This is a genomic window from Bacillus sp. 7_6_55CFAA_CT2, assembly GCF_000238655.1.
GTDB classification, from domain to species: Bacteria; Bacillota; Bacilli; order Bacillales; family Bacillaceae_G; genus Bacillus_A; species Bacillus_A cereus.
In genome coordinates this window covers 959,975-1,017,035 of record NZ_JH414709.1, presented here as the reverse complement: position 1 = coordinate 1,017,035, position 57,061 = coordinate 959,975, and the positions used below count along the sequence as shown (strand labels likewise).

The following is a 57,061-nucleotide window of genomic DNA, read 5'->3' as shown; positions in this document are numbered from 1 at the left end:
AGGGAAAATGTTTTTAGGTTTACCGTATATATGGGCTGGTACAAGTGGTTTTGGATTTGATTGCTCTGGCTTCACGCATACGATCTATAAATCGCACGGCATTACAATTCCGCGAGATTCTGGACCGCAATCAAGAGCAGGAGTTGCAGTTGATAAAGAAAATCTACAAAAGGGAGATTTAATTTTCTTTGCACATGATCAAGGGAAAGGTAGTGTCCATCACGTCGCAATGTATATTGGTGATGGCAATATGATTCACTCACCAAGAGCTGAAAGATCGGTAGAGATTATACCGCTAAATACACCAGGATATATAGAAGAATACGCTGGTGCTCGTCGTTACTTACCTTAAAAATAGAGGGGGTTTTTAAATGAAAAAAGTTGTTCGTTACTCATTAGTTAGTACTTTATTAGTTTCTTCATTTTTAGTTGGCTGCGCAAAAGAAAAAACTGCAACAAAGCCGAAAGATGAGAAGAAAGTATTACAGTTACTAGAAACGGGTGAAATTCCGTCGTTAAATTCAGGGAAAGTAACAGATGCAGTCTCGTTTAACGTTTTGAATAACGTAATGGAAGGACTATTTCGTCTATCGAAAAATGATGAAGAAATTGAAGCCGGCGCACAAAAATATGAAGTGAGTAAAGATGGAAAGACATATACATTCCAATTGCGTGATGCGAAATGGTCTAACGGAGATCCAGTAACCGCCCATGATTACGTATACGCTTGGAAGCAATTGATTAATCCAGATATAGCTTCTCAATATGCATACATTGCGTACGATGTAAAAAATGCTGAGAAGATAAATAAAAAACAACTAGGTCTAGATGAATTAGGAGTAAAAGCGAAGGATGATAAAACATTCGTCGTAGAGCTAGAACATCCTGTACCGTATTTTACGAAATTATTAATTTTACCATCCTTCTATCCAATTAACGAAAAATATGCGAAAGAGCAAGGTGATAAATATGGATTAGAAGCAAATAAAGCGGTATATAATGGACCGTTTACATTATCAGAGTGGAAGCATGAAGCTAGCTTTACAATGAAGAAAAACGATAAGTATTGGGATAAAAAAGAAGTGAAGTTAGATGAAGTAAACTATCAAATTGTAAAAGAAATTTCAACTGCGGTAAATTTATATGAAACAGATAAAGTTGATAGAGCTGTTATTTCTACAGAATTCGTAGATAAATATAAAAATAATAAAGAGCTAAAACAATATACAGATCCAGTTATGTACTTCTTCCGATTTAATGAAAATGTACCGATTCTTAAAAATAAAAATGCACGTCTTGCGCTAAGTACAGTTTTTGATAAGAAAGGACTCGCAGATTCATTTTTAAATGATGGATCGGTTGCAGCGAACTATTACGTACCAAAAGGATTTTTAAAGGGCCCAGATAAGAAAGATTTTAGAAGTACGTCTGGTGAGTTTAATAAGACAAATGTAAAACAGGCGAAGGAATATTGGGAGAAAGCAAAACAAGAGACAGGTACAAATGAAGTGACTTTAGAATTATTAAATTATGACTTAGAAAACTTTAAAAAAGTTGGAGAGTACATTAAAGAGCAGCTTGAGAAAAACTTACCAGGATTAAAAGTGAATGTGAAATTACAGCCGCATACGCAAAAATTAGCACTTGAGAAGAAGAAAGAATATGAAATGTCGTTATCACGCTGGTTACCAGATTATCCAGATCCAATGACTTACTTAGAAGTATTCCTTTCTGGAAGCAGTGTTAATAATACAGAATATGCAAATCCAGAATATGATGCATTAATTAAGAAGATTAAAACAGAATTAGGTAATGATGAAAAGGCTCGCTGGAAAGCAATGCAAGATGCTGAAAAAATGCTACTTGATGATGCAGTAATTGCACCGGTATTCCAGCGTGGATTATCTTACTTACAAAAACCATATGTGAAAGATTTATATGTACATCAATTTGGTCCAGCTACAAGTTTAAAATGGGCAGATTTACAAAAATAAAAGAATGGGGAAACAGACTTCACGTATGTGATAGTCTGTTTTTTCTTATTTAAAGTTAGAAAAATAGTTCATGGTATAATTTATTAGTCTGTAAACAGTATTTGGAGGGAAAATGATGTCTATGTTTGAAGAAGAGAAAGTAATTTATACAAAAAGATTATTTATGAGGAAACCAATTGTAGAAGATATTGATCAGTTTTATAACATATTAAAAAAAGATACTGTTGGCAAATGGCTGGCTAAATCAAGAGGAATGTCGAAGGAAGAAACAAATGATTATATTGGGCAACTTATCTTACATTGGGAACAGTATGACTTCGGGGTATGGTTGTTATTTAATAGTGAAACAGGAAAGCTTTTAGGACATTGTGGTTTAAGAAAGGTAGATGAAACAGGTGAAATAGAAATTATGTATCTTCTTGACCCAGAACATTGGAGGAATGGGTATGCATTAGAAGCAGCAGAGGCTTCCATTAAATATGCAATAGAGACTTTGAATGTAACAAGAATAATTGCTAGAGTTAAAGTAGCAAATGAGAGCTCGAAAAAACTTTTACGAAAGCTCGGGTTTATATATACTCATGAAGTTGATCATAGCGGGCGCTTATTATCATATTTTGAACTCCATACATCATCCAAAGAATTCTAGACATTTCATATATTTTTTCATTGTTAAAAAATAAAATTATTACTAAAATTCCAGTGTGAAATTTATGTAGAATCTTGTATAATTAACATGTTTCTATGGAAACATTTTCTTGCGCTATTTATATAGGGCTTAATAGAACAAGGAAGGAAATACATACATGTATATAATAGATAAATAGAATGGAACATGTATAGAGACAAAGGAGAGAAAAGATGACGTGTCAAAAACAAGGGTTACAATTTAATAACGATAGAAAGAGGGACAGAAGATGAAAATGAAGCATGCTTTTGGTCCTATAATTTTAGCGTGTGTGCTTTTTTTCATTATCATTCTAATCCCATCGAAAAGTTTAGTATCGCTTATTAGTGATAAGAAGGTAGAAGATGCGGCAACTTCTTTACAAAAAGAGAAATTACAAAGTGTTTTCTTACAGCAAAAAATGTTAGAGAATTCACAGTATTTACCGATGTACGGTTCATCAGAATTTTTACGAATGGATGCATATCATCCGTCTAATTATTTCAAAGTAAATCCAGCTGGTTTTACACCGTTTTTAATTGGAACTGGCGGTACACAAAGCTTAGCTCATATTTTAAATATGACATCTACTATGGATGAATTAGAAGGTAAAAAAGTAGTCTTTGTTCTTTCACCACAATGGTTTACAAAGACTGGTGTCTCACAAGGGGATTTCACTAATAATTTCTCCAAACAACAAGCATATCATTTTATTTTTAATGATGAGATAAATCCAGAAATGAAGAAGCAAATCGCGAAACGGCTATTAGATTATAAAGTTGTTCAAGAAGATGATATATTAAAAAATTCATTAGAAGGTATTGTATATAATGATACAAAACATAACATAAAAGCAGGTTTAGCTAAACCACTTGCTTATATGCATCGAAATATTTTAGATCATAGAGATTTATTTAACTCTTTATTTAAAATCGAACCGATGAAAGAGAAAACAAATATCGGACTTCGTTCAATTTCTTGGGAAGATGCACGTAAACACGCGGAACAAGAAGGGAAAGCTGAGTCTACTACAAATACATTCGGAATTGAAAATCCGTATTATCATAAGAATAATCTGAAGAAAAAACTAAAAGGTTTAAAAAACTTTAGAGCAAATGAAACATATGATGAATCACCAGAATATGATGATTTACAAATTATTTTAGATTTATTTAAAGAGAAAAATGTCAAACCACTCTTTATTTCTGTACCTGTAAATGGGCCTTGGTATGATTATACTGGATTCCCGAAAGAACGCCGTGAAGTGTATTATAAAAAAGTTCGAGAACAGGTTGAGAAAGCAGGATATCCAGTAGTTGATTTCTCTGGTCATGAATATGATAAGTATTTCTTAAAAGATACGATTCATTTGGGCTGGAAAGGTTGGATTTATTTTGATGAAGCAGTGCATAAATTTAATTCTGAGAAATAAAGTATAGAAATCGGAATGGCTATGAGCCGTTCCGATTTTTTTAGTATAGAGGATTTTGGTGAGGACAATTTGGGAATGCATGTATATCTTGAATCTGTCTATAATCATAATGTTTCATTGCGAACTGGGATTGATAAAGGTATTCATACACATATAATTGACCATCATGAGCTGAACATAATACACCAGAAGTTCCTTGCCCATTTATGAAGGAAATACCGATAGGGCGTCTGATTAAGTATGGTATTTTTTGCTGCCAATGCATAGGGGAATCACTCCTTTTTGAGATAATATACGAAAGAAATGATCAAACGGTTGCTTATCCATGTAAATGTAGATGGAAAGGTGTTATATAATTCCTGAAGATTAATATAAATAAAAAACCGCTATAATTCTGAATTTATAGCGGCTTTTTTATATTCTTAAGCAAGATTTTTACGCTTTTTTGTCCATTTTTTTATAACGAAGTATAAAAGTATAAGTACGACGCCACCAATTGCGAATGATTTCACATAAGGACCAGCAATATCGTTAATATTTTCCCAATTTTCACCTAGTTTTTCACCTAAATAAATGAAAATAATAGACCAAGGGATAATCGCAAGTGCTGTTAATGTAGTGAAACGTAGTAAAGGCATTTTTGTAATACCAGCAGGAATTGAAATCGCATGACGCACTACTGGAATGAAGCGTGCTGTAAAAATGACGCCAGTTCCGTAACGATTAAACCAATCTTCTGCAGCATCTATTTGTTTTTTATGTATGAAAATATATTTTCCATAACGTTCTAATATAGGGCGTCCGCCGTATCGTCCAAGCCAATAAATAAAGATTTGGGCAATAACACCGCCAATTGTACCGAATACAACTGCGCCTATAAATGAGATACTTCCATTGAATACTAAGTATCCTGCATAAGCAAGGACAATTTCACTTGGGATAATCTCAATCATAAGTCCAAGCATAATGCCCCAATAACCTAATCCTTCAAAAAACGTTAATACTGAATGAATAAAACTACTTAACATTGTTGCACCTTCTAGTTTATGAATTTTTGAGTATAAGAACCTTTTATTTAATTACGTAAAAGGTTCACTATATATAGATTATACCTTATTTACATAGGGGATTGCTATTTCAATTCTTTTATGTCTCTCATAAGTATTATAGTAAAGTATATAAGCTACGTTTTCATGAAGGGTTAATGAAAAGATTATTAAAAATTTCTCATATATCAATGATAATAGACTGAAAATTAAGTATAATGATATAGGTCTTTCATTTACAAAAATAGGAGGAGAACGTATGTATATTACAGATCCGATTTATGGACCAATCTCTATTCGTGATAGAGATATCCTTCGATTGATAGATACAAAAGCATTTCAAAGGTTGACGGATATTAAACAACAAGGACATACTTATTTTTTACATGAGAACGCAATACATACAAGAGAAGAACATTCGATAGGTGTATATGTGCTAGTAAATAAAGTGATAGAACATCTTACTGAGATTGGTGACATACATTTATCGAAATATGAACGAAAGCTAGTATCTACTGTAGCCCTTCTACACGATGTTGGACATGGGCCATATTCACATTGTTTTCAGCAAATATCGGGTGAAGATCATGGTGAGTGGACGGTACGAATCATTCAAGAGGACGAAGAAATACGTACGATTTTAAATCAAACACCTAGATTATTAGATGATGTAACGAAAGCTTTAACAGAAGATGGAGTTTTTCCAATTATAGATGAGCTCTTATTTAATTCATTAGGAATGGATCAATTAGATTTTTGGAATAGAGATTTATATTACTCGTCGCTTGAATTAGAAGGTTTACAGATAGAAGAATTGATTGCTAACATGCGTTTAATTGACGGTAAACTTGTTATTGAAGAATCGGGAATCCCCTTCATCGAACAATTAATGAAAATGAAAGAAGGGCTTTACAATAATGGATTTGGCCACCCGTTTGTGATAGGAAAAGACGTATTGCTGCAAACAATTTTTAAAATGATAGAGGAGAAAAATCTTTCGTTCTATACTCCTGGACTTCAAAACTTCTTTCATAAAGGAGAGAAGTTAGAAGTAGAAGACTTTCTTCTGTTACAAGATGAAATGATTTTAAATGAAATACAGTGCTTTGCAAAATCAGATGATGTTGAAATAGTATCTTTAATTCAACTTTATGTTTCACCAACTAAAAGTTTATCATTTCAAAAAGGAGTGGAGGGTGATTTTAAAAAGGAAAATAACAATTTAGCGATAATAACTGAGAAAAAGGCGTACAGTTCATATGCAGGTGGTATTTACGTCCATAGTGAGGGGCAGTTAGAGGACATTTTAGAGAAATCAAATTTCATTCAAGAGATAGTAAAATTGCCTAAAAAAGAATATGCCTATTCAATTTGATTTGGTTCGAAAATAAAAAATGAATGAGATGGAAACGTAAATTTAGAGGAGGGAATAAAATACATGAAACATAAAATTGCTGTACTGGCAGATGTACATGGAAATGCAACTGCTTTAGAAGCAGTTATCGAAGATTCTATGAAAGAAGGTGTGACTGATTATTGGTTTTTAGGAGATTTAATTATGCCTGGTCCTGGATCGAATGATTTGTTTGAAATATTAGAAAGTATTAACGTTGATACTTATGTACAAGGAAACTGGGAAGATAGTTTTCTTGACGTTCTTAATAAAAATATTGATATTGATAACGCAACTGATATTTATGTTTCTAGATTAGTTCAGTATCAATGTGAAAACCTGGATGAAAACTATATTAAGCATGTTAAAAATTTACCATTACATATAACAAAACAGGTTAATGATTTATCAATCAGTATTAGTCATAATCTACAAAATAAAAATTACGGAGGAGATTTGTGGCCCACTAATAATCAGGAACAGTTTGATCGGCTATTTGATCGTGATTATGATATTGCGATTTACGCTCATACCCACCATCAATTGTTGCGCTATAGTAGCAATGATCAATTAATTATTAACCCAGGAACAGTTGGACAACCTTTTTACAAGTGGAATAAGCTAAACTCTGACTTGCGTGCTCAGTATGCAATTCTTGAAATTGATGAGGCAGGGATTACTGATGTGAGGTTTAAAAAGGTTTTTTACGATGTAGAAAAGGAATATAAAAATGCCATGAATAAAAATCTTCCTTACATTGATTTATATCGTGAGCTGTTAGAGACAGGAAAAACTCATACGCATGATATTGAATTATTACAAGAAATTAATGACAAATATAATTATAAAGATGAAGTAATTAAGTTTATCGAGAAAATCTGATAGGAATTTAATAGAAAGAAATGAACATTGTTGAATGTTAGGTTAGTAATGATTTTTACATAATACATAATCAAGAGTTATTTTATAATGAAACTTAGATGTAAAATGATTTTTGTATTTTATATTGATTGAAAACAAGCATCCCCCCGTCCTAGGTATATGACGGGGGGATGCTTGTTTTTTTAAGGCTTCACATCTAAGTTCTGTAAAAATAAAGTTGCTGTTACGTAACGCTTTGCTAACATTTGTACATAAGCGGTATGTACAGAAAGGGTTGCAATGATAATAGCGTTACGAATTGCTTCGCGTTGTTCGTTATTAATTTGATCGAACTTGCTTGCAATTTTATCAGCTTTTTCTTTTACGATGTTTTCAATTGTATGAACTGTATCTGTTGCATTTAGTTGTAAGCAATTCCCTTGATTGAGTTCTTCAAATAGAGAAGAGTATGCTACATATAAATGAACAGGATTGATTAAATCATCACTTCGATCAGCTGGATCATTTACAATAAGGCGTAATAGCTTACGAATGGATTCAAAATCAAGTGCTGTTTTTAAATCTTCGACAATAAATAGTAAGGCTGCTTGTTCAATTGAATATTTTTTCCCTTTTTGAGGAGAGCCAATCATTTCTTTTATATCTCGTTTCACCCAGTTTTGCATAGCAGTTACAGAGAAACTTGTGTTTTCAATCTGATTGCCAAGCGCAACTATTTCATTTAAAGAAAAACCGACATCAGTATCGTCAATTTTAATCAGTTTTTCAAAAATAGGTGAAAGTGCGGTAGTAATAAAAGCTGTAACGCTTTGTCCGCTTTCAATATCTTTTTTATGTGACTTTGCCCAAGCTTCTTGTAAAATACCGAGAGGCTTTTTCGTATTCCATCCTCTTAGTGATAGAAGAAGGGTAGCCATTTCGTTTCGTGTGAGATGAAATGTTTCCATCTTTTCACCTCCAAAATAATAAAAAGTTCTTATGAACTTATAATATGTTTTGTTTCATTTAAAGTCAATTCTGTTTTGCTTAATTTTTCCTTTGTCACCAAACTGTTGAAAGTAAATAATACTTGCATATTTCGACAAAAGTTCATATAATAAGTTCATAAGAACCTTTAAAATGTTCTTAAAAACAAATCTATCATTCTGAATTTACTAGAAAGATAGATTTCACATATATCTATATAAAAGGAGAATGGATATAATATGTTGAAAAAACTTGTAGCAGTAATGACAGCATTCATGGTTATCTTTGGGGCTAGTAGCTTTATGTTCGTAGATCATGCAGCAGCGAAAAGTTACAAATCTGGTAAAAAATCATTTACACCAAGTTCAGGTCAAAAGTCAAAAGTGGATTTAAACAAAAAAGACTCAAATGTAAATTCTCAAAAAACGACTCCAGATTCAAAAACGAAAGCAACAAACACGGCACCAAAAAGTAATAAAGGAAGCTTTATGAAAGGTTTATTACTAGGTGGTCTTGGTGGTTTACTAATGGGTAGCTTATTTGCAAATATGGGAGCTCTTGGTTCTGTATTAGCGTTTATGGTAAATATGTTAGTAATGGCTGGTATCGTAATGTTAGCAGTTCGTGCATTTAAATACTTCAAAGACCAACGTAAGAAGAAGGCAGATGAAGTAGCATGGAAACAATAAAAATTTCTGAACAAGAGCTTATAAATGCGCTTTGTATATATATCGCTGAAAAAAGACAAGTGGGTCCAGAAGAAGTATTAGTTGAACTCATGTATGATGACGACTACGGTTTCTCTGCGGAAGTAGAGGTAAATGGTCGCCAGCAAATTTTAATTCAAGCAAACTTAATCGAAGCTTTACGCTTATTGCTTGACAGAGAATATAATGTCAATCCATTCGCAGCGAGATTACAACTTGAATTAGATGATGAAGAAGGCATTTACGCATTAGCGAAAATTAATAACTCAGATGAGTAGGGAAGAGAGCTGTTGAGAATAATCTCAGCAGCTCTTTTTAGTATGTGCATATGTAGATGAGTAATCACGCCAAATTTCATTCATCTTTCGTCTACCGATATCTACCATCGGATTAAACTGAATTGCAGCTTTCTGACGAACAAAGTGAACGTTTTGAATGGCGTGAGATAATTGTTGGTCGACTATATCACGTTTTTTGCTTGCATATTTAGCAATAGATAGACCTGCAACTGTTCCTTGCGCCATCGCAATTTTTCCGCTTTCAATGCCTGTAATATTGCCGGCTACAAATAAACCAGGAAGAGGGGTTTCCATTGTTTCGGAATGGAGAGGAACGTGTCCGCCTAATTCTGAAATGTAATGGAAGGGACAACCAGCTACAGCTGCAAGTTCGGCAAGTGGGTATAATCCTCCGGCAATACAAACAAAATCTGCTTCATATATTTTCTCTGATCCATTAATAACATTTCCTTTAGAGTCAATATTAGCAATACGTACACCTTTAACTTGATCTGTTCCGATAATTTCAAGAGCTGCTTTCCGAAGGTGAAGTGGCGTTCCGTTTATTTTCATTCCGTTGTTTGGATAGAATGTTAATCCAGCTTTTCGAATCCAATCAAATTTCATAAAGTGGCTACCTATTCGCAAGAAAGCAGAAGGAGCGAGGTGAGCTGCATTTAAAAGAGAGTTTAAAACTTCTTCAGGTTCACCAGCTTTTTGACTTAACTCGCTTTTCTCAGGGAGTACAATATGATCCACTGTAATTCCCGCTAATTGCAATTCACTTAAAATGGCGAAAGACAAAATGTTAGCACCAATAATAATTCCTTTTTTTCCTAACTTGCACGCGATGAACATTTGTCATAACTTGAGCTGCTCCAATTGACATCACTCCTGGAAGTGTCCAGCCAGGAAGGGGAATAGAATATTCCGCAGCTCCAGTAGCAAGTAGTACGAAAGGTGCTTCTAACGTACCGATATTAGTATGTACAAACCAATTGTTTTCATCTCTATCTAAATTATAGACCGAAACACCGCACCTGATATGTACTGAAAGTGATTCTGCTTCTTCATGAAGTCGCTTCGATTCTTTTATTCCGTTCCACCATTCTCCAGTAGGCTCTTGATGCAACTGTCCTAACAATCTCCCGCCTGGCTTCATAAATTCATCAATAACGAGCACTTTTAGTCCGAAACGAGCACAAGAAATAGAAGCAGATAATCCCGCTGGCCCTGCACCAATAATAATTACATCACTCATCGTTTTTTCACCATCTCTCTCACGATATTCGGATGCTGTTTCCCGCTTTCAACAATCATGTTTTCTTCTACAACAGTTAAGCATGCGCGTACATTTGTTTGATTATTTACTGTCATGCGGCATTCGGAACAGTGCCCGATATTACAATAAATACTTCGCGGTGTTCCGCTATCTTCATGAACTCTTAATGTCCGTATTCCATTTGCTAACAGGGCAGCAGCTATCGTTTCATGTTCATATGCTCCGTATTGATGACCGTTAAATTGAAAGGTAATACGCTCACTACTTTGTAAAGTACCTAAAATAGGGTGATGTGTAATTCTACTCATTTACTTTCACCTACCGATCCAAAAGTAACTGCACGTATTGGTGGTTGATATTTTAACGGTAGTTCATTAAGAGTTACGTCAGGATTCGCATTTTCAATCATTCGATCTATCATTATTCTGCATGTGCGACCACCGCAAAATCCCATGCCAGCACGTGTTCTTAGTTTTAATTCTCTTGCCGAGCAGTTATATTCAGCAATTGTCGATTGAAGTTGCCCATATGTAACCTCTTCACAACGACAAACGATTAAGTTGTTTTTATTTGTCATGTGTATTCCTCCTCTAGTTCGGTTTTCACAAATTATATATGCAAAAATCATGCCAATATAGAGGAGGGAGAGAGGGCTACCTGTAAACGCCTGATCGGTGCATACTGATTCTTTATTGAAGTCCAAGTTTCTTTAAACGGTTATATAAAGTAGCCCTTGTTACACCAAGTTGTTTTGCGCATTCTAATTTATTCCCATTTAAAATTCGTAAAGCCCTTTCAATAACTTTTTTCTCATGCTCATCCATCTCTTCTTGTAAAGAAAGGATTGTATTATTGTTGCTGAGTAATAGGGAATGGGCTGTATGGTTGTCTAAAGTTTCAGTCGTATGAAATGGTAAATATTCTTGTTTTATAATTCCGTCTGTTGCGAATACCACAAGCCGTTCAACAACATTTCGAAGTTCGCGAATATTACCTGGCCAATTGTAATGAAGCAGTTCATGCATAATGCTTGAAGGTAAGTCACGAATTGGTCTGTTATAGTTGATTGAAAAATCGTTTAAGAAAGAATAGGTTAATTCAATAATATCCTCGCGTCTTTCGCGCAGCGGTGGAATCTGCAAGCTAACTACATTTAAGCGGTAATATAAATCTTCTCGGAAAGTTCCTTTTCTCATTTCTTCTTGTAAATCACGATTTGTAGCAGCGATAATACGGAAATCAATATTAATTTCTTTTTCACCACCAACTCGGTAATACTTTCGCTCTTGCAGTACACGTAACAGTTTTACTTGCATATCAAGTGGCATTTCACCTATTTCATCAAGAAATAAAGTACCGCCTTGCGCGAGTTCAATTTTACCTTTTTTTCCTTTACTATTTGCTCCAGAAAACGCCCCACGCTCGTAACCGAATAATTCACTTTCAAATAATGCTTCTGGAATTGCCCCGCAGTTAATCGAAATGAAAGGCGCCTTCGCTGCTTCACTTGCTTCATGAATTGCTTTAGCAAATACTTCTTTTCCAACTCCGCTTTCCCCAAGTATTAAAACAGTTGATTTCACCGAACAAACTTTTCTAGCTAATTGTATCGTTCTTTGTATAACAGGACTTTTTCCATTCATCGCAAGGAATGGATCGGATTCATCTTTATACTTTGCCACTTCTTGTTCTAAACGGTGCATTTCATGTGACATATTAAATAGTTTTTCATTTAAAGCGACTTGATTTGTAACATCTGTTTCTGAAACGACTGCTCCTATAATTTCATCATTACAATAAACTGGATTTGAATTAATTAATACGAATAAATCGGGACGAGGCTGATGGAACTGAGCGACTATGCTTTTTCCATCATGTAAAGATTGTAAAATTTCCAAGTCTTTATAATCAAAAAAACGAGTAATCGGTTGCCCAATAATCTCATTATGGTTGACTGAAAATATTTTTTCAGCACCATCTGTCCAAGTTCGAACGCATTCTTTACTATCAATTACTGTAACAGAAGAGTCAGTTGTTTGTATTACAGTGTCATAAAATGACTGTAGTTCATTGTAGGACTTATAAAGAAATGGAATCATTTGCTGAGAAGTTATACAGCATATCGGCTCATCGTTTTCGTTAAGGATGATAACAGCTAATTCATAAGAAAAAGCGTCAATTAATGCAGTGAATGAGTCATCTACATAAATAATTGCGCAATTATATTCTTCTGTAGTAGAAGGGAGGTAATAAAACCTTTCGTTTATTTTCTTAATGCGATCAAGGCTACATGTATGATTGATTAAAACGCTTTCCAAAAATTCTTGTATAGTCGGAAATGAGAATTCCATAATGTCCTCCTGTTATGTATAAAAATTTTGACAGTGATAAAAAAATAATACACCTATTTACTATGAATTTAAAATATTTTTACAAATAAAAATATTATTTATAAAAATTGTATATGTACAGAATTGGCACGTCAATTGCATAAAAAGAAAGTGAGAGGGCTAGGAAAGGAGGAGTATATTGTGAGGCACTGCGACGTTTTAATTATAGGTGGTGGAATAATAGGGTGTTCTATCGCTTATTACACTTCAAAATACGGAAGAGACGTAACAATCATTGAAAAAGGGGAATTTGTCAGCGGGACGTCTTCACGGTGTGATGGGAATATTTTGGCCATTGATAAAGACCCGGGATTTGATAGTCAAATGTCTTTAGTAAGTCAAAAATTAGTAACTGATTTAAGTGAAGAATTAGAGCATTCATTTGAATATAGGGCACCAGGAAGTATTCTCGTATGTGAGTCAGACGAAGAGATGGAAGCTGCGCAGCAATGGGTAAATCGGCAAAAAGAAGCTGGATTACCGTTTCGAATGCTTGATAGGCAAGATATAAGGGAAGAGTCGCCTTTTTTTGCTGATGATTTATTAGGCGGTTTAGAATGTGCGACGGATTCAACTGTGAATCCATATCTCCTTGCTTTCTCGCTTCTGTCAGAGGCACAAAAGTTTGGCGCAAAAGCTTTTAAGCAGACGGAAGTAAAGAGTATGGAAATAGAGACGGATGGTTCATTTGTTGTAGAAACTACGAATGGAACTTTTACAGCACAACAAGTTGTAAATGCAGCGGGTGTGTGGGCTCCTAAGATTGGTCAGATGTTAAATGTAAATATACCAATTGAACCGAGAAAAGGGCATATTATTGTAGCATCAAGACAACAACACGTAGGGTGCCGTAAAGTAATGGAATTCGGTTATTTAATTTCTAAATTTGGCGGAAAACGAAAAGTAGATGCTTTAACTGAAAAATACGGGGTTGCGCTCGTATTTGAGCCTACTGAAAGTCAAAATTTCTTAATTGGAAGTAGCCGTGAATTTGTAGGGTTTCATACGAGAATAAACAATGAAGTCATTAAATGTATTGCAAATAGAGCGATTCGCTTTTATCCGAAAATGGCAGATATGATGGTAATTCGTTCTTACGCTGGTTTACGTCCGTGGACAGAAGATCATTTACCGATTATTTCACGAGTGGAACATATTCCAAATTATTTCATTGCCGCTGGGCATGAAGGGGATGGGATTAGTCTTGCAGCAGTTACTGGGAAAGTAATTGAAGAGTTATTAAATGAAAAAGAGACAATTATTCCTATTGAACCACTTCGTTTGAGTCGTTTTACAGAAAGGGTGTTAAACGGATGAAGTCACAAAGAGTCTTTACGACAATTGATACACATACGGGTGGGAATCCAACGAGGACATTAATTAGTGGACTTCCAAAGTTGATTGGAGAGACGATGGCAGAGAAGATGTTACATATGAAAAAGGAGTATGATTGGATTCGAAAATTGTTAATGAATGAACCGCGTGGTCATGATGTAATGTCAGGGGCATTATTAACAGACCCGTGTCATCCTGAGGCTGATATAGGTGTTATATACATAGAGACAGGTGGATATTTACCGATGTGTGGTCACGATACAATCGGTGTATGTACAGCGTTAGTTGAATCAGGTTTAATTCCGGTAGTTGAACCGATTACTTCTTTAAAACTAGATACACCGGCTGGCTTAGTTGAAGTAGATATTGCTGTTCAAGATGGAAAAGCAAAAGAAGTATCTTTCTGTAACATACCAGCTTTTTTATTAAAAAATATTACTGTACAAGTGAAAGACATTGGAACTATAGAAGCTGATATTGCGTATGGAGGGAATTTTTATGCCATTATTGATGCGAAATCAGTAGATCTAGAATTAGTACCAGAAAATGCATCTACAATCATCGATAAGGCGATTCATATAAGAAACACAATTAATGAGAAGTTTGAAATCACTCATCCAGAGTATTCGTTTATAAGAGGATTAACACATGTTGAATTTTATACAGATCCTACTCATGAATGTGCGCATGTGAAAAATACAGTTGTTGTACCACCAGGCGGAATAGATCGATCTCCATGCGGTACAGGAACATCTGCGAAGCTAGCTGTATTATACGCTCAGAAAGGAATCGAAATTGGTGAAGAGTTCATTCATGAGAGTATCGTTGGTTCTTTATTTAAAGGATATGTCATGAATACGACACATGTTGAAAATATTGAAGCTGTCATAACGAAAATTACGGGATCAGCTTGGCTTATGGGTATGCATAGATTTTTTTACAATGAAATGGATCCACTTAAAGAAGGATTTTTGCTAATTCCGCCGATGGAACATGAAACGGAGGATATAAAATGAACATTCAAAAAATGTATACAGCAGTAGACGTACATGTAAATGGCGAGGCATTTCGTGTAATGAAAGACGTACCATGCAAATACTACTACAGTTTGGAGCAATTAAATGAACAATTTTCGGGTGAATTAGCAGAAGAGATGAAGCTTTTATTAAATGAACCACGTGGTTTTATCGGTTTGAATGGGTGTATTGTCGTTCCATCTATCCATAATGAAGTGGATGCAGCTGTATTATTTTTTAATCATGAAGGTTCGGTTCCGCTTCATTATGGGGGCATTGTTGCGGTAATAACGATGTTACTCGAAAGTGGGTATTTAAAAAAGAGAGAGTCCAATCAATACAAAATTGAAACGTTATGTGGAATATTTTTAGTTCATGCGTATGTAGAGAATGATGAAGTTATATCGGTTTCGTTTGAAAGCAAACTATGCTATATGATTGAGAAAAATTTACAGGTTGGTAATGTAAGTTATTCTCTTATACAAGCAGATAAAGTATATGCAGTTGTAGAAAAAGGTGCGTATTCGCCAGAAATTCGCATGGAAAACATTTCTGAATTGAAAAGATGGGGAGAAGCTACACTGCAGGCTATACAAAAACAGTCGCTAATAAAAAGGCTTATTTTAGTAGATCCTTCGCAAAAAGAAAAGAACCATATAAAATCGATTACATTTCATGAAGATAACTTTATCGTACGTTCGCCAGGTTTTGTTTCTACTATTGTATCCTATGTTCATGCGTTATTTAAAAATGATTATATGGCGGATAAACCTTTTAAAAATGAAAGTATATTTAATAGTTTTATAACTGTGGAAAAAGTGAAGAAGGAGGAACTAGGATACATTTTCCGTTTTGAAAGTAGAGGATTTATTACAGGGATGCAGACGTTTCTATTAGACCCTACGGATCCATTTCCGGCAGGTTTCTTATTAAAATAAAATGTGATAAGGAGAGATAAATATGCAAAAAATTAAAGGGGCATTCCCAGTATTAATAACACCGATGGATGAATTTCAGGAAATTAATTGGGATGGGGTAAAGCAAAATGTAAATTACTTTATCGAACAAAACGTTGCAGGTATCATCATTAATGGAAGTACAGGAGAATTTGTAAGTTTATCAAAAGAAGAGCGATTTAAAATGGTAGAAACCGTTTTGAAAGAAATTGATGGCCGTATTCCAGTTATTGTTGGAACTGCTGCGGAAACGACGAAAGAAACAATTGAATATACGAAGCATGCAGAAGCACACGGAGCGGATTGTGCATTAATTATAAACTCTTACTATTGTAAACCGAAGGAAGAGGAGATTTATTTTCATTTTAAAGAAATCTCAAACTCTGTAAATATACCAATTATGTTATACAATAATCCATTTACTTCTGGTGTTGATATGAGTACAGAGCTAATGCTCCGTATTGGAAAAGAGTGTGAAAATGTTACACATATTAAAGAATCTAGCGGAGATATTCGAAAAGCGAGAGATTTAGTAAGACAAAGTGAAGGGGCTTTCCAAGTCTTCTGTGGTTCTGAAGATTTAGTTATGGAATCATATTTAGTTGGTGCCTCGGGATGGGTTTCAGTAGCAGGAAATATCGTTCCCGGTCTCGTTACAAAAATGTATGAGCATTTTCAAAATGGTGAATTAGAAAAGGCGTGGGAAATAAACGATGCTATTTTACCACTTTGCGAGTTTCTTGAAGGATCAGGGAAATATGTTCAAATCGTTAAACGTTCTATGGAATTACATGGGCAAGCGGGAGGACCTTCTCGCTATCCAAGACTAGGGTTAACTGTAGAAGAAGATCAAAAGCTTCAAACGATTTTATCAAATATTGCAGCTCATGCAGCTGTTTAAATAAGGAGGAGGACATAATGTTAAAGACAAATATTGAGCTGAAACCAAAAGTGGAAGCGTTTTTAAATGAAGAAATTAAAATGTTTATTAATGGCGAATTTGTTTCTGCTATTGGCGGAAAGACGTTTGAAACGTACAATCCAGCAACAGAAGATGTTCTAGCTGTCGTATGTGAAGCGCAAGAAGAGGATATTGATGCTGCAGTAAAAGCGGCAAGATCTGCATTTGAATCTGGCCCGTGGGCAGAAATGACTACTGCTGAAAGAGCGCATCTTATTTATAAATTAGCAGATTTAATTGAAGAACATAGAGAAGAATTAGCGCAACTAGAAGCTTTAGATAATGGAAAGCCATATCAAGTAGCACTTGATGATGATATTTCAGCGACTGTAGAAAATTATCGTTATTACGCAGGATGGACTACAAAAATTATTGGGCAAACAATCCCGATTTCAAAAGATTACTTAAATTATACGAGACATGAACCTGTTGGTGTTGTAGGACAAATTATTCCGTGGAATTTTCCGCTTGTTATGTCTTCTTGGAAAATGGGAGCTGCACTGGCGACAGGTTGTACGATTGTATTAAAGCCAGCAGAGCAAACGCCTTTATCTTTACTATATGCAGCGAAACTCTTTAAAGAGGCTGGATTTCCAAACGGCGTTGTAAACTTTGTACCAGGCTTTGGTCCTGAAGCAGGGGCTGCAATTGTAAATCATCACGACATTGATAAAGTTGCTTTTACAGGATCTACTGTTACAGGAAAGTACATTATGCGTCAGTCTGCAGAAATGATTAAGCATGTAACGTTAGAGCTTGGCGGAAAATCACCAAATATCATTTTAGAAGATGCGGACTTGGAAGAAGCGATTAATGGTGCATTCCAAGGTATTATGTATAATCACGGTCAAAATTGTAGCGCAGGATCACGTGTGTTTGTTCATCGTAAACATTATGAAACTGTAGTAGATGCACTTGTGAAAATGGCGAACAACGTAAAACTTGGAGCAGGTATGGAGAAAGAAACGGAAATGGGTCCACTCGTATCTAAGAAACAACAAGAGCGTGTGTTAAATTACATTGAGCAAGGGAAGAAAGAAGGCGCTACAGTTGCGGCTGGTGGTGAACGTGCACTTGAAAAGGGTTATTTCGTTAAGCCAACTGTATTCACAGACGTTACAGACGATATGACAATCGTTAAGGAAGAAATATTTGGACCAGTTGTTGTTGTTCTGCCATTTGATTCGACAGAAGAAGTAATTGAACGAGCGAACAACTCATCCTATGGCCTTGCTGCGGGTGTATGGACGCAAAATATCAAAACGGGTCATCAAGTGGCAAATAAATTAAAAGCAGGAACAGTATGGATTAATGATTATAACTTAGAAAATGCAGCTGCACCATTTGGTGGATATAAACAATCTGGTATTGGCCGCGAATTAGGTTCATATGCGCTTGATAATTATACAGAAGTGAAAAGTGTTTGGGTAAATATAAAGTAATAGGGCGTTTTACTGATAAAAATTGAGGGATGAAATAATGAAAGATGCGGACAACTAGAAAGTTTGATAATAGTTGTCCGTTTTTTTATATACAAAATTGCTTTTCAAAAGAATGATAAGGGGGATTTGGATGGAGAATTTAGTAGAATGGTTAGTAGGGCAAGTGTGGAGTATCGGTTTAGTTGTTTTTGCATTAGGGGCAGGCGTATATTTCACGATTGCAACACGCTTTTTGCAAATCCGTTATTTTAAAGAGATGATTAAACTATTATTTGAAGGAAAGAGTTCAGAGACGGGAATATCATCTTTTCAGGCATTTTGTTTAGCCTTATCAGGAAGAGTTGGAATTGGTAATATTGCAGGGGTAGCGACAGCAATTGCTTTCGGCGGTCCTGGAGCTGTATTTTGGATGTGGGTAATGGCTTTGTTAGGGGCAGCGAGCGCGTTTGTAGAATCAACATTATCTCAAGTATACAAAAGTAAAATAGGGAATGAATATCGCGGCGGTACTCCATATTTCATTGAGAAAGGTTTGAAAATGAAATGGTTTGCAGTCATTGTAGCAGTAGTTGTAACACTTTCATATGGCGTTTTATTACCAGGTATTCAATCTAGTAGTATCGCAGTTGGATTTGAAAACTCTAATGGTATTAGCAAATATATAACTGGTATATTTTTAGTCTTGTTACTAGCAGCAATTATTTTTGGTGGTGTAAAGAGAATTGCTGGCGTTTCTCAAATGCTTGTTCCATTTATGGCAATTGGTTATGTAATTGTTACATGTATCATATTAATTGCGAATGTAACGGAGATTCCAAGTATGTTTGCTTTAATTTTCTCTAGCGCATTTGGTGTAAATGAAATGTTTGGTGGAATTGTTGGTGCAGCTATTGCATGGGGCGTAAAACGCGCTGTATTTTCAAACGTTGCTGGTGTCGGAGAAGCGACGTATAGTTCGGCGGCTGCTGAAGTATCGCATCCCGCAAAACAAGGATTAGTTCAAGCGTTTTCCGTATATATCGATACAATTGTCGTATGTACAGCGACAGCTCTTATGATTTTAATAACAGGTATGTACAATGTTATACCTGAAGGGAAAACCACCATTGTACAAAACATAGGAAATGTGGAAGCTGGTCCAATTTATACACAACAAGCAGTTGAAACTGTGATAACAGGGTTTGGTCCAATATTTATTTCAATTGCGATTTTCTTTTTTGCATTTACAACGTTACTCGCTTACTACTATATCGCTGAAACAACACTTACTTATTTAGATCGTCAACTGAAGTATGGCTGGTTAAAACCAGTTTTAAAATTTGGATTTTTAATTATGGTTTACATCGGTAGCGTTGAATCAGCGTCGCTTTTATGGAATCTTGGAGATTTAGGAATCGGTAGTATGGCATGGTTAAACTTAATCGCAATCTTACTTTTAAGTAAAACCGCATTAAAAGTGTTAAAAGATTATGAAACGCAGAAAAAAGAAGGGAAAGATCCAGTATTTAATCCTAAAAATGTGGGGATTGAAGGATTAACATTTTGGGAAGAAAGAAGTAAAGAGGTTGAAAGAAAAAGTTCTAGTGAAAAAGTTATTGTAGATGATAATTTAAAATTATAACTTAAATTAACTGAAAATTCTTAATTTAAAAGAAGGTATATTACCTCCATTTCATCACATACTACAATAGGTATGGATAATATGACTGGAGGGAATAAGATGGAACATGAGCAACATAGTTCGATAAATGATATTCTACATCATTATAAAGAAGGTATAGGTAGTTTTACAAATCAAATTCCTGAAATCGCTGAGACATATAATGCTTTCACGCAAGCTTGTTTTCAAGAGGGTGCTTTAACAAAAAGAGAAAAGCAACTTATTGCATTAGGAATTAGTTTAGCAACGCAAGATGAGTATTGTACAATTTATCATACAAAAGGTTGTCTTGATCAAGGATGTTCGGATAAAGAGATTCTGGAAGCATGTGGTGTTTCAGCAGCATTTGCTGGCGGAGCTGCGATGAGTCAAGCGGTAACTTTAGTGCAAGAGTGTTTAACAGAACTGAAAAATCAAAAAGCATTGAATAAAAAAACGTTTAACTTTATTAGTTTAAACGTTTTTTATGTGAAGTTAAATTTGAGTATAAAAATTATCTAGGATGGGTTCAATTTATGGTTATACAATAATGGGAGAATTTTAAATTTAGTAGGCATGAGAAATAACAACTATTTATTTAATTTTAAGGTTTTGTAAAAAGCTTCAATTGCTTCATATAATCAATGGCTTTTGTTTTATTTTTCTGTTTAGAAACATAATGTGCCTCATTAAAATCTCTATAGTAACTGTTAACTACTTCTTCAGAAAGAGCACCGTCAGAGATAGCTCTTTTAACCGCGCAGTTTGGTTCGTTTGTATGTGAACAGTTAGAAAATTTACATCTCATAGAAATCTTTTTTATATCTTCATATCCAAATTCAAAATTCCCCTCAAGGTTTATCAAGTCAAATCCTATTTTACTAATAAGAAATCCCTCCATTTTTGAAAGAGTCTTTTAGAAACATAAATACAAATTTTATCGTTTTCAATTTGTATTTACTTTAATATTCTATATCTTCATAAATAGATTTTTCTACATCAGGAAGAACTGTGTATATACTCTTACCGATTAAAGCTTCTAATTCTTTCTTAATCGCATAAAACCCTTTCCAATGTAAAGATGTATGAGATGTTGTACCATGACGCAAACCAACAGAAATTAATCTTCTTTCCAGCGTAGTAAAGCCATCCGCATCAGCAAGAGCGTCACAAAGAGTAATTACTTTATTGTATAAGTCGTAGTTACAATGTTCATTTAATATTTCAACTAACCGGCTTCTCATATGGTCAGGAACGAGACTCCATTCCGCTGCGATATCTATATGTTCATTTTTGCATGGGAATGAGTGTGTCACACAAATAACAGCGTTTCCTGTATACCCTAAATCATTCATATACATATAACCATCATAGGAATGAATGACCGATTTGGTAAAACCTTTGTATCTTCCGATATCATGCAAAAGGGCAGCGTTATATGCTATGTCAGCATCTAGCTTGTACCCTTTTTTTATAAGTTCTATAATTATGTTTTCAGTTGCATGAGCAACATGTAGTGAATGTTCAAACCAAGGGCCCGGGTTTTGTTCATATGCCCATTCGAGTAATTCTTTTGCGTATGTTCTATCTAATATATATTTCATATCGTTATCCTTTCACAAAAAATCATATCTTACTATAAATTCCTCTTATTATTTCATTATTCCTTCTTTAAAAATTGTTACAATGAAACAAAAGGGGGAAAAGTAATGCGAAATTTAGTAATTGAAGAAATTAAGAAACTAGAAAATGATATAGAAGAACTTTCGAAACTTTTGAAAATGGTTGTAAATGATGGGGCATCAATTGGTTTTTTGCCTCCACTGGAACAAAAAGATGCAACAAAGTATTGGCAAACAGTATTAGCGCCAGAAGTGATATTGTATGTGGCTAAAATAAACAACGAAGTAGCAGGGAGTATTCAATTACAGTTAGTTACAAAGCCTAACGGAATTCATAGAGCTGAGATTTGCAAATTAATGACTCATCCAAACTTTAGACGTAACGGTATTGGACGAGCGCTTATGCAAAAAGCAGAGGAACGAGCAAAGCAAGAAAACAGGTCTCTTTTAGTATTAGATACAAGAGAAGGAGATCCTTCCAATAAATTGTACAAATCACTAGACTACCAAGAAGTTGGAACAATACCAGGGTATGCAATTTCTCTGAATGGAAAGTTAGATGCTACGGTTATTTATTATAAAAACATTTAAGGTATAATCAAACGGGGAGAGTGCTTAATTATTAGTAAGTGAATAATAAACGACTATTTTTAACACCGTCTATATTTTTCTGGCGGTGTTAAAATAGTTAATTATAATCTAATTAACGCACTAAATGAATTTGAGAAAGTTTTTAGAGGGTTCTTTTAGTAATGATTCTCGTCTTATAATAAATGTAGAGAAGATGACTAGCCAACTATAGTTATTTTCGCTTTATTATGGGAAGGGGATGAAAGAATGAAAAAGAATAGTTTACAAAAGATGAAGAAAGTTATTTTAAGTGGTGGCGTATTACTTACGGGATTATTAACATTTGGATTTTCAGAAAAGGCTTCAGCTCATGGATATGTAGAATCACCAGCGAGCCGATCTTATTTATGTAAGCAAGGGGGAAATGTAAATTGTGGACCGATTCAATATGAACCTCAAAGCGTAGAAGGAATAGGTGGATTTCCGCAACTAGGACCTTCTGATGGACAAATTGCAGGGGCTGGTCATTTTCCCGCTTTAGATGTTCAAACTGTAGATAGGTGGAAGAAAGTTACGTTAAATGGCGGGACGAATACATTCAAGTGGAAACTAACGGCTCCTCATAGTACGAAAGAGTGGAAATACTATATTACGAAAAAAGGTTGGAATCCCAATAAACCTTTGACGCGATCAGATTTAGATTTAGTGCCATTCTATGTGAAAAATGACGGTGGAGCTAGACCAGGAACAACAGTAACGCACGAAGCGAATGTACCAACTGACCGTAGTGGATACCATCTTATTTTAGCTGTTTGGGAAATTGCAGACACTGGAAATGCGTTTTATCAAGTTATAGATGTAAACCTTTTGAATAATGGCTTATCCTCAAATTTCGCTTTTAACAATGTAGTGCAAGCTCCTACACTATTTTAATTGAAATATACATTTCGATCATCTAATTCATTTTAGATGATTTTTTTTATGAAAATGATGAAAAATATAGAAGAAAGTGCAATTATTTATAAAAAAATATGCTTTAAATATTGTCATATTTGCTTCTTTAAGATATCCTTTTCATGAAGAGGTGGAAAACATGGAAAAAGTACTAGTTTTCGGGCATAAAAACCCAGATACAGATGCAATTTGTTCTGCAATTGCTTATGCAGAATTGAAAAAAGAATTAGGAATGAATGCTGAGCCTGTACGTTTAGGCGAAATCAGCGGTGAAACTCAATTTGCGTTAGACTATTTTAAAGTAGAAGGACCGCGTTTTGTTGAGACAGTAGCAAGCGAAGTGGACAACGTTATTTTAGTTGATCATAACGAGCGTCAACAAAGTGCTAACGATATCGAATCAGTTCGTGTGTTAGAAGTTATTGACCATCACCGTATTGCTAACTTTGAAACAAGCGATCCTATATACTATCGTTGTGAGCCAGTTGGCTGTACAGCTACAATCTTAAACAAAATGTACAAAGAAAATGGCGTAACAATTCGTAAAGAAGTTGCAGGTTTAATGTTATCTGCAATCATTTCAGATTCTTTACTATTCAAATCTCCAACTTGCACAGAACAAGACGTAGCAGCTGCTCGTGAATTAGCGGAAATCGCTGGTGTAGATGCAGATAACTACGGCTTAGAAATGTTAAAAGCTGGTGCTGACTTAAGCGGAAAAACAATGGAGCAATTAATCTCTCTTGATGCTAAAGAATTCCAAATGGGTAATGCGAAAGTTGAAATCGCACAAGTAAACGCTGTTGATACAAACGACGTTCTTGTACACCAAGCGGAACTTGAAAAAGTAATTTCTGCAGTAGTAGAAGAAAAAGGTTTAGACCTATTCTTATTCGTTGTAACTGATATCTTAACTAACGATTCTGTCGGTCTTGCGATCGGTAAAGCAGCAAACGTTGTTGAGAAAGCATACAACGTATCACTAGAAAACAATACAGCTACTTTAAAAGGTGTTGTATCTCGTAAAAAACAAATCGTACCAGTATTAACAGAAGCATTCCAAGCTTAATCGTATTGCGTACAGATGAACAGTAAGGACAAGTAGTCAGATTGGCTACTTGTCCTTTTTTATTTATAATAAGCAGAAATTTTTAATTTTTAAACAGTCGCATTGTGTATGCTTAATGATATGGAAGTATTGAAAAGTAAATTACAGGGGCTTTTTGAAAAAATATTGAATCTGTTTCAAAATTAGAGAGCTGGATTTCGGAGGAACTGCGTTTAACTTTTTAGAAGAAAGGATATAAAGTTTTGATTAACGAATTAAAATAAGGATAGCGTTAGCTATCCTTATAATCGTTTATTCGTAAGATTTTTTCTTGTTTATATAAAATGTGATTATCGTAGTAATGAAGAAAATAGGTATCGCATACACTTGCCCAACAAATAACTTCCAGCCGACATAATTATAGCCTTCAGATGCTGGGATGATAACGGAAATAACGCAAACGATAAAATAGACTAATAGTGCAGGGATAATATTTTTCATTTTTATGAACCTCCTTTATCGCTTTATTAATACATACTATTATTTTGATTTACTTTCATTATTTTGAAGAAAAAATGAAAAATTTTTATGGTATTATAATATTTGCAATCAGAGTAATCTATAGTACGCATATGGTAAAATGTGTAATTTTAACTTTCAGAATTATTATATAGTATCTCGAGAAAAAAATGTACAAAATAACGAATTTTATTTACCAAAGTAAAGGGAGTAGAAATATATATGAAAAGGCTATGTATAATTCCATGCGGAAAAAAGAAAATTTGGGATAAACATTCAGACTACGGACCGATGGAAGCAAAAGATGTATATATTAGTCCGTTCGGAAAAGCATGTCAGGCGTACGCAACTATGTTTTTCGAAAACTGGGTTATATTATCAGCGAAACATGGATTTTTAAGACCAAGTGATATTGTATTAGAAAACTATGATCTTGCATTTGATTCAAAAAGCGATGAGGTAATAAGTATAGAGCAATTACAAAAACAGATGGTAGATAAAAGTTTACTACAGTTTGACGAAATCGTCTTACTAGCAGGGAAGAAGCATAAAAAAGTAGTGACAAAGTTATATCCAGAAGAAATGATTACATATCCGCTAGAGGGGTGTAAAGGAATTGGGTATATGTTGCAGAGGTTGAAAGAAGCTGTGAAGGAAAGGGAGGAAATATAGGTGTAGTTTCAGTGATTTTAAACTCTATTTATTTAGGGAGCTGAAAAGTAAAATAGAGTTTTTAGGCATCGCCGAAAGGGTGATGCTTTTTTGTTCGTGTCGTCATTCATGTAAAAGTAATTTAGAGAATAAATCATTCGATTTATGAAGCGATAGCTTTTTATATCGAAAACAAATTGCGTCACTTTTAGAAAATGTAGGACGTATGGGCACAGTTAAGATTGTAAGTGGGAATAGCAATAAGACAAGTTTTGAATAAGATATTAAGAAAGGAGATGTTGATGAATAATGGCTAGATATAGTTTGCACGGAGGACACAATAGTATTGTTCAAGGTGCTAATTTCGGGAATCGGAAAGAACACGTTCTAGATAGGCAAGTTAAAGATGCCGTGGCGGCTAAGTTAAGAGCCCTAGGACACACGGTTTATGACGATACGGACGAGGTAGGGGCAACTCAATCACAAAATTTAAATAATATCATTCGGAATAGCAATTCCCATGCTGTGGATTTAGTTATTTCTTTTCATCTTAATGCAAGTGATGGAAATGGACAGGGTGTTGAGGTTTTATATTATGATCAGAAAGATTTGGCGGCTAAAATCTCAGCTCAACTAGCAAAAGATATTGGATGGCGTAATCGAGGAGCGAAACAACGTACAGATTTAGCAGTATTAAATGGAACGAAGGCACCGGCTATCCTTATTGAATTAGGGTTTATTGATAATGAATCCGACATGGCAAAATGGAATGTTGATAAAATCGCGAATTCTATTGTATTTGCTCTTACAGGACAAACTGGAGGAGGTGCAGCGAATTTGCTCAAAGTAAAAACTGGTGGTGTAGCATTTAGTAATTTACAAGCTTTGGCTCAAGCTATGGTTGATGCGGGTATTGATGGACAAATTGTCGTTCAAAAAGATGGCATTGGTTATGCTATAACGAATGGCTATCCGTCCGGGAATATCGATAAATTTACAGCTTGGTTAGATGCACGTAAATGGTACTATGAGTACGTGAGATAAAAGTAGTTTGCTAAATAAAAATAAGAGCCGTCATGTGACGGTTTTTATTTTTATTTAATCTTTTAACTCTACTTATAATATGGAGAAAATAGACTAATAAACAAGCCTTTGTATACTTTCAAACATAGAATATGATGAATTCTATCAAGGAGGAAGCATATTTATGAGAAATACTTGTCATTGTGGACATTTTCAAGATTGTAATAAATTTTGGGATGATTTAATGTTTGGGAGATGTAGATGTAAGCGCAATGATTTTCACAAGTGTTGTTGCAAAGAGAAACCGAAGTGTGAGTGTGAAAAATGTCATTGTAAAACAAAAGCGAAATGCCATTGTAGGCATGAAGAGGAAGGGTATTAATAATAAAAAAGAGTACGATGCGTACTCTTTTTTGGGGTGATTATATTCCATCTTGAACAGATTTCTTTACAATTACCCATGTGTCTTTCTTTTTAACCGTTATAGCTACATTAGTTCCATTAGATTCCTTATAAAAGATATATCCATTGTTTGAGTTTACATATGTAACTGGTTCACCTATGCAATCTCGCGAGCAGGATTTGTTGACTAGTTCAATTAAGGATAGTTCACTTGGATCGGTTTTACTGGCTTCTATAACAGCATCAAGGCTTGTTTTTCGATAGCCTTGCAAGTTTATATGAAAAAGCTGCTCTATTTCTCCTGTAATGCTAGTGTTCATTACTTCTACTGAATTCTTTTTTTCTTGAAGAAAGCCGTTTTCATAAAGTAATTTTGTATAGCCAATCCATGCTATTAACACTAGCATGAAAAACATACCCGTCATTTTAAGTATTCGAAGTCGTTTGCTTATAATTGTTTCTGAGTATTTCATTCACTCTAATCCTCCAATGTTTTTAATTTAAAATATGCTTGGATACATACTTTTAGAAGAGGATGAAAGTTAATGAGTTTTTAATAAAAAAGAAAACATCCAGGGTTAGATGCTTTCTTTTTTTGGTATTTTTGGCTATCTGTTAGTTACTTGTTTCATAAGTGGTCTTATTTCTTTAACTGGTGGTTTCTTATCATAGGCATCAACGTAAGAAAAGTAGTAGTTTAAGTTTCTTAGAAGACCTTTTCCTATTTTTGCACTTAAGAAAGGAAAGACTTGTCCGGTATAATCATCGAGAGATTTACAGTAATATTTTTCATCTAAATATATACTGTATTTACATGTTAGTTCTACTAAAGGATTCCCTTCATCATCAAATACTTCTTTAGAATCAATAATATCTATTAGTGCAAATTTTTCATTTAAGTAAACTTTCTTTTTTTCTCGTGTTTATTTGTAAGTATAAAAACGAGACCAATCGCGTTAATCAAACTATTTCCTCCTATAAAAAACGGATATTAATAAAATATATCGATATAAGCTAAATGTAAAGAGGAGAGGTGAAATATCATGGAGAGAAAACTAAATAAGCCGATTGGTGAGAGCTGATAATCAGTGGGGGATGAACAAACCCCTCACTGATTAAAGTTTCACTTTATTGAAATACTTGCGGGAATTGTTTTACGAGTGCGTTTGTTATCATGTCAGCCATTTCTAATGCTTCTTTTTCAATTTTATCGTAAAGTTTTACTCCTGCTTCATAATCTTTATTTAGGAAGGCAAGTGCTTCTGCTTTCGTTAGTGCTAAATGTTCATAAAACATTTTTCTAAATTCTTCTTTATCTATATATGGGTTGATACTGTTAAGAAATTCAATAATTGCGTCACCATTAGCGTACCATTTTTTCTCTATAGCGGCCGCTGCATTTTGATTACCAGCTTTTGCGGCTTTAACAAGATCCGCTGCAATTACTAAGTGATCTTTAATTAATGCACTATATTTTTTTACTGCATCTTCACCGTAAAATGGTTCAAGTGATAGTCCCATATGTGTTGCGTTTTGTAGAAGTCGTCCAACAGTAACGTTAACATCTGGTAAATTAAATACTATACTTATAATAGCCAATCTCGTCCAAGCGACGTGTTGTTCCCAATAAAGAACGCATATATCCTTTTAAAAAATTCTCATTTTTACTAATTCGGTAGTTCCGTACGGATAAATCATAGTTTACATAAGGGTTATGGTAGGGGGAGTAATACGATTGCCAATAAGAATACATAAATAGTAACACTCCTTTGAACATGTATAACTCAAAGTATGATGAAGATTTATTTTTAGTTCCGTGTCCTAGATTATTTTTAGGGAATTTGAAATGGAGAAATTCAATGAATGATGTTGTGATATATATGAATAATTTGAATATAAAGTAAAAGAGGGTCTGCAAGGGAAGTTACAGACCCTCAAAAGGGTATTGCCGAGATGTCGGACTCGACTACGTAATGTTATCATAAAATTCTTTTGAAAAAACCTGGTAAATGTGTCCAAATGAAATTGGGACCTTCATACAGTCAAAGGGACCTGCTTCCCGCGGCAGGCCCCAATAACTAGATAATGTCGATGAGCAAAAAACTCATCTGGAGTACTTTTATAGTAACAAGTAAAATGTGTTTTGTGTATTGAGAAAGAAGAATTGCATAATTATATGTGAACAATTTAACTCCCAACAATTTATGATTATCATTAATTGTTGGGAGTTAAATATGGTTATAAAATGGAGAAAAGATTTGGAAGTGAGATTGAGGTGCATAGAAGTATGTAATTATGAAAAAGACCTGCTAATATAAGCAGGTCAACTTAAGGGGTTTATCCAACAGATTATTATATATGTTAACAACTCAATTGTAGTAAGTCTATATGTTTAATATTGAGAAAACTTCTGTGAATAATATATTTTTTGCGCATATATTAACGTTTAAAAAGTTGAGAAAGAAAATTAAAAAGCTTTTTATAAGAGAATAATGGCTGATACTTATAGTATGATTCATATTTCCACGCATCATTATTAGAGAATTGGAGTTGTTTTGTTTTCGTTTTTGCCGTGATGGACCTCGTATTACGATGTTTCATATAGTAACCTCCTGAATTTATATGTATACGATTAGTAGTATTCAAGAAAGGGAAATAAAATGAACATTTAAATTGAAACTCTTTCTTCTTGTGTACTGGATTTACGTTATAAATGTTGTAAAACATATAAAATAATGATGCTAATTCATATTAAATAAGTGAAGAAACATAGAATAATGAAAAAACAATAAGCATCTAATCATCCCTTTCAAGTCGCATAAGTGATTGATATAATAGAAGTAGATGAAAGATAAAGAAAAGCAGGTGACTCTTTTTTGTTTACTAAAGCACAAGAACTTTTAGCGTCCTACTTTGGTTATTCTTCGTTTCGAAGAGGACAAGATGAAACAATTAAAAATGTACTAGATGGGAAAGATACGGTTTGTATTATGCCAACGGGTGGCGGTAAGTCGATTTGTTATCAAATTCCGGCATTAGTATTTGAAGGAACGACGTTGGTTATATCACCTTTAATATCACTTATGAAGGATCAAGTAGATACATTGGTACAGAATGGCATTTCAGCTACATATATTAATAGTTCTATATCTATTGCAGAAGCAAATCAGCGAATTCAATTAGCGAAACAAGGACATTACAAGTTACTTTATGTGGCGCCTGAGCGTCTTGATTCGATGGAGTTTGTTGACCAACTTATCGATATGAAAATCCCTATGATTGCGATTGATGAAGCACACTGTATTTCACAGTGGGGACATGATTTCCGTCCAAGTTATTTACATATACATCGCATATTAGATTATCTTCCAGAAAAGCCGCTCATATTAGCATTAACAGCAACAGCAACACCGCAAGTACGTGATGATATTTGTAATACACTTGAAATTAATCAAAAAAATACCATTATGACAACGTTTGAGCGTGAGAACTTATCGTTTTCTGTCATTAAAGGGCAAGATCGAAATGCATATTTGGCGGATTATATTCGTCAAAATCAAAAGGAATCTGGGATTATATATGCAGCTACTAGAAAAGTAGTCGATCAATTATATGAAGATTTGATGAAGGCAGGTGTTTCTGTATCAAAATATCATGCTGGTATGAGTGATATTGATCGAAATGAGCAACAAGAACTCTTTTTACGAGATGAAGTAAGTGTAATGGTAGCAACATCTGCATTCGGGATGGGTATTGATAAATCGAATATTCGTTACGTAATTCATTATCAGCTTACCAAAAAATATGGAAAGTTACTATCAAGAAGCAGGACGTGCTGGTCGTGACGGATTAGATAGTACATGTATATTGTTATATTCTTCTCAAGATGTACAAGTACAGCGTTTTTTAATTGATCAATCAACTGGAGAATCACGTTTTTCAAATGAACTTGAAAAATTGCAAAATATGACCGATTACTGTCATACAGAACAATGTTTACAATCATTCATTTTGCAATACTTTGGAGAAGAACCGAAAGAAGATTGTGGACGCTGTGGTAATTGTACAGACAATCGCGAGAGCATCGATGTGACAAGGGAATCACAAATGGTTTTATCATGCATGATTAGAACGAACCAACGCTTTGGAAAGCAAATGATAGCGCAAGTATTAACTGGGTCGAAAAATAAGAAAGTTATTGAATTTAATTTTCATACTTTACCAACGTATGGGCTTTTATCGAACCGTAGTGTAAAAGAGGTCAGTGAGTTTATTGAGTTTTTAATTTCAGACGAGTTAATTGCAGTTGAACATGGCACTTATCCGACGTTAAAAGTAACTGAAAAAGGGAAAGAAGTATTACTTGGTAAAGAGAAGGTTTTACGAAAAGAACGAGTAGAGACAAGACAAATTGTTCAAGACCATCCTTTATTTGAAGTGCTTCGTGAAGTACGTAAAGAAATTGCACAAGGAGAAGGTGTACCTCCGTTCGTTATTTTCTCTGACCAAACATTAAAAGATATGTGTGTAAAAATGCCGCAAAGTGATTCAGAATTGTTGACGGTAAAAGGTATCGGAGAACACAAACTTGTGAAATACGGCTCGCACTTCTTACAAGCAGTTCAGCATTTTATTGAGGAAAATCCAAATTATGCTGAAACGATTAAGACAGAAGTAGTTTCAGAGCGTAAAAAGTCAGGAAAAGCGTCCGCAAATTCTCATTTAGAAACGTATGAAATGTATAAACAAGGTATTGATTTGAATGAGATTGCAAAAGAACGTAACTTATCAAGACAAACAATCGAAAACCATTTAATTCGCTGCTATGAGGATGGAATGGAAGTAGATTGGCAAAGCTTTGTTTCAGCAGAGTATGAATCTCTTATTGAAACTGCCGTTCAAAATGCAGATGGTGGTCTGAAATCTATTAAAGAACAGCTTCCGAATGAAGTGAGTTACTTTATGATTCGTGCTTATTTACAAATAAGAAAGTAGAGGCATATAAAGGGGATAAGAATTTATGTATCATGTTTTCGTTTATGGAACGTTAAGAAGAGGACAAACGAATGCTCATTATATGCTAGGTGCAACATGCATCGCAGACAGAGCTTGGACATATGGAAAATTATTTGATACGAACGAAGGATATCCAGCCATGACTTATTCGATTGAAGAACAGGTGTATGGAGAAATTTATGTAGTAAATGATGAGATATTGTGTAAGTTAGATGAACTAGAAGAATATACAGGCAATGCGGAGACTGATTTATATAATCGAATCACGCAAACAGTATATGTTGCTGATAGGGAAATTGAGGCATATGTGTATATCGCTCAGGATAAAAAGATGTTAAAGAAAGTGATAGACTCTGGTGACTGGCTTATGTATCAAAAAATATAATAAGGTAGTTTTAAAAATTGGAAAGCAGATAATGACGAATTCATTATCTGCTTTTTATTGTGTGAATAATTGTCGTTCTCTTTTTATTCTTATAGTTCTTAGTACGATTCCAATTCCGAGAAATAAAACAGTAGCAGCGACCCCGCTAATAGGATTTAACCAAAAATCACTACTGTTTGTAAGAGTAATAATCCCTGTTATTGTAACTAAAACAGTAGGAACAGCATCCTCGATTGCATGCATGATAACACATGGCCAGACGGATTTTGTAAGTCTATATATTTCAACATACATAATTGACCAACAAACCATAAGGATACAGCCAGATAGAAGCATATTTAATCTTGAGATAGATTCAAAATACTCATTTGGTAAAAAGACTAGATAGTAAGCAGCATGCCAAAGTGCCCAAATGAAACCAGAAATAATATAAATGTACCAATCGTTTAGATTTAGTTCAATCAACTTTGGAGTTAAATAACCCCGCCAAGAAAACTCTTCAAAAATGTTTTTAATAAAGTTACCAATAGTAGACATGACTATGAGTGACAATAACGTGGATATATCAAAACTAGAAATATGAGCTATTCCAAAAATGAGTGATATGCTTATCGTTATTACTGTAACAAATGGATAAATAAGTAGTGCAGTGAAATACCATATAAAATTTCCTTTCAAATTTGGCTTGATGCCAAAATCATTCCAATCTCGGCTAATAACTCTAAGTGAAATGCTTACGAGGAAAGGTAATATTAGCCATAATCCCATACCTAAAGTGTTTCCTTCAGGTTGATTTGTTAGAAGAGAATCTAGGAATACCCCAATCCACCCACTGGCCAAAACAGTGAATACAAAAATAAGTAAATATAACTTTAACGGTTTCTTTTTCGCGACATTCATTTGAAGAGCCTCCTTTACTTTTATTTATCCTACTATTTGTGGGCAGTAAAACGTCCATTGATTAAAGTCTTTCATTTTTACAATGTTTTTTAATAGATAAATTAAATAGGAGACAAATAGAAAGTAGTATCTTTTGTATGCATCACTATACTATATGTGTATTTGTGTGATTTAGATGTTGCATATTCTTTTTAAATTAGAAAGATGAAAAGTAAGTTTTTTCGGAAAATTTAAATGGAAACTATTGACTTTATGATTGGGTTTTTAATACAATGATACTTCGACTGAAAAATTAGAACGGACAGGAGGGAATCGTCGAAATGAGCAACATATTTGAAGATGAGTTACAAAAAATGAAGGATACTTTACATACGATGGATGAGCAATTGGATAAGCTTGAAAAAACCCCGGTTTATTATGGAGAAGATTTTAAAGAGCAAATTCTTGAAAGTATGAGGGAGTCTAATAGACAAAACTTACGTATTGGTGTGCAAGAGCCGTACTTTGGAAGGTTAGATTTTCAGGAAGATGGAAAAGAAGAAGTTATGCCGATTTATATCGGAAAAGTAGGGGTTTCGGATATGGACACGATGAAGCCAATCATTATTGATTGGCGAGCGCCTGTCGCAAGTATGTTTTATTCATTTACCGGTGGAGAAGAATTAGCATTTTATCAATCACCAGATGGGTTAGTAGAAGGTGATGTGTATTTAAAACGAAACATTTCCATTCGAAAAAGAGAACTTGAACGTGTTGTTGATACATATGTAAAAGGAAATGAAGATGTATCCCATGCCGATGATTTTCTTCTATATCGATTAGGTGAGAATAAAGATAATAAGCTAAAGGATATTGTTTCAACAATTCAATCGGAACAAAATGATATTATTCGAGCGGAAAGAAATTTACCATTACTTATTCAAGGGGTTGCAGGGAGCGGAAAGACAACAATTGCTTTACATCGCCTTGCTTTTTTAATTTATGAATATCGTGAACAATTAGAAGCAGAAAGAATGATCGTATTTGCGCCGAATAGTCTGTTTTTAGACTATATTTCGAGTGTACTTCCTGAATTAGGTGTAGGGAATATTAGTCAAACAACGTTTCCGGATTGGGCATTACGTACGTTAGATGATTCAGTGAAACTAAAGCAGACAGAAGAAAAATTGAAAGAAGCATTTTCAATTAATCGTGATGAAAAGAAGGTAATGCTAGGTAAATTAAAGGGTACGTTGGAATTTAAGACGTTTGTTGAAGAGAGAATGATCCAATTTGAAAATGAGTTAGTTCCGACAAAAGATTTTGAGGCGTGGGATAGAGCGATTATTCCAGTAGAAGATATTAAAAAATGGATGCAAGTTGAATATAAACATTATCCTTTACAGAAAAGAAGAGAACGATTAGTAGGACGAATGAAGCGCTGGATTGAAATTGAACTTAAAAAATTCGGGGAAACAAACGAGAAAAAATTACTTAAAAAAGAAGCGACTAAGAGACTCAACGCATATATGAAGTTTTGGCCGAAAATGAGTGCTCTTTCACTGTATAGTTCAATAGTAAAAAGTAAAGAAATACTTGAGGTATTACCTGAAGAACTTGTTAAAGAAACAGAAAAGAGTTGTCGTAAAAAAGAAGTGTATGTAGAAGATTTACCAGCTTTAATATACATACATCATCGTATAACAGGGATTGAAATCGGGCAGAAGTTTCATCACGTTGTTATTGATGAAGCGCAAGATTTTTCGCCTTTCCAAATTTATGCATTAAAAGAAATTACATTAGGTAATTCTTTCACTATATTAGGTGATTTATCGCAAGCGATTTATGATTACCAAGGAATTGAAGATTGGAATGCTTTTAAGGAAGTATTCCAAGAAACCGGTTATTATGAATTGACAAGAAGTTATCGTTCTACAAAAGAAATTATTGAATTTGCAAATGAAATAATTAAAAATGCAGAAATCCCAGTAGGACTCGCAACACCAGTCTTCCGCAGTGGAGAAGATGTGAAAGTAATTCATGCCGAAAATCAATTTACTGAAATTGTGAAGACGGTAAAACATTTGCAAAATGCAGATGTGAAAACAATTGCAGTAATCGGAAGAACAGAAGATGAATGCCGTGATATATATGTGAAATTAACAAATGCAGGATTAACGGTAAACGTAATTGAAGCAAACCAAAGTAAATATGAAGGTGGTATATCAGTAGTACCTGTCTATTTAGCGAAAGGTTTAGAATTTGATGCGGTGCTTTTAATTGATGTGGATGAGGAACATTACAAAAACACAAAACATGATGCAAAGTTACTATATGTCGGATGTACGAGATCACTTCATGACTTATGGATTTTCCATAGTGGGGAAGCGTCACCTTTAATTAAAGGATTAAAATAAAGTGAAACTATAATCAGTGGGGAGTTTTACTGCAAGCTAATGTGGGATAAATATAAAAAGAGGATTTTCTAGTACTGTATGAAAATCCTCTTTTTTATATTGAAATGGTAGATGAATTAACGACTTAAGCTGTTGTGTAAATAATATACAATGACCTTTTCTAATGCCTTAGTTTGTTCTTTTTTCCATGTACGAACAGCATCTACTGGAGTTTGTATATGTTTTAACCAATCTAGAATAAGGTGTAGTCGTTCTTGTATTTGCCCAATGTTTTGCTCCTTTATGTTCTTATTCTGAATTCTATCAATTAATTGAAGCATATAGGGAAGTTTTTCTATGCATTCGCTTAAATCTCCGCAATAACCTGAAGGGAATTCATGTGTACCAAATTCTAAAGTATTGATGTAATTAGAAACTAGGTATATCATGGCTTCTTGTTCGGTATCACCACCTAATTCAATCGCTTTTCGAAGGGATTTTTCTAAATCGTCTTCTTTATTGCTAGAGTCCATATAAATTCCTATCCATCTAAAAGGTCTTGAATCAAATGGGTTGTTTTCTGTCCATCTATATAGAATGTCAATTAGAAAACTATTTAGTGAGAAAGTTAAGACCTCATCTTTTTCGTTTAATGCATCTAAAATAGTAAACAGCGAAATGGCAAACTCTTCTTGAACTTTTGATTCCTATTTTTTTGCATTTGTAATAAATGTCTCTAAATGTTTAAAAGCTAATTTTCGAAGTCCCGCTTGGCGATGCTGACAGTAACAAATAAAATCATGCCAATGCTCATTTGTATTCATATGTATAATAATAGTTTGTAATGCAGTGAGAGGCTTATCCATTATAAGTCCCCAATCTATTAAGCACGTGTTGAAAATTTAGTGTTATTATATCATTACATAAATTAAAGTGGGAAGAATTTAAGATGGATTTTATTGGTCACGGGATCTAATCGATTGGTAATGTAGCGGTTCTAACAGGACCCATTATTGACTTTGAAGATGAAACGAAAAAAGTTATTATGTTTATCTGAATATTGAGGGGATATGTTTATTTAATTTTTAGAAAAAATAGACTATTAAACTTGTAAATGGTATAATCTTCTTATTATTGGAATTAAAATCAAAATATTTGAAAATAAAGGATAGGGTTGGTTTTAATGGGGGATTCTGATCACAAAGAAACAAAGGCAATATTAAAGTTATGGTTTATTTATATACCACTTGCATTTGGAGAATTTGTCTTTTCGAATATCATAGGTTATTTAAAAAAATAAAGATTTTGTATTTGAAAAACAATTAACCTAATTTAATTGTTTTTTATTTTTCTTCTAATAAACCAAACAAAAATAGAGATTTTGAACAAGATGAAGTTTATGAAGGAAATAACGTTGATTAGGTGCTGAAAACGGGAATCATTCAAGCATGGTAATTCACCGTTTTTATAGCTTCCTATAGTGAGATGTTATGTTCACATCATATGTATACGATATTTGTAACTTAATATAGCATTACTGCAACTTCAAAATTAGTAGTTAAGGTTGTTATCTTATAGAGTGTTATATATAACTTAGCTAAAAAAGCACAAATCATATAATTTGCGCTGTTCATTATCTGTTTTTGGTAAAAAATTATAGTTTTTGTCACATTAATACTGTACGATACATAGTATAAAACACATACTGTATGACATATAGTAATGGAAATGAGGTGAGTGAATGGATACTTTATTAAATTCGTTAATTACTGAGTTAAGAAGAGGGACATTAACGTTAGCTGTTTTAAGTCAATTAAGAACGCCTCAGTACGGATATTCACTTGTCCAGTTATTGGAGCAATCAGGGGTTACAATTGATCAAAGTACTTTATATCCACTACTTCGCCGATTAGAAAAGCAGGAATTAGTGACGAGTAATTGGGATAAAACGGAGAGTAGACCTCGTAAGTATTATGTTTTAAGTGATTATGGATTAGAAATATTTTTGCAGTTGAAAAAAGAATGGATAAAGGATTCGAAAGAACTTTATAACTTATTAAAGGAGGAAGAGAATGAATTTAATTGATCTCTATATCCAAGAGGTTGCGAAGAGATTACCTGAAAAAAATCGTGAAGATATTACACTTGAACTAAGGTCAATTATAGATGATATGTTACCTGAAGATTATAATGAGAAAGATGTAAAGAGCGTTCTCGAAAAATTGGGGAGTCCGGTTTCATTGGCTAATGGTTATTTGGATAGACCGATGCATTTAATTGGACCACGTTATTTTGATGTATATACAACGTTGTTAAAAATGATTATACCAATCGCAGCTGTCATTGCACTCATATCAATGATTGCAGAAAATTTTATAGGCTATAGTGGTGATCAAGCAGTATTAAATGTTATTTTTCAATTGATAGGTAAAGGCATTGGGGAAATTTTTGAAGTGGGCCTCCATGTATTTTTCTGGTTGACACTTGTGTTTGTTATTTTAGAAAGAACAGATACAGACAAAGGTATCGAGCCGTTGACGACAAGTTTAAAAAAATGGACACCAGATGATTTGAAAAACATCTCGTATATCCCAAAGAAAAAAGCAATCTCGAAGTTTGAAGTTTTTGGAGGTTTAATGTGGACAGCAGTTTGGGCTACACTTTATTTTTATGCGAATCATCTTGTTGGCGTATATAACGGTACGGCAAATGGACTGAAGTTTGTCTCGCCAACTTTTAATCAAGATGTTTTATTGCAGTACTGGCCAATCGTTGTAATTATGATCGTTTTTGAAATATGTATATCCCTTTATAAATTAGTGCAGGGACAATGGACGCAAAGATTGGCGATTGGGAATGCTATTCTTCAGGTAGCTGGGACGATAGTATTCATTGTAATTGTAGTAAATCCACATGTATTTAACGCAGGGTTTATTACGTATTTGGCAAATGCATTTACTATTTCCCTAGAGGGATTTAAAACGTGGTTAGTTGGCGGTGGAATTGTAATTTACACATTATCTGCTGCAATAAATATATTTGACGGTTTCCGAAAAGCTAGTATTCGTATGTAGATAAAAATCGGAAATTTCGATAAAATAAAACTATTGAAAAGATAGTGATATAAGGTGAACATGATGAAAGGAAGAAAACAATGATAAGGGAAGCAACGAAAAAAGATTTAGCATACATTTTAGATATTTATAACGATGCGATACTTTATACAACAGCTGTATATGCGTATAAACCTGTAACCCTTGAAAATAGAATAGATTGGTATGAACAAAAAAAGGCTGAAGGGTATCCAATTTTCGTATATGAATTAGATAATAAAGTAGTAGGATTTGCGACATTCGGCCCATTTAGAACGTGGCCTGCTTATAAATATTCAGTTGAACATTCTGTGTATGTAGATAAGGCATATAGAAAAAATGGCATTGGGTCTTCATTAATGAAGGAATTAATCAAAATTGCAAAGGAAAGAGAGTATATGACCTTAATTGCTGGAATTGATGCAGAGAATGAGAAAAGTATTGCCTTGCATCAAAACTATGGATTTGTTCATGCAGGAACAATAAAAAAAGCTGGTTATAAGTTTAATAAATGGCTAGATTTAGCTTTTTATCAGCTGGAACTTAACGGTCCTGAAAATCCTATAGAAGAATAAATATTTTTCGGTAGCAAGAAAAAATTCATGCTACCTTTTTCTTATTTTAATAGCTAATGAAAAGGTTTTTTACATTCAATGTTGAAATATTAGAAGTTAATATAACGATATAAAAAGAGGGATAGAAATGGAAACTGTTATAAATAAAATAAAAGAGGTACAATCTAATTATGTGGGAATGGCAATTTATTCTACAAAAAATAATCGTATAGTTGCTTCGTATAATAGTGAATTAAATATTCCGTTAGCATCAGCAGCAAAATTAGTCATTGGATTTGTAGTAACGCAAATGGTGAAGGAAAATAAACATAATTGGAATGATATACTTCATTACATTAAATTTAATCCACATGAAGATAGTGCGCAGTTATATCCGCATTTACAAGGAAGAACTTCTTTAACACTTAGTGAAGCGGTAGAGGTAATGATTGCTTGTCATGATAGTTACGTTGCACAGTCAGTTGTAATGCACTGTGGTGGATGGGATGCTGTGAAAATGTACGCACAAACGTACTTTTCAAAAATTCATATACAAGAGAATGCTAGAGATGAGAAAAATGTTGGAGAATTAAGTGAAGTTCTTGCCCTTTTCATACAAACCTTTCAAGGTTATAAATCAGAACCAGAATTATGGGAACCAATTATTAGCGGCATGGTAAGACAGCAAGGAGAGTATGAAGAAATTCCATATTATCATATAGCTCATATGACAGGTGGATTACTCACAGCTACAATAAATATTGGTATTATAGGAATGTTTAACGAATTTCCACTTCTTTATGTGATTGGGGGAAAAGATTTACCGAATCGCCGTGAAAATAAAGAGGTAGATGAAGCTTTTGCAGTAGTTTTAAAGTACATATACAAAGAATATAGTGAAAGCATGCTAGGAGTGAGCGATTGAAAAGAAACTTAAAGACTTCAACAATCATTATTTTAATTTTAACGATTATTGCTCTTGAAGTTGGAATCGCACTATATGATCACAATTTGTCATTAAATACAATTTACTTTGCAGCAATTCTTATTTGTATTGTATTGCTTTTTGGCACACGTGTTTCTGAAGAGAAAGAAAGTACATCGAAACGAGGACGAAGAAAAATAGCTGTTATATTTTGGCTATCTATTTCATTGTCTATCGCTTGTTTTGCAGTTATAAGTTACATAAGGGTAGGCTATGTCTCTGTACCAGGGATAATTGGCTTTTCATGCTTTGTTACATATGGTGGATTCGTTTTGATTAGTATTTTAAAGGGGAAAAATAAAATGTAGCTTACTAAGTTGAAAGGAAGCAATGTATATGAAACATATAGAGAACGGTACACGTATTGAAGGAGAATACATTAAAAATAAAGTCATTCAATATAATATGTCCATCTTAACAGATGAAGTAAAACAGCCGATGGAAGAAGTAAGTCTCGTAGTAAAAAATGAAGAAGGAAAAATATTTGGTGGTGTAACAGGTACGATGTATTTTTATCATCTTCATATCGACTTTTTATGGGTTGATAAATCAGCTCGTCATGACGGTTGGGGGAGCCAACTTTTACATAAAATTGAAGAAATTGCGAAGGAAAAAGGGTGCAGATTAATATTGCTAGATTCATTTAGTTTTCAAGCGCCAGAATTTTATAAAAAGCATGGTTACCGAGAGTATGGTATCGTTGAAGATCATCCGAAAGGTCATAGTCAGCACTTTTTTGAAAAGAGATTATAATAATATTATGTATACTGATTGATGGGAGAAAGCATATGTACACGTATAAATTGCAACAAGAACAACCAATCTGTGTAGAAAAAATAAAGAAGCTTTATGATTCTGTCGGTTGGTGGCCAGAAAGAAAAGAAGTCGATATTGAAAAAATGTTAAAGAATAGCATAGCCATTGGAGTATGGGAAGAAAATGAATTAGTTGGATTTGCTAGAGTCGTTTCTGATGGTGTTTTTCGAGCATACATTGAAGATGTTGTCGTACATGAGAATGTAAGAAATAAAGGTATTGGAGAGAAAATGCTTACAATATTACTTCGAGAAATATCTCATATTGATATTGTTAGTCTATTTTGCGGAGAGAAGCTAATAAAGTTTTACGGTGAGCAGCAATTTCAAGCAACGAAGCAAATTGTGATGCATCGTAATCAAACAGGGAAAGAATAAGAGGTGCCAATTAAAATGAATGCAACAAGAGCGTACTGTTTATCGAAAAGAAAAGCGACAGAAGATTCTCCAGATGGCTGGAGTGCAACATGTATGAGGCTTAATAATAAAATATTTGCGATAGTAAATCATGAAGAAGGTGAAAAGGCTGCGATTACATTGAAGTGTGATCCAGAAGTCGCATTAAGAATAAGAGAAGATTATCCAGAAACAATTATTCCAGGGTATCATATGAATAAAAAACATTGGAATACCGTTTATATTCATAAGGGTATAGAGCAGGAGCAAATTAATAAAATGATTGATTGGTCGTATGATTTAGTACTACAATCATTTTCAAAGAAAAAGCAGCAGGAGTTAATGGATTAATATGTATTAGGAGTGTGTGTAATGAAAGATTCGATTAAAGATACGTATGATAAATTAGCGAGTACATATAAAGAAAATCTAGATTTCGCAAATCCATATAACAGTTATTATGAAAGACCGGCGATGATGGAGCTTATTCCAAAGGAACTAGAAGGAAAAAAGATATTAGATGCTGGATGTGCAGCTGGATGGTATACTTCTCAATTCATAGGAAGAGGAGCAAATGTTACAGCAATTGATGTAAGTCCTGAAATGGTAAAAGCAGCAAAAGAAAATATAGGAGAAGAAGCGACGTTCCTTTGTCATGATCTGCAAGAAACATTGCCATTTGAAGATAATACGTATGATGTGATTGTAAGTTCATTAACTCTTCATTATATAGAAAATTGGAATCAAGTATTTCAAGAATTTCGTCGTGTATTGAAGCCAGGTGGAGAACTTATATATTCTATTCATCATCCTTTTATGGATTTCACAAAGTTTCCATGTGAAAATTATTTTGAAAAACAGTTATTAATAGATACTTGGGTTAAACCGAATATTACTATTGAAGTCAAGTTTTTTAGAAGATCATTACAAGACATACTAAATGAAACTACAAATTATTTTGTATTAGAAGAGATAGTGGAACCGAAGGCAATTGAAAAAATGAAAGAAGTAAGCGAAAAATCATATCATTATTTAAATATGAATCCACATTTTCTTATCATAAAAGCAATCAATAAATAGCTAGTAAAATAACTTTGTTTTACTAGCTATTTACAGTTTTACATTACATATTAGGAGACTTTAAAATGAATACGAAACGAAATAGAGTAGTATATGCACTATTTACTATAGTTGTTATTATTTTAGGTCTTAGCTCAAGAAAGTTTGCTTTTGCACTACCACATCTATTAAATGATTATTTAGGTGATGCATTATGGGCATTAATGATTTTCACTGGCTTTGGATTTTTGTTTCCTAAAACAGAGACGAAGAAGTTGGCTTTTATTAGTTTAATGTTTTGCTACGGGATTGAAGCGAGCCAATTGTATCATGCGGAATGGATAGATAGCATTCGTGGAACGACTTTGGGCGGACTCGTGTTGGGATACGGTTTTTTGTGGAGTGATTTAGTGGCTTATACAATTGGTGTTGGAGTGGGAATACTGTGTGAGGTTATTTTTCGGAAGAAATAAGAATTGTAAAAGGGGTATTGTAAATGGAACAAGCACTGGAAATTGCAAAGCTTTGGTTTCGAAATGAACATGTCACAGCTACTGTAATTCAACCAAAAGTAGCGAAGGTTTTATGCAAGAATAAAGAGTACATTTTAAAGAGAACGGGATCGATAAAGCAACTTCTAGTTGAATTCGATGTTTTGAAGCAACTGTATGAAAAGGGAATTAAAGTACAGAGAGTAGTAAAGACAGAAAATGATGAACAATATGTATTATATAAAGAAAAATATTATTGCTTATATGAGTATGTTGCCGGAAGTGTTTTAGAAATAAAAGATACGAATAAGCTGGAAAGGCTAGCAAGTACAATTGGAGAAGAAATAGCTAATCTGCACAAAGCATTACATTCGGTGAATAGTGACCATGAGTTAATAAAAAGAGATTTATATAAGATGGTATTTGAATGGGCTATACCGATTTTAGAAAAGAATGAGCATGTTCATCGAGAGGTAATTCAAAAGATGGAGCGAATGCACGCAGCTTTCAAGGAAACGGTCCATCCATTACCGAGACAAATTATTCATCGTGATATGCATCTATCAAATGTAATCTTTAAAGATGATAAACTGGAAGGTTTTATAGATTTTGAGATTTTAGAAAATAATGTAAAAACATTTGATTTATGTTATTGCTGTACAAGTATATTAAGCGAGCTATTTAGTGATGAAAAATTAAGAGGGAAATGGTTACATATCGTTAGCAAAGTCTTTGAAGGTTATTATAAACAAAATGATTTAACGAAAGAAGAACTAAAAGCCATTTGGTATGTTATGCTTTCAATTCAAATTATCTTTATTGCTTATTTTGTCCAGTTACCAGATTTATTAAAGTTAAATGAAGAAATGTTCTTCTGGATTTTTGCTAATAAGGAAGCTATTGAAGAAGTTATAGAAGGTATCGTAAAGGTATGAAAAAAATAATATTAATTGGTTCTGGTGGTTCAGGAAAATCTACATTAGCAAGGCAGTTAGGAAATAAATTAAATATTAAGGTGCATCATCTTGATGCATTATTTTGGAAACCGAATTGGGAAGGTGTTCCGAGAGAAGAACAAATAGCAGTTCAAAATAACTTAATTAAAGATGAGAAGTGGATTATTGATGGGAATTATGGCGGGACGATGGATATCAGACTGAATGCAGCTGATACAATTATCTTCCTTAATATTCATAGAACAATTTGTATTTATCGTGCGTTTAAAAGAATTGTAAAATACCGGAATAAAAAAAGACCAGATATGGGCGAGGGATGTGAAGAAAGATTTGATTTGCAATTTTTTAAATGGATATGGAAATATCCTAATGCTAAACGACCTACAATTTTAAAAGGGTTAGAGCAATTGTCCGAAGAGAAAAAGGTTATTGTTTTAAAATCTCCAAATGAGGTTCGGAAATTTTTAGAGCACATATAATAATAGAATGTGACACAACAATTCTTTTTGAATCTTACCGATTAGTTTAATTAAACTAATCGTTTTTTATTATGGAAAATTTAACGCTTTTGAAAATTGTATTTTGTAATGAGTATATGACTATAAATTCATATAAAATGAACGTTTGGAGGAATAGAAAATGACTAATGATTTAATTCAACTAATTGATTCATTAATGGTAAATATTCCAGCTGGAGAGGTAGTATTAAGAGATGATCGAATAAAAAAAGAATGGCTAGTGCAAATTCAACCATTTCTTCTTGCGAAGTATGCTGTAACAATCGAACTATATGATGCTATTACAAATAGTACATTAAATAATTTTGATAAAAATCATAAACCAGTTGTCAATATTTCATGGAACGATGCCATTGCGTTTTGTAATGTACTTTCAAAAAAAGCGGGATTAAAAGAATATTATTCTATTAGTGATGATGGTCAAATTGTGAAATGTAATTTAGATTCAAATGGCTACCGATTACCATGTGAGGCAGAGTGGCAATATGCATGTAAAGCAAGTACAACCGGATATACATACGGGAAACTTCATGATATAGCGTGGTATAATGAAAATTCAAATGGAGAGATTCATGACGTTGGCCAAAAAGAACCGAATGCATGGGGACTTTATGATATGCTAGGGAACGTTTGGGAATGGTGTTATGATTTGTATGATGAAACAGTGTACGGATCATACCGCATTTTTCGTGGTGGTAGTTGGGCTGAAACAGCGAGAGGGTGCGGCGCTACTTGTCGTCGTCGAAGCCATCCTACATTTCATATAGATGATCTCGGTTTTAGACTCGCTAGGTCAATTTAGTAGGAACATGCTACGAACAACTAAGAAAAGAGTATGGAGAAAATCCGTACTCTTGCCAACATAGAAACGATTTAACGTAAGGAGTGTTTATTATGGCGCGTGTTTTATTTATTAACGCTGGATCAGAAGGACATATAAATCCAACTTTACAAGTTGTAGAAGAATTGATTTCTCGTGGTGAAGAGGTCGTTTATTTTTCAATAGAAGCTTTCAGGGAGCGGATTGAGAAGACAGGTGCTACTGTACGAACGATTGATGATCAAAAATTTATAAAAGCGTTTCTATCTGGAGGCAGAAATTATTTACAGGAAAGAATAAACGGCCTTCTACATACAGCGAATATTGTAATATCTAGCGTTCTAGAACAAATTGAAGGTGAACATTTTGATTACATGATTCATGATTCTATGTTTGGTTGTGGCCATTTAATTGCTCAAATTCTTAAACTTCCAGCCATAAATTCATGCACATCTTTTGCGCAGGATGAAAAATTCTTTGAGCAAATGTTAGGTCATCTGTCAAAAAATATCCCAGTAGAAATTCATGATAAAATACAGAATGATTTTCAAAACTTAACAAAGGGAATTACTGAAAAATATGGTGTTGAAATAAAATCATCGTATGAAGTTTTCTGTAATCCTGCACCCCTTACTATTGTGTATACAATTAAGGAGTTCCAGCCTTTTGGTGATACGTTTGATGAAACATATAAATTTGTAGGACCATCTATCTCTGCACAAATGAAAAACAGAGACGTTGATTTTACTTCAATTGAAGTAAAAAGTCCGATTTATATTTCATTAGGTACTGTTTTTAATGAAGCGATTGACTTTTATAAACTGTGTATGAAGGCCTTTGAGAATAGTGAGCATACAATTGTTATGTCTATTGGTAATAAAACAAAAATAAGTGATCTAGGCGAAATCCCTAAAAACTTCATTGTGAAAAACTATGTGCCTCAAACCGAACTGCTTACTTATACGAAACTATTTATTACACACGGCGGGATGAACAGTACGCATGAAGGACTATATAACGGGGTTCCGCTCGTTGTAATACCGCAAAGTGCAGATCAGCCAGCAATCGCAAAGCAAGTGGAGAGTCTTGGAGCAGGAGTTCAATTACATATGAATGAATTAACCGTGGAGAAATTGCGTGAAAGTGTGGAGTTAATTTTAAATAACCCTTCATATAAAGAGGCTGCTTTGAATTTGAAGGAATCATTCCGAACATCGGGTGGATATAAGGAAGCTGTTGATGAAATTTTTACATTTGTAGGTCAGTAATAAATATAAAGTTATACATGAAAAAAGTGTCTATATTAAATGATATAGACACTTTTCTGTTGTAAGAAGAGAAGAATTGTTTAAATGAAAATACTAAATGTGAATTTTGAGAACTAAGTCTACAATTTCTGCTGCACACTTTTATTTTATCCCGTATTAACCGACCGTAAAACCCCAACTAATTAAAGTTTTACTTTATGATTTCAGGATGTGGTTTTATATGTTAGTAATAATTTCACTGTTTCTGCACAACTTCTGCACATGCTTAGGCGAGTTCTATGTCATGATATATTCATAAAGTGAAATGTTTCACAAGGAAAAAATATATTTTCACTGCGGTGTATGCATAATTAATACATACATCGGTACAAGTTTGTCTCTTGTTATTCTTTTACATCAAAGCCCACATTCCACTACAAAGTATAACAAGAAGGAGACATGAGCATGAATAATCGATTTTTAAAACAACTACAAAATATGAAAATGAACAAAAAAAGTTTAGGAGCTGTAGCATTAACAGCTGGAATTATTAGTACGACACTTATTCCTCAAAATGCTTATGCGCACGGTTTTGTTGAAAAGCCCGGTAGCCGATCCGCTTTATGTAGTCCAACTTATGGTGCGCTAAATGTAAACTGTGGAAGTGTTATGTATGAACCACAAAGTTTAGAAGCTCCAAAAGGGTTCCCACAAGGTGGTCCAGTAGATGGACAAATTGCTTCAGCAGGCGGAAAATTTGGTGGTATTTTAGATCAACAAACAGAAAATCGTTGGTTTAAAAATACAATCACTGGTGGGGAAAATACATTTACTTGGAAGTATACTGCGCCTCACTTAACGAGTAAGTGGCATTACTATATTACTAAAAAAGGATGGAATCCAAATAAAGCGCTAACAAGAGCAGATTTCGAACCAATTGGAACTGTACAACATGATGGTTCTGCAGCTTCAAATAATTTAACTCATAAAATCAATGTACCTACTGATCGTAGTGGATATCATGTGATTTTAGCAGTATGGGATGTAGCTGATACAGCAAATGCATTCTATAATGTAATTGATGTTAATCTTATTAATGATGTGAAACCAGACATAGAAGCGCCAAGTATTCCAAATGGACTTCAGATGCAAAAAGTAACAGCGAATAGTGTAGAACTAACATGGAACGCTTCTACGGATAATGTAGGGGTAAAAGGATATCAAATCTTCCGTAACGGAGAGATGATTGATACAGTACCAGGGACTCATTTTATTGATAAGAAGTTACAACCAAGTACAGAATACTCTTATACTGTAAAAGCAATTGACGCAGCTGGCAATGTATCGAAAGAAAGTACAGCGCTTACAGTAAAAACGACAGTTGAGACTCCTGATACAGAAGCACCAACACAACCAAAAGGATTACATAGTATGGGAACGACAGCGTCAAGTGTGGATTTAATGTGGAGTCCATCTGACGATAATATTGGTGTAGACCATTATGATATTTATAGAGAAACAGAAGGGTCAATGAAAAAGATTGCAACATCCAATACAACTTCTTATTTGGATAAAAATCTGCTCGCTAATACTACTTATAAATATGTAGTGAAAGCTGTTGATGTAGCTGGAAATGAATCCGTACAGAGTGATATATTCACAATTACTACAAAAACTGAAAGCGCTTCACATGAAGCGTGGGATGCAAAAAAAGCATATAAAAAGGGAGATAGAGTTCTACACGAAGGAAAAGTATATGAAGCAGTCCAGAGTTATCAAGGAAATGGTGATCCAAACTGGATTTATGCATTATCATTATGGAAAACAGTGTAAGTTTTACCTAGGTATGAACTAAAAGATGTTGGGCTTTGATGCAAAAGGTAATTTTGAGAATTCACTTTTCTATTAATAAAACAGGGTAGTGTATGAATACATAAGATTCATATACTACCCTTTTTATTATGATAACACTTTCGTCATAAGTATGTGCGGAATGCCATCTTCCATAAATATATCAGAAGAAGTTTGATAGTCTAATTTTTTATAAAATCCTTCAGCTTGTGTTTGACCGTGTAGCTTCACTTTTGTAGCTTGTTCGTTACGAGCAATTTCTTCTAACGTTTGAATGATGACTTTACCTAATCCATATGTACGATAATCTTTTAAAATACAAATACGTTCTAATTTTCCGACACCATCAACAAATCGTATACGCCCTGTGCCTACAGGAAGATCATGATAATAAACTAAAATATGTTTACATTGCTCTCCGATTTCATCGAATGTATCGAATTCATCTGTAAGAGGAACACCTTGTTCTTTTACAAATACTTCTTTTCGAATATGAAAGGCAGTTTCTAAATCAGTAAGTTCTGTTATAAGTTTGGATTGCAAAATGTTCAGTCCTTTCTAGTGTAATCAGTTTGCGTTTTCCTAGTATATCATAATAAAGTACTATTAAGAGAAGAAGAACATACTAAAAAGCCAACTTTAAAAAGTTAGCTTTTATTACAATTTCTTTATCCCATTTTTAGTGCCAATAATTGCTGTACTCGTCATACTTATAAACAACCCTGTTTCAACTACACCAGTAATCATTTTTAATTGGGTGTGTAAATGGGCAGGATTAGAAATATGATTAGGGAATATACAATCGATAATCATATTATTGTTATCGGTTATATAGGTTTCATTATTTTTTAAACGTAACGTTGTTTGACACCCTAAAGATTGAATTTTATTTTCGGTTTGTTTCCATGAAAAAGGGATGATTTCAACAGGTAATGGAAAATTACCTAAATGTGTTACAAGTTTCGATTCATCAGCAATGATAATTAGTTCTTTAGAGGAAGAGGCAACGATTTTTTCACGAAGTAATGCACCGCCACCGCCTTTTATAAGTTGTAAATTTGAATCAATTTCATCCGCTCCATCAATTGTAAGATCAAGACTTTGTACGTCGTTTAACGAAAGTAGGGGGATATTTAGTTGATGTGCTAATGCTTCAGTTTCCTTTGATGTTGGTACAGCTTGAAATGATAATCCTTCTTTTACACGCTCACCTAATTTTTGTATTGTCCAATATACAGTAGAACCTGTACCAAGCCCAATCTTCATGCCATCATTTACAAAGTTAGCGGCATATTCGCCAGCGAGCTGTTTTAAATTCATCGCTTTACTCCGCCGGACGCGGCCCGGCATCAAGACCTGAATTTTCAACTGTAAGTACCGGACGAACGACTATATCTTTATGTACACGCATTTGACAAGATAATCGTAAATGATCTTCAATTCCTTTTTCCGTCATTGCATGTTTCTCATTCGCACTTGCTTCACAGAAATCACCTGCTAGTATTTCTACTCTACAAGTTGTGCAACGTGCATTCCCGCCACAACGATGAAGAATGTTGACACCGCTATCTTCAATTGCTAATACTAACTTTGTTCCTTCTTTCACATCAAAAGTTCCCGCACCTTCAATTGTTAATTTTGGCAAATTTGTTCCTCCTCACGTAAAATTGTACATAACATATTTATGACCGCGAATTATTGAACATAAACATTATTTTTTATATCCCCGTAACTTTTTTTAATGTTGAATCGTTTATTAAGTAAGCACTGAAAAGGAGTGGTTATTTTGTGCACAAAAGTAACTCATGTTTCAAAGAACCATATCGATATGAATCATTCAAATATAAACTTTTTAATTGAACAATATGGAGAGTTAAAAAGATACTGTACTTTTTTAACGAAAAACAAATGGGATGGGGAAGATCTCGCCCAAGAAACAGTGTGTAAAGTGCTTCAAAAATATAGAAATAAAGATATTTGTATGACACTCGTCTATAAAATAGCAAGAAATCGTTGGTTAGATCAGATGAAGTCTAAGTCTGTTCATGAAAAAATAAGAGCACAAATCACTTTTGAAGAACCACATGAGAACATTGCAGATTTGCATGAAATGGTAGGGAAAGTATTGTCTTCATTAAATGTACAGCAATCCGCAATTTTATTATTAAAAGATGTTTTTCAATATAGTATCGCTGATATTGCTAAATTGTGTTCTGTATCAGAAGGTGCAGTGAAAGCTTCTTTATTTCGGAGTAGAAATAGGCTGAAAACTGTAAGTGAAGAAGGGATTGAGATAGTCGAATTCACAGAGGATATTGAAGTTGTTGTAACATCTATTCGTGAGGAAAGACCAGAATTATTAACGAAGCTTCTTCCGACAATAGATTTTACTAAATTACCATCTAAACAGCCAGTCTTATTATTTAATGTGAAAAACCCTTCTTCCTACAGTTATATGCTTTACGCAGCATAACAAGTATTGGAGGGATTTAAAATGAATGCAATTCCATATGTAGTAGAACAAACAAAATTAGGAGAACGTTCCTATGATATATATTCAAGGTTATTGAAAGACCGCATTATTATTATCGGCTCAGAAATTAATGATCAAGTAGCGAGTAGTGTCGTAGCGCAATTATTATTTTTAGAAGCAGAAGATGCAGAAAAAGATATATTCTTATACATCAATAGCCCTGGCGGTTCAACGACAGCAGGTTTTGCAATATTAGATACGATGAATTTAATTAAACCAGATGTGCAAACGCTATGCATGGGCTTTGCGGCATCATTCGGTGCATTATTATTATTATCAGGAGCAAAAGGAAAACGGTTTGCTCTCCCTAACAGTGAAATTATGATTCATCAGCCGCTTGGTGGTGCACAAGGGCAAGCAACAGAAATTGAAATAACTGCGAAAAGAATATTAAAGTTAAAGCATGATATTAATAAAATGATTGCAGAAAAAACAGGCCAACCGATTGAAAGAGTAGCACATGATACAGAAAGAGATTATTTTATGACTGCAGAAGAAGCCAAGGCATATGGGATTGTAGATGACGTTGTTACGAAAAAATAAGTTAAAAACAGGCTAGAGGATATGCTAACCCTCTAGCCTATTTTTATTAATCTTTTACCCATTCATCAACTAGCGCTTGATTCTTCTTAATCCATTTTCGCGCCGCTTCTTCGTGATCTTTCGTTTTATTTAACTCGACCATTAACGTACCAAGCTGTTCATCGTTCATCTTCCATTTGTCAAAGTATTTTATGATATCCGGATGGTCTTTTTCGAAACCTTTACGAACAGAGTAATAAATGTCATCTTTTTCACCATATACTTTCTTAGGGTCTTTTAAATATTTTAAGTCAAATTCTGAAAAGCCCCAATGCGGATTCCAAAGCGTAACAGCGATTGGTTTCTTTTTCGTATATGCTTTCTTTAGTTCACTCATCATCGCAGCTTCAGAAGATTGGACAAGTTTTAGTTTTATATCATATTCTTTCATTGCTTTATTCGTTAAATTCATAAGACTACTACCGGGTTCGATACCGACAATTTTATTCTCTAGTTCATCTTTATGAGCATTTAAATCTTCGATACTGTTTATGTTTTTCATGTAAGAAGGGACGACTAAACCTAGTCCAGTACCTTCGTACCATTTTGATTTTAAGACAATATCATCTTTATAACGATCGTTTAGCGGTTTATCTGTAACTGGTAGCCATACTTCTAAATTCGCATCAACATCACCACGAGCGACACCAGTCCAAATTGCGGCTTTTTCTAAATACATAAGTTCAACTTTGTAGCCTTTTTCTTCTAATAAAACTTTCCACATGTTTGCGGTTGCAATATTTTCTTTCCAACTTGTTACACCAAGTTTAATTTTTCCTTTCGAATTTGCATTTGTTGCATTACATGAAGTGAAAATCATAGTAATAAATAATGCAAGGCATATAAACCAAATTTTCTTTCGCATCGAAAACCTCCTAAGTAACGTTTGCCTTATAAAATAAATGTATAAGTAAGCATTCTTATTATGAACGGAAACGAGAATTTTAAAGAAATCTTATGAATGTCATTTTTATGTAATATTTCTTTGTAAAATCGCAACACTATGTGAATAGATGGGTAGAAAAGGAGTAGTGACATGGATAATACAAAGGTGCGTGTTGAAAACGTAACAAAAGTATTCGGGAAACATCCGCAAAGGGCCCTTTCCTTATTAAAAGAAGGAAAAAGTAAATCGGAAATTTTAAAAGAGACAGGAATGAACGTTGGGGTGAAAAAAGCAACGTTTGAAGTTTACTCTGGAGAGATTTTCGTTATTATGGGTTTGTCTGGTAGCGGGAAATCTACGCTAGTTCGTATGTTAAATCAATTGATTAAACCAACTGCAGGTCATATATACATAGATGGTGAAGACATCGCAACGATGGGAAAAGAAGAGTTACGGAGAGTAAGAAGAACGAAAATGAGTATGGTATTTCAGAAATTCGCTCTATTTCCGCATCGTACAGTTATACAAAATGTTGCATATGGTTTAGAAATTCAAGGAGTTCCGGTTGAAGAGCGAGAGAAAAAAGCGTTAGAATCGCTACAGTTAGTAGGACTCGATCATCATAAAGATAATTACCCAAGTCAACTTAGTGGTGGTATGCAGCAGCGCGTTGGAATCGCAAGGGCACTAACGAATAATCCAGATGTATTACTAATGGACGAGTCATTCAGTGCATTAGATCCACTTATTCGAAAAGAAATGCAAGATGAATTGTTAGAGTTACAAGATAAAATGGAAAAAACGATTATATTTATTACGCATGATTTAGATGAAGCGCTTCGAATTGGAGATCGTATCGCATTAATGAAAGATGGAGAAATTGTCCAAATTGGAACACCAGAAGAAATTATGATGAGCCCCGCTAATGAATTTGTAGAAAAGTTTGTTGCGGACGTGAATTTAGGAAAAGTAATTACGGCTGAGTCTATTTTAAAACGACCAGAAACTTTATTAATTGATCGTGGACCTCGTGTAGCCCTTCAAATTATGAGGAATGCAGGTGTCTCAACTGTATATGTTGTAAACAAAAAGTATGAGTTTTTAGGTATATTAACTGCGGATGATGCGAGTAAAGCAGTACAAAAACAGTGGCCGATTGCTGATTTATTACTTAATGATATTCCGCATGTGTATTTGGATACTTTACTGGAAGAGACTTATGCAAAAATGGCGGAGATGAAATATCCGTTACCAGTAATCGATGAGAAGAAAAGGCTAAGAGGAATTATTAAACGTGAAAGTGTCATTCAAGCTCTTGCAGGAAACATTGAGGAAGAGGTGAAAGACGATGAATAGTATACCGCGTATTCCATTAGGGGAATGGGTCGACTCATTTGTTGCAAGTTTATATGAGCACTTTGAAGGCTTATTCCGAGGATTCTCTTATATTATTGGCGGATTTGTTGATTTACTCACTAATTTTTTAACAATAATACCCGCCATATTGATGATTATTATCTTATGTTTCCTCATTTGGTACACAACGAGGAAATTATCTTTAGTCATTTTTACGCTTATTGGATTATTATTTATTTTGAATATTAACTACTGGGCACAAACGATGCAAACATTAGCACTCGTACTTACGTCTGTTATTATTTCAATTATTGTCGGAATTCCAATTGGTATATTAGCATCTCAAAATGAACGTTTCTCAAAATTTTTAAAACCAACATTAGATTTTATGCAAACAATGCCTGCATTCGTATACCTTATTCCAGCGATTACATTTTTCGGAGTAGGTGTAGTACCTGGAATTATTGCATCAGTAATCTTTGCAATGCCACCGACAATTCGTTTTACTGACTTAGGAATTAGACAAGTTCCAGAAGATTTAATTGAAGCAGCGAATGCATTTGGATCCACAGCATCACAAAAACTATTTAAAGTACAATTACCACTTGCAACCGGAACGATTATGGCTGGTGTGAACCAAAGCATTATGCTTTCGTTATCGATGGTTGTAACAGCATCACTTGTAGGAGCTCCAGGACTTGGAGTTGATGTATATCGCTCTGTAACACAAGTTAATATCGGAATGGGATTTGAAGCTGGATTAGCTATCGTAGTAATCGCAATTATATTAGATCGAATTACACAAGGGTTCCATACGAAAAGAAAATAATGAATAAAAAACACACTTTATAATACAAAGTGTGTTTTTTATTGCATCCAGATCACATACGAACGATAACAGAACCTCCAGCTGGTGCACAAACTTGGTTTTTTTGTTGTTCCATTGATTTAATTAATTGATTATTTTCCTCGATTAATGAGATTAATTTAGTTAATTGATTTTCAAGACTTGCAATACGCTGCATCATATATTGTGAATCATGATGCAATGTATTCCTTGCGGGATGAGGGGAATAAACATACTGTTGATTTATATTTGGATTCCAATGAGGATACATTTGAATCGTTCCTCCTTCAATAAATTACGAAGCTTTCTTATAGTAAATGCCTATGTATAATTAATAGTTACTTGAAAATTTTCCAATATAAAAGGAGTATGTACAGAAAATGGAAAATATTATATGTGAAGTTACAGGACATTTTTTGGAAATATTTAAGCGAGATAGTGCGTATATTAATACATTCAAGTAAATGTATGTTATTTAGGGGGAAATGGTGGGAGGAGATGTAATTTTGGCTAAAAATAAAAAAAGAAATGATGCTTTGGCAATAGGTGTCGGTATAGGGGTTGTAATTGGTGTATTTCAAGGGCACTTTACAAATAATTTAGTAATCGGAATTGTGATTGGGATTATAATTGGGATTGCGTTTTTGAAGAAGTAATGAGATGTAAATTCATTTCAAAAATTGTTGTATCAAAAGAATGAAAATTAGGAATATTAAACCTGTTTTTCCTTTTATTGTGATATTATATATAAAAAGGAAGGTGATGGATATGTCAACAAACAATCAAATAGAACAAAACTGTTTCATTTGCAAAAAACATATAGGAAATATTATAGTTCCAGGTGGAGCTATTTACGAAGATGAACTCGTTTACGTTGGACATGTCCACTGGGATAGTGAAGAAACATACCTGGGTTATGTAATGATAGATATAAAAAGACATGTACCTGGCCTTGCTGAACTAACAGATGAAGAAGCGAAAGCGTTCGGACTTATAACAAGTAGAGTAAGTAAAGCGCTAAAAGAAAGCGAAGGTGCAGAGCATATTTACACTTTTGTTTCAGGAAATGGTGTACCACATATGCATATGCACATTATTCCGCGTTATCCGAATACACCAAAAGAGTTTTGGTCACCAACCGAGATAGCGAAATGGACTGGCGCACCATATGGTAACGAAGAGAAAATAAAAAACTATGTGAAAGAATACGAAAGTATATGGTAAATGAGTATGCATACAACAAATAATACACAATATTCATGGGTTGGAAATATAGAAATGTGTTTAGGAGAAATTTCAGTTAAACAATATGGTGATATTGTACTTGGTAAATATGGCGGGAATAAAAGTGCTGGAGCGAAAAAGAATGAAGATGGTGCATTAGTTTGGTCAAATGGTGAATGGGAATTTGCAGCTATATTAGATGGACATAATAGTGTAGAAAGTGTTGATTTAGTAGTAAATACAATCGAAAAAGAATATGAAAATATAAAAGTAATTTTGAATGAACCAATTAATTCAGTATTTCAGTCTGTTGAAAATCATATACTTACAATTTTTCAGTCATCTTCATTTAAGGAAAAGTGCAAAAAAATTAAAGGTGAAACAGCTTGCTTACTATGTGTAAGGAAAGAAAATTATATATGGTGGCTTTCTATCGGTGATTGTTTAGTGTATGTATTTCATGAAGAGTTACATAAGTTAGGACAATATGCATTAAATCAACGTCATTTTTACGAATGGATTGGAAATGTAAACACATTTGATTTACCTGTTCCTTGCTATTCATCAGGTATTCGTGAATTACGTACTGGAAAGAACCGAATTGTAATGGTGACAGATGGAGTATTAGAATGCGGGGAACGCCGATATGAAATACCTGTAAATTTGTATAATGCTATGAACAGAAATGATAAAACACTTAAAGAAAATATTCACAATGTTTTAGAACACGTGCATCATCAGTTGGGACGTGATAGTGCGACAATTATTAGTTGGGACGTAGAAAATAAAAGGAATGCTACGTATCCGAGTGATCAGCCGGAGAAAAGGTAAAGGAGGAAACATCACTGTTTTGGGTTAAAGGAATTTTATTAATAGTATGGATTATATCCTTAGTTGTTGTTGAAAAAGTAGTGAAGGAAAAAACTAAATATACCGAAACAAACAGACTGGAATAGTAAATATGTAAACAACTTTCATAAATAGGGGCGACTAGGGCC

60 protein-coding genes and 7 pseudogenes (1 of these 67 only partly in view) are annotated in these 57,061 nt (G+C 33.9%); 46 read left to right on the top strand and 21 right to left on the bottom strand.

Annotated elements, in window-relative coordinates; all coding sequences use genetic code 11:
* The 4 genes from HMPREF1014_RS14215 to dltD all read left to right on the top strand — a co-directional run.
* On the top strand, positions 1–352 hold the final stretch of the coding sequence (locus HMPREF1014_RS14215) for a C40 family peptidase (RefSeq protein WP_000755422.1). It extends 650 nt beyond the left edge of the window; the window shows 352 of its 1,002 coding nt (coding positions 651–1,002); its start codon lies beyond the left edge, outside the window; its stop codon occupies positions 350–352.
* Positions 353–371: 19 nt separating this feature from the next.
* The gene (locus HMPREF1014_RS14210) at positions 372–1,994 is read left to right on the top strand and encodes a peptide ABC transporter substrate-binding protein (RefSeq protein ID WP_000758252.1); all 1,623 of its coding nucleotides are present in this window, start codon (positions 372–374) and stop codon (positions 1,992–1,994) included.
* Positions 1,995–2,109: 115 nt separating this feature from the next.
* Positions 2,110–2,643 (top strand): GNAT family N-acetyltransferase, encoded by a 534-nt coding sequence (locus tag HMPREF1014_RS14205; RefSeq protein ID WP_000061613.1) that lies wholly within the window; start codon positions 2,110–2,112, stop codon positions 2,641–2,643.
* 268 nt (positions 2,644–2,911) lie between these two features.
* Positions 2,912–4,093: a D-alanyl-lipoteichoic acid biosynthesis protein DltD gene (gene dltD / locus HMPREF1014_RS14200; protein WP_000782299.1), complete on the top strand. Its 1,182-nt coding sequence runs from the start codon at positions 2,912–2,914 to the stop codon at positions 4,091–4,093.
* A gap of 40 nt (positions 4,094–4,133) precedes the next feature.
* On the opposite strand, the gene HMPREF1014_RS14195 is transcribed toward dltD, so the two are convergent.
* Together HMPREF1014_RS14195 and uptA are read right to left on the bottom strand one after the other, a co-directional pair.
* Positions 4,134–4,358 (bottom strand): hypothetical protein, encoded by a 225-nt coding sequence (locus HMPREF1014_RS14195; RefSeq protein WP_000558699.1) that lies wholly within the window; start codon positions 4,356–4,358, stop codon positions 4,134–4,136.
* 157 nt (positions 4,359–4,515) lie between these two features.
* A complete protein-coding gene (uptA, locus tag HMPREF1014_RS14190; protein WP_000952913.1) occupies positions 4,516–5,121 on the bottom strand; it encodes an undecaprenyl phosphate transporter UptA in 606 nt (201 codons plus the stop codon).
* A 277-nt stretch (positions 5,122–5,398) separates the two neighbouring features.
* Here uptA and HMPREF1014_RS14185 point away from each other — a divergent pair, with 277 nt between their 5' ends.
* Positions 5,399–6,514, top strand: coding sequence for an HD domain-containing protein (locus HMPREF1014_RS14185; protein ID WP_000275997.1), 1,116 nt, complete (start codon positions 5,399–5,401; stop codon positions 6,512–6,514).
* A 63-nt stretch (positions 6,515–6,577) separates the two neighbouring features.
* Positions 6,578–7,414 (top strand): metallophosphoesterase family protein, encoded by an 837-nt coding sequence (locus HMPREF1014_RS14180; protein WP_000680861.1) that lies wholly within the window; start codon positions 6,578–6,580, stop codon positions 7,412–7,414.
* A 182-nt stretch (positions 7,415–7,596) separates the two neighbouring features.
* Here HMPREF1014_RS14180 and HMPREF1014_RS14175 read toward each other — a convergent pair whose 3' ends face one another.
* Complete coding sequence (locus tag HMPREF1014_RS14175) at positions 7,597–8,361, bottom strand: DUF1836 domain-containing protein (protein WP_000447231.1); 765 nt, start codon at positions 8,359–8,361, stop codon at positions 7,597–7,599.
* Positions 8,362–8,619: 258 nt separating this feature from the next.
* On the opposite strand from HMPREF1014_RS14175, the gene HMPREF1014_RS14170 reads away from it, so the two are divergent.
* Positions 8,620–9,069 (top strand): hypothetical protein, encoded by a 450-nt coding sequence (locus tag HMPREF1014_RS14170; RefSeq protein ID WP_000914478.1) that lies wholly within the window; start codon positions 8,620–8,622, stop codon positions 9,067–9,069.
* Positions 9,057–9,365 (top strand): YxcD family protein, encoded by a 309-nt coding sequence (locus tag HMPREF1014_RS14165; RefSeq protein ID WP_000447748.1) that lies wholly within the window; start codon positions 9,057–9,059, stop codon positions 9,363–9,365. The genes HMPREF1014_RS14170 and HMPREF1014_RS14165 overlap by 13 nt, the downstream gene beginning before the upstream one ends.
* Positions 9,366–9,389: 24 nt before the next feature.
* Here HMPREF1014_RS14165 and HMPREF1014_RS14160 read toward each other — a convergent pair.
* The 4 genes and pseudogenes from HMPREF1014_RS14160 to HMPREF1014_RS14145 form a co-directional block, all read right to left on the bottom strand.
* Positions 9,390–10,626, bottom strand: a pseudogene (locus HMPREF1014_RS14160) (NAD(P)/FAD-dependent oxidoreductase).
* The gene (locus tag HMPREF1014_RS14155) at positions 10,623–10,955 is read right to left on the bottom strand and encodes a (2Fe-2S)-binding protein (protein WP_000087068.1); all 333 of its coding nucleotides are present in this window, start codon (positions 10,953–10,955) and stop codon (positions 10,623–10,625) included. The pseudogene HMPREF1014_RS14160 and the gene HMPREF1014_RS14155 overlap by 4 nt, the downstream one beginning before the upstream one ends.
* Positions 10,952–11,224 (bottom strand): (2Fe-2S)-binding protein, encoded by a 273-nt coding sequence (locus HMPREF1014_RS14150; RefSeq protein WP_000182619.1) that lies wholly within the window; start codon positions 11,222–11,224, stop codon positions 10,952–10,954. The genes HMPREF1014_RS14155 and HMPREF1014_RS14150 overlap by 4 nt, the downstream gene beginning before the upstream one ends.
* Before the next feature lie 112 nt (positions 11,225–11,336).
* A complete protein-coding gene (locus tag HMPREF1014_RS14145) occupies positions 11,337–12,998 on the bottom strand; it encodes a sigma-54 interaction domain-containing protein (protein WP_000395824.1) in 1,662 nt (553 codons plus the stop codon).
* A gap of 180 nt (positions 12,999–13,178) precedes the next feature.
* On the opposite strand from HMPREF1014_RS14145, the gene HMPREF1014_RS14140 reads away from it, so the two are divergent.
* From HMPREF1014_RS14140 to HMPREF1014_RS14110, 7 genes and pseudogenes are all read left to right on the top strand, one after another.
* The gene (locus HMPREF1014_RS14140; RefSeq protein ID WP_001215260.1) at positions 13,179–14,354 is read left to right on the top strand and encodes an NAD(P)/FAD-dependent oxidoreductase; all 1,176 of its coding nucleotides are present in this window, start codon (positions 13,179–13,181) and stop codon (positions 14,352–14,354) included.
* Entirely contained in the window at positions 14,351–15,388 is a 1,038-nt protein-coding gene (locus tag HMPREF1014_RS14135; protein WP_000842050.1) for a proline racemase family protein, read from the top strand. Before HMPREF1014_RS14140 ends, HMPREF1014_RS14135 begins: the two co-directional genes overlap by 4 nt.
* Positions 15,385–16,326: a proline racemase family protein gene (locus HMPREF1014_RS14130; protein WP_001025566.1), complete on the top strand. Its 942-nt coding sequence runs from the start codon at positions 15,385–15,387 to the stop codon at positions 16,324–16,326. The genes HMPREF1014_RS14135 and HMPREF1014_RS14130 overlap by 4 nt, the downstream gene beginning before the upstream one ends.
* 22 nt (positions 16,327–16,348) lie before the next feature.
* The gene (dapA, locus tag HMPREF1014_RS14125; protein ID WP_001169465.1) at positions 16,349–17,245 is read left to right on the top strand and encodes a 4-hydroxy-tetrahydrodipicolinate synthase; all 897 of its coding nucleotides are present in this window, start codon (positions 16,349–16,351) and stop codon (positions 17,243–17,245) included.
* 17 nt (positions 17,246–17,262) lie between these two features.
* Positions 17,263–18,747, top strand: coding sequence for an aldehyde dehydrogenase family protein (locus HMPREF1014_RS14120; protein WP_000920976.1), 1,485 nt, complete (start codon positions 17,263–17,265; stop codon positions 18,745–18,747).
* Positions 18,748–18,877: 130 nt separating this feature from the next.
* A complete protein-coding gene (locus HMPREF1014_RS14115) occupies positions 18,878–20,368 on the top strand; it encodes an alanine/glycine:cation symporter family protein (RefSeq protein WP_000429512.1) in 1,491 nt (496 codons plus the stop codon).
* Positions 20,369–20,440: 72 nt separating this feature from the next.
* Positions 20,441–20,827, top strand: a pseudogene (locus HMPREF1014_RS14110) (carboxymuconolactone decarboxylase family protein); the annotation flags it as partial.
* Positions 20,828–20,990: 163 nt separating this feature from the next.
* Here the strand turns inward: HMPREF1014_RS14110 and HMPREF1014_RS14105 are convergent.
* Both HMPREF1014_RS14105 and HMPREF1014_RS14100 read right to left on the bottom strand, forming a co-directional pair.
* On the bottom strand, positions 20,991–21,287 hold the full coding sequence (locus HMPREF1014_RS14105) for a putative GTPase (RefSeq protein WP_000398281.1): 297 nt from the start codon (positions 21,285–21,287) through the stop codon (positions 20,991–20,993).
* A gap of 61 nt (positions 21,288–21,348) precedes the next feature.
* Positions 21,349–21,990 carry an HD domain-containing protein gene (locus HMPREF1014_RS14100; RefSeq protein ID WP_000874109.1) on the bottom strand — a complete coding sequence of 214 codons (642 nt, stop codon included), beginning with the start codon at positions 21,988–21,990 and terminating at the stop codon, positions 21,349–21,351.
* Between the two features lie 105 nt (positions 21,991–22,095).
* On the opposite strand from HMPREF1014_RS14100, the gene HMPREF1014_RS14095 reads away from it, so the two are divergent.
* From HMPREF1014_RS14095 to ppaC, 3 genes are all read left to right on the top strand, one after another.
* Entirely contained in the window at positions 22,096–22,599 is a 504-nt protein-coding gene (locus HMPREF1014_RS14095; RefSeq protein ID WP_001245248.1) for a GNAT family N-acetyltransferase, read from the top strand.
* A 246-nt stretch (positions 22,600–22,845) separates the two neighbouring features.
* Positions 22,846–23,511: a lytic polysaccharide monooxygenase gene (locus HMPREF1014_RS14090; protein ID WP_000742273.1), complete on the top strand. Its 666-nt coding sequence runs from the start codon at positions 22,846–22,848 to the stop codon at positions 23,509–23,511.
* A 160-nt stretch (positions 23,512–23,671) separates the two neighbouring features.
* A complete protein-coding gene (gene ppaC / locus HMPREF1014_RS14085) occupies positions 23,672–24,601 on the top strand; it encodes a manganese-dependent inorganic pyrophosphatase (RefSeq protein WP_000416865.1) in 930 nt (309 codons plus the stop codon).
* A gap of 291 nt (positions 24,602–24,892) precedes the next feature.
* Here ppaC and HMPREF1014_RS14080 read toward each other — a convergent pair whose 3' ends face one another.
* Entirely contained in the window at positions 24,893–25,081 is a 189-nt protein-coding gene (locus tag HMPREF1014_RS14080) for a DUF4017 family protein (protein ID WP_000789486.1), read from the bottom strand.
* 240 nt (positions 25,082–25,321) lie between these two features.
* Between HMPREF1014_RS14080 and HMPREF1014_RS14075 the strand changes: the two genes are divergently transcribed.
* From HMPREF1014_RS14075 to HMPREF1014_RS31605, 3 genes are all read left to right on the top strand, one after another.
* Positions 25,322–25,771 carry a DUF6884 domain-containing protein gene (locus tag HMPREF1014_RS14075; protein ID WP_000824873.1) on the top strand — a complete coding sequence of 150 codons (450 nt, stop codon included), beginning with the start codon at positions 25,322–25,324 and terminating at the stop codon, positions 25,769–25,771.
* A 288-nt stretch (positions 25,772–26,059) separates the two neighbouring features.
* Entirely contained in the window at positions 26,060–26,794 is a 735-nt protein-coding gene (locus HMPREF1014_RS14070; RefSeq protein ID WP_000135284.1) for an N-acetylmuramoyl-L-alanine amidase, read from the top strand.
* A gap of 227 nt (positions 26,795–27,021) precedes the next feature.
* A complete protein-coding gene (locus HMPREF1014_RS31605) occupies positions 27,022–27,195 on the top strand; it encodes a hypothetical protein (RefSeq protein ID WP_000503012.1) in 174 nt (57 codons plus the stop codon).
* Here the strand turns inward: HMPREF1014_RS31605 and HMPREF1014_RS14065 are convergent, their stop codons facing one another.
* The 4 genes and pseudogenes from HMPREF1014_RS14065 to HMPREF1014_RS31600 all read right to left on the bottom strand — a co-directional run bounded on the left by HMPREF1014_RS14065 (position 27,196) and on the right by HMPREF1014_RS31600 (position 29,776).
* The gene (locus HMPREF1014_RS14065) at positions 27,196–27,648 is read right to left on the bottom strand and encodes a hypothetical protein (RefSeq protein ID WP_000877572.1); all 453 of its coding nucleotides are present in this window, start codon (positions 27,646–27,648) and stop codon (positions 27,196–27,198) included.
* Positions 27,649–27,783: 135 nt separating this feature from the next.
* A pseudogene (locus HMPREF1014_RS14060) lies at positions 27,784–28,139 on the bottom strand (cytoplasmic protein).
* A gap of 164 nt (positions 28,140–28,303) precedes the next feature.
* Positions 28,304–28,928, bottom strand: a pseudogene (locus tag HMPREF1014_RS14055) (acetylglutamate kinase).
* A gap of 686 nt (positions 28,929–29,614) precedes the next feature.
* Positions 29,615–29,776 carry a hypothetical protein gene (locus tag HMPREF1014_RS31600; protein WP_000682746.1) on the bottom strand — a complete coding sequence of 54 codons (162 nt, stop codon included), beginning with the start codon at positions 29,774–29,776 and terminating at the stop codon, positions 29,615–29,617.
* Between the two features lie 275 nt (positions 29,777–30,051).
* Between HMPREF1014_RS31600 and recQ the strand changes: the two are divergent.
* Together recQ and HMPREF1014_RS14040 are read left to right on the top strand one after the other, a co-directional pair.
* A pseudogene (recQ, locus tag HMPREF1014_RS14045) lies at positions 30,052–32,170 on the top strand (DNA helicase RecQ).
* A 25-nt stretch (positions 32,171–32,195) separates the two neighbouring features.
* Positions 32,196–32,576, top strand: coding sequence for a gamma-glutamylcyclotransferase family protein (locus HMPREF1014_RS14040; RefSeq protein WP_000274905.1), 381 nt, complete (start codon positions 32,196–32,198; stop codon positions 32,574–32,576).
* A gap of 54 nt (positions 32,577–32,630) precedes the next feature.
* Here HMPREF1014_RS14040 and HMPREF1014_RS14035 read toward each other — a convergent pair whose 3' ends face one another.
* Positions 32,631–33,476, bottom strand: coding sequence for a CPBP family glutamic-type intramembrane protease (locus tag HMPREF1014_RS14035; RefSeq protein ID WP_001099765.1), 846 nt, complete (start codon positions 33,474–33,476; stop codon positions 32,631–32,633).
* Positions 33,477–33,796: 320 nt separating this feature from the next.
* Here HMPREF1014_RS14035 and HMPREF1014_RS14030 point away from each other — a divergent pair, with 320 nt between their 5' ends.
* Entirely contained in the window at positions 33,797–35,872 is a 2,076-nt protein-coding gene (locus tag HMPREF1014_RS14030; protein WP_000065178.1) for a HelD family protein, read from the top strand.
* Positions 35,873–35,988: 116 nt separating this feature from the next.
* Here HMPREF1014_RS14030 and HMPREF1014_RS14025 read toward each other — a convergent pair.
* Positions 35,989–36,717 (bottom strand): annotated as a pseudogene (locus HMPREF1014_RS14025) (hypothetical protein).
* Positions 36,718–37,592: 875 nt separating this feature from the next.
* Between HMPREF1014_RS14025 and HMPREF1014_RS14020 the strand changes: the two are divergent.
* The 15 genes from HMPREF1014_RS14020 to HMPREF1014_RS13950 all read left to right on the top strand — a co-directional run bounded on the left by HMPREF1014_RS14020 (position 37,593) and on the right by HMPREF1014_RS13950 (position 48,617).
* On the top strand, positions 37,593–37,937 hold the full coding sequence (locus HMPREF1014_RS14020; RefSeq protein ID WP_000380300.1) for a PadR family transcriptional regulator: 345 nt from the start codon (positions 37,593–37,595) through the stop codon (positions 37,935–37,937).
* Positions 37,924–38,925 carry an HAAS signaling domain-containing protein gene (locus HMPREF1014_RS14015; RefSeq protein WP_001048871.1) on the top strand — a complete coding sequence of 334 codons (1,002 nt, stop codon included), beginning with the start codon at positions 37,924–37,926 and terminating at the stop codon, positions 38,923–38,925. The genes HMPREF1014_RS14020 and HMPREF1014_RS14015 overlap by 14 nt, the downstream gene beginning before the upstream one ends.
* Positions 38,926–39,005: 80 nt before the next feature.
* Complete coding sequence (locus HMPREF1014_RS14010) at positions 39,006–39,518, top strand: GNAT family N-acetyltransferase (protein WP_000617513.1); 513 nt, start codon at positions 39,006–39,008, stop codon at positions 39,516–39,518.
* A 127-nt stretch (positions 39,519–39,645) separates the two neighbouring features.
* Positions 39,646–40,422, top strand: a complete 777-nt coding sequence (locus HMPREF1014_RS14005) for a serine hydrolase (RefSeq protein WP_000450750.1) — start codon at positions 39,646–39,648, stop codon at positions 40,420–40,422.
* The gene (locus tag HMPREF1014_RS14000) at positions 40,419–40,790 is read left to right on the top strand and encodes a hypothetical protein (protein ID WP_000827998.1); all 372 of its coding nucleotides are present in this window, start codon (positions 40,419–40,421) and stop codon (positions 40,788–40,790) included. Before HMPREF1014_RS14005 ends, HMPREF1014_RS14000 begins: the two co-directional genes overlap by 4 nt.
* Positions 40,791–40,818: 28 nt before the next feature.
* On the top strand, positions 40,819–41,235 hold the full coding sequence (locus HMPREF1014_RS13995) for a GNAT family N-acetyltransferase (protein ID WP_000680411.1): 417 nt from the start codon (positions 40,819–40,821) through the stop codon (positions 41,233–41,235).
* 35 nt (positions 41,236–41,270) lie between these two features.
* The gene (locus HMPREF1014_RS13990) at positions 41,271–41,675 is read left to right on the top strand and encodes a GNAT family N-acetyltransferase (protein ID WP_000288979.1); all 405 of its coding nucleotides are present in this window, start codon (positions 41,271–41,273) and stop codon (positions 41,673–41,675) included.
* Between the two features lie 15 nt (positions 41,676–41,690).
* Complete coding sequence (locus HMPREF1014_RS13985; protein WP_000994622.1) at positions 41,691–42,044, top strand: MmcQ/YjbR family DNA-binding protein; 354 nt, start codon at positions 41,691–41,693, stop codon at positions 42,042–42,044.
* A gap of 21 nt (positions 42,045–42,065) precedes the next feature.
* Positions 42,066–42,773 carry a class I SAM-dependent methyltransferase gene (locus tag HMPREF1014_RS13980; RefSeq protein ID WP_000655256.1) on the top strand — a complete coding sequence of 236 codons (708 nt, stop codon included), beginning with the start codon at positions 42,066–42,068 and terminating at the stop codon, positions 42,771–42,773.
* A 65-nt stretch (positions 42,774–42,838) separates the two neighbouring features.
* On the top strand, positions 42,839–43,225 hold the full coding sequence (locus HMPREF1014_RS13975; protein ID WP_001093462.1) for a ribosomal maturation YjgA family protein: 387 nt from the start codon (positions 42,839–42,841) through the stop codon (positions 43,223–43,225).
* Positions 43,226–43,248: 23 nt separating this feature from the next.
* Positions 43,249–44,178 carry a phosphotransferase enzyme family protein gene (locus tag HMPREF1014_RS13970; protein WP_000434090.1) on the top strand — a complete coding sequence of 310 codons (930 nt, stop codon included), beginning with the start codon at positions 43,249–43,251 and terminating at the stop codon, positions 44,176–44,178.
* Entirely contained in the window at positions 44,175–44,678 is a 504-nt protein-coding gene (locus tag HMPREF1014_RS13965) for a DNA topology modulation protein (protein WP_000720554.1), read from the top strand. Before HMPREF1014_RS13970 ends, HMPREF1014_RS13965 begins: the two co-directional genes overlap by 4 nt.
* A 160-nt stretch (positions 44,679–44,838) precedes the next feature.
* Positions 44,839–45,519: a formylglycine-generating enzyme family protein gene (locus HMPREF1014_RS13960; protein WP_000180343.1), complete on the top strand. Its 681-nt coding sequence runs from the start codon at positions 44,839–44,841 to the stop codon at positions 45,517–45,519.
* Between the two features lie 92 nt (positions 45,520–45,611).
* Complete coding sequence (locus HMPREF1014_RS13955; protein ID WP_000124892.1) at positions 45,612–46,805, top strand: macrolide family glycosyltransferase; 1,194 nt, start codon at positions 45,612–45,614, stop codon at positions 46,803–46,805.
* A 444-nt stretch (positions 46,806–47,249) separates the two neighbouring features.
* The gene (locus HMPREF1014_RS13950; protein ID WP_001065149.1) at positions 47,250–48,617 is read left to right on the top strand and encodes a lytic polysaccharide monooxygenase; all 1,368 of its coding nucleotides are present in this window, start codon (positions 47,250–47,252) and stop codon (positions 48,615–48,617) included.
* Positions 48,618–48,743: 126 nt separating this feature from the next.
* Here the strand turns inward: HMPREF1014_RS13950 and HMPREF1014_RS13945 are convergent, their stop codons facing one another.
* The 3 genes from HMPREF1014_RS13945 to HMPREF1014_RS13935 all read right to left on the bottom strand — a co-directional run bounded on the left by HMPREF1014_RS13945 (position 48,744) and on the right by HMPREF1014_RS13935 (position 50,280).
* Positions 48,744–49,178 carry a GNAT family N-acetyltransferase gene (locus tag HMPREF1014_RS13945; RefSeq protein ID WP_001190880.1) on the bottom strand — a complete coding sequence of 145 codons (435 nt, stop codon included), beginning with the start codon at positions 49,176–49,178 and terminating at the stop codon, positions 48,744–48,746.
* 114 nt (positions 49,179–49,292) lie between these two features.
* Complete coding sequence (rpiA, locus tag HMPREF1014_RS13940) at positions 49,293–49,955, bottom strand: ribose 5-phosphate isomerase A (protein ID WP_001049985.1); 663 nt, start codon at positions 49,953–49,955, stop codon at positions 49,293–49,295.
* 4 nt (positions 49,956–49,959) lie between these two features.
* Complete coding sequence (locus HMPREF1014_RS13935) at positions 49,960–50,280, bottom strand: 2Fe-2S iron-sulfur cluster-binding protein (protein WP_001125388.1); 321 nt, start codon at positions 50,278–50,280, stop codon at positions 49,960–49,962.
* Positions 50,281–50,421: 141 nt separating this feature from the next.
* On the opposite strand from HMPREF1014_RS13935, the gene HMPREF1014_RS13930 reads away from it, so the two are divergent.
* Positions 50,422–51,108 carry an RNA polymerase subunit sigma-70 gene (locus HMPREF1014_RS13930; RefSeq protein ID WP_000337523.1) on the top strand — a complete coding sequence of 229 codons (687 nt, stop codon included), beginning with the start codon at positions 50,422–50,424 and terminating at the stop codon, positions 51,106–51,108.
* A gap of 21 nt (positions 51,109–51,129) precedes the next feature.
* Positions 51,130–51,711 carry an ATP-dependent Clp endopeptidase proteolytic subunit ClpP gene (gene clpP, locus HMPREF1014_RS13925; RefSeq protein ID WP_000991610.1) on the top strand — a complete coding sequence of 194 codons (582 nt, stop codon included), beginning with the start codon at positions 51,130–51,132 and terminating at the stop codon, positions 51,709–51,711.
* A 46-nt stretch (positions 51,712–51,757) separates the two neighbouring features.
* Here the strand turns inward: clpP and HMPREF1014_RS13920 are convergent, their stop codons facing one another.
* Positions 51,758–52,615: a glycine betaine ABC transporter substrate-binding protein gene (locus HMPREF1014_RS13920; RefSeq protein ID WP_001227618.1), complete on the bottom strand. Its 858-nt coding sequence runs from the start codon at positions 52,613–52,615 to the stop codon at positions 51,758–51,760.
* A gap of 171 nt (positions 52,616–52,786) precedes the next feature.
* Here HMPREF1014_RS13920 and HMPREF1014_RS13915 point away from each other — a divergent pair, with 171 nt between their 5' ends.
* On the top strand, positions 52,787–53,992 hold the full coding sequence (locus tag HMPREF1014_RS13915; RefSeq protein ID WP_000370606.1) for a quaternary amine ABC transporter ATP-binding protein: 1,206 nt from the start codon (positions 52,787–52,789) through the stop codon (positions 53,990–53,992).
* A complete protein-coding gene (locus HMPREF1014_RS13910; protein ID WP_001084760.1) occupies positions 53,985–54,821 on the top strand; it encodes an ABC transporter permease in 837 nt (278 codons plus the stop codon). Before HMPREF1014_RS13915 ends, HMPREF1014_RS13910 begins: the two co-directional genes overlap by 8 nt.
* A gap of 52 nt (positions 54,822–54,873) precedes the next feature.
* Here the strand turns inward: HMPREF1014_RS13910 and HMPREF1014_RS31290 are convergent, their stop codons facing one another.
* Complete coding sequence (locus HMPREF1014_RS31290) at positions 54,874–55,110, bottom strand: hypothetical protein (RefSeq protein ID WP_000283222.1); 237 nt, start codon at positions 55,108–55,110, stop codon at positions 54,874–54,876.
* 217 nt (positions 55,111–55,327) lie between these two features.
* Here HMPREF1014_RS31290 and HMPREF1014_RS13900 point away from each other — a divergent pair, with 217 nt between their 5' ends.
* The 3 genes and pseudogenes from HMPREF1014_RS13900 to HMPREF1014_RS13890 all read left to right on the top strand — a co-directional run bounded on the left by HMPREF1014_RS13900 (position 55,328) and on the right by HMPREF1014_RS13890 (position 56,894).
* Positions 55,328–55,495 (top strand): glycine zipper domain-containing protein, encoded by a 168-nt coding sequence (locus tag HMPREF1014_RS13900; protein ID WP_000508470.1) that lies wholly within the window; start codon positions 55,328–55,330, stop codon positions 55,493–55,495.
* A gap of 106 nt (positions 55,496–55,601) precedes the next feature.
* Positions 55,602–56,086: pseudogene (locus tag HMPREF1014_RS13895) on the top strand (HIT family protein).
* Entirely contained in the window at positions 56,070–56,894 is an 825-nt protein-coding gene (locus HMPREF1014_RS13890; protein WP_000557605.1) for a PP2C family serine/threonine-protein phosphatase, read from the top strand. The pseudogene HMPREF1014_RS13895 and the gene HMPREF1014_RS13890 overlap by 17 nt, the downstream one beginning before the upstream one ends.
* Positions 56,895–57,061 lie beyond the last annotated feature (167 nt).

Coding starts and splice junctions, on each gene's coding strand:
- HMPREF1014_RS14035 (WP_001099765.1), bottom strand. CDS start 33,476: ATGAATGTCGCGAAAAAGAAACCGTTAAAGTTATATTTACTTATTTTT.
- HMPREF1014_RS13970 (WP_000434090.1), top strand. CDS start 43,249: ATGGAACAAGCACTGGAAATTGCAAAGCTTTGGTTTCGAAATGAACAT.
- HMPREF1014_RS14205 (WP_000061613.1), top strand. CDS start 2,110: ATGTCTATGTTTGAAGAAGAGAAAGTAATTTATACAAAAAGATTATTT.
- HMPREF1014_RS13955 (WP_000124892.1), top strand. CDS start 45,612: ATGGCGCGTGTTTTATTTATTAACGCTGGATCAGAAGGACATATAAAT.
- HMPREF1014_RS13980 (WP_000655256.1), top strand. CDS start 42,066: ATGAAAGATTCGATTAAAGATACGTATGATAAATTAGCGAGTACATAT.
- HMPREF1014_RS14070 (WP_000135284.1), top strand. CDS start 26,060: ATGGCTAGATATAGTTTGCACGGAGGACACAATAGTATTGTTCAAGGT.
- HMPREF1014_RS13920 (WP_001227618.1), bottom strand. CDS start 52,615: ATGCGAAAGAAAATTTGGTTTATATGCCTTGCATTATTTATTACTATG.
- HMPREF1014_RS14100 (WP_000874109.1), bottom strand. CDS start 21,990: ATGAAATATATATTAGATAGAACATACGCAAAAGAATTACTCGAATGG.
- HMPREF1014_RS14080 (WP_000789486.1), bottom strand. CDS start 25,081: ATGAAAAATATTATCCCTGCACTATTAGTCTATTTTATCGTTTGCGTT.
- HMPREF1014_RS14010 (WP_000617513.1), top strand. CDS start 39,006: ATGATAAGGGAAGCAACGAAAAAAGATTTAGCATACATTTTAGATATT.
- dapA (WP_001169465.1), top strand. CDS start 16,349: ATGCAAAAAATTAAAGGGGCATTCCCAGTATTAATAACACCGATGGAT.
- HMPREF1014_RS14170 (WP_000914478.1), top strand. CDS start 8,620: ATGTTGAAAAAACTTGTAGCAGTAATGACAGCATTCATGGTTATCTTT.
- dltD (WP_000782299.1), top strand. CDS start 2,912: ATGAAAATGAAGCATGCTTTTGGTCCTATAATTTTAGCGTGTGTGCTT.
- HMPREF1014_RS14105 (WP_000398281.1), bottom strand. CDS start 21,287: ATGGAGGGATTTCTTATTAGTAAAATAGGATTTGACTTGATAAACCTT.
- HMPREF1014_RS14030 (WP_000065178.1), top strand. CDS start 33,797: ATGAGCAACATATTTGAAGATGAGTTACAAAAAATGAAGGATACTTTA.
- HMPREF1014_RS14015 (WP_001048871.1), top strand. CDS start 37,924: ATGAATTTAATTGATCTCTATATCCAAGAGGTTGCGAAGAGATTACCT.
- HMPREF1014_RS14180 (WP_000680861.1), top strand. CDS start 6,578: ATGAAACATAAAATTGCTGTACTGGCAGATGTACATGGAAATGCAACT.
- HMPREF1014_RS13960 (WP_000180343.1), top strand. CDS start 44,839: ATGACTAATGATTTAATTCAACTAATTGATTCATTAATGGTAAATATT.
- uptA (WP_000952913.1), bottom strand. CDS start 5,121: ATGTTAAGTAGTTTTATTCATTCAGTATTAACGTTTTTTGAAGGATTA.
- HMPREF1014_RS13915 (WP_000370606.1), top strand. CDS start 52,787: ATGGATAATACAAAGGTGCGTGTTGAAAACGTAACAAAAGTATTCGGG.
- HMPREF1014_RS14040 (WP_000274905.1), top strand. CDS start 32,196: ATGTATCATGTTTTCGTTTATGGAACGTTAAGAAGAGGACAAACGAAT.
- HMPREF1014_RS14210 (WP_000758252.1), top strand. CDS start 372: ATGAAAAAAGTTGTTCGTTACTCATTAGTTAGTACTTTATTAGTTTCT.
- HMPREF1014_RS14145 (WP_000395824.1), bottom strand. CDS start 12,998: ATGGAATTCTCATTTCCGACTATACAAGAATTTTTGGAAAGCGTTTTA.
- HMPREF1014_RS13950 (WP_001065149.1), top strand. CDS start 47,250: ATGAATAATCGATTTTTAAAACAACTACAAAATATGAAAATGAACAAA.
- HMPREF1014_RS14150 (WP_000182619.1), bottom strand. CDS start 11,224: ATGACAAATAAAAACAACTTAATCGTTTGTCGTTGTGAAGAGGTTACA.
- HMPREF1014_RS14090 (WP_000742273.1), top strand. CDS start 22,846: ATGAAAAAGAATAGTTTACAAAAGATGAAGAAAGTTATTTTAAGTGGT.
- HMPREF1014_RS14075 (WP_000824873.1), top strand. CDS start 25,322: ATGAAAAGGCTATGTATAATTCCATGCGGAAAAAAGAAAATTTGGGAT.
- HMPREF1014_RS14115 (WP_000429512.1), top strand. CDS start 18,878: ATGGAGAATTTAGTAGAATGGTTAGTAGGGCAAGTGTGGAGTATCGGT.
- HMPREF1014_RS14120 (WP_000920976.1), top strand. CDS start 17,263: ATGTTAAAGACAAATATTGAGCTGAAACCAAAAGTGGAAGCGTTTTTA.
- HMPREF1014_RS13975 (WP_001093462.1), top strand. CDS start 42,839: ATGAATACGAAACGAAATAGAGTAGTATATGCACTATTTACTATAGTT.
- HMPREF1014_RS14065 (WP_000877572.1), bottom strand. CDS start 27,648: ATGAAATACTCAGAAACAATTATAAGCAAACGACTTCGAATACTTAAA.
- HMPREF1014_RS14130 (WP_001025566.1), top strand. CDS start 15,385: ATGAACATTCAAAAAATGTATACAGCAGTAGACGTACATGTAAATGGC.
- HMPREF1014_RS14185 (WP_000275997.1), top strand. CDS start 5,399: ATGTATATTACAGATCCGATTTATGGACCAATCTCTATTCGTGATAGA.
- rpiA (WP_001049985.1), bottom strand. CDS start 49,955: ATGAATTTAAAACAGCTCGCTGGCGAATATGCCGCTAACTTTGTAAAT.
- HMPREF1014_RS13985 (WP_000994622.1), top strand. CDS start 41,691: ATGAATGCAACAAGAGCGTACTGTTTATCGAAAAGAAAAGCGACAGAA.
- ppaC (WP_000416865.1), top strand. CDS start 23,672: ATGGAAAAAGTACTAGTTTTCGGGCATAAAAACCCAGATACAGATGCA.
- HMPREF1014_RS31290 (WP_000283222.1), bottom strand. CDS start 55,110: ATGTATCCTCATTGGAATCCAAATATAAATCAACAGTATGTTTATTCC.
- HMPREF1014_RS13965 (WP_000720554.1), top strand. CDS start 44,175: ATGAAAAAAATAATATTAATTGGTTCTGGTGGTTCAGGAAAATCTACA.
- HMPREF1014_RS14195 (WP_000558699.1), bottom strand. CDS start 4,358: ATGCATTGGCAGCAAAAAATACCATACTTAATCAGACGCCCTATCGGT.
- HMPREF1014_RS13890 (WP_000557605.1), top strand. CDS start 56,070: ATGCATACAACAAATAATACACAATATTCATGGGTTGGAAATATAGAA.
- HMPREF1014_RS14175 (WP_000447231.1), bottom strand. CDS start 8,361: ATGGAAACATTTCATCTCACACGAAACGAAATGGCTACCCTTCTTCTA.
- clpP (WP_000991610.1), top strand. CDS start 51,130: ATGAATGCAATTCCATATGTAGTAGAACAAACAAAATTAGGAGAACGT.
- HMPREF1014_RS13995 (WP_000680411.1), top strand. CDS start 40,819: ATGAAACATATAGAGAACGGTACACGTATTGAAGGAGAATACATTAAA.
- HMPREF1014_RS14095 (WP_001245248.1), top strand. CDS start 22,096: ATGCGAAATTTAGTAATTGAAGAAATTAAGAAACTAGAAAATGATATA.
- HMPREF1014_RS31600 (WP_000682746.1), bottom strand. CDS start 29,776: ATGAAACATCGTAATACGAGGTCCATCACGGCAAAAACGAAAACAAAA.
- HMPREF1014_RS13990 (WP_000288979.1), top strand. CDS start 41,271: ATGTACACGTATAAATTGCAACAAGAACAACCAATCTGTGTAGAAAAA.
- HMPREF1014_RS13910 (WP_001084760.1), top strand. CDS start 53,985: ATGAATAGTATACCGCGTATTCCATTAGGGGAATGGGTCGACTCATTT.
- HMPREF1014_RS14135 (WP_000842050.1), top strand. CDS start 14,351: ATGAAGTCACAAAGAGTCTTTACGACAATTGATACACATACGGGTGGG.
- HMPREF1014_RS14005 (WP_000450750.1), top strand. CDS start 39,646: ATGGAAACTGTTATAAATAAAATAAAAGAGGTACAATCTAATTATGTG.
- HMPREF1014_RS14165 (WP_000447748.1), top strand. CDS start 9,057: ATGGAAACAATAAAAATTTCTGAACAAGAGCTTATAAATGCGCTTTGT.
- HMPREF1014_RS14020 (WP_000380300.1), top strand. CDS start 37,593: ATGGATACTTTATTAAATTCGTTAATTACTGAGTTAAGAAGAGGGACA.
- HMPREF1014_RS14155 (WP_000087068.1), bottom strand. CDS start 10,955: ATGAGTAGAATTACACATCACCCTATTTTAGGTACTTTACAAAGTAGT.